The organism is Blautia sp. MSK20_18, assembly GCF_020553125.1.
Taxonomy (GTDB): Bacteria; Bacillota; Clostridia; order Lachnospirales; family Lachnospiraceae; genus Blautia_A; species Blautia_A fusiformis.
On the sequence record NZ_JAJCGR010000024.1, the window covers coordinates 1 to 57,671 of the forward strand.

Consider the following 57,671-nt stretch of genomic DNA (forward strand, 5'->3'; position numbering starts at 1 on the left):
TAGCTGCGTAAAAAACAGTAGTGGTGGTATGGACCCACCCTGAATCTACGGGGCCCAGGCTCCGCACATCAGATGCTCAGTAATTTAATTGCCGAGTAGTTCACCAGCATCAACAGAAGTAAAAATCCAGTTGTTATGCTGTTTATATCTCTTATGCGAATCTGTAGGATTCAGCATGGCAAACCCAATGCTTTCTGGCGTTGAAAGAAAGTGAAAGTCTGATACATTTTTCCATGCATCCGGTATCGCTTTTCTGAGGATATTTGCTGCGCCATTGCAGTCTGCGTTGATGCAGTATCCTTCTTTGCATAAATATAATCCGCGTTCAATACGTCGTCCGGAAAATACCGGGCGGCGTTTTTCTTTGCCATAAACCGGCATATAGTCAGAAGCAGTAATGTCTGCTTTTGAAGTATAACTTTCTTCCTGTTCAATGACATCTACCCCTGCACGGAGTGCTTTATATTCTATCATCTGGCGAAGCCGGAAATGTGGGACAGACACAAAGTTCTGGTTGTTCCTTCTGCCAATACTTGATTTCTGTTTCCAGAGTTTGTTTACTCCAATCACAAGAATCCCGACGCGATGTTTAACACAGTACCTGACAATCTCAGTGCTGATTTTATGCATCTGGTCTTTTATGAAGCAGCTGTGCTTACGTGAAAGAGTAAGCAGATATCTTGATTCTGCATGCATTTTTGAATGGCCTTGTGTGATTAATGAAACTGCCTTTGCTTTTTTCTTGGCAAAAAGCTGATTTGATGACAGTACTGCACCGCCCTTGTATATTACAGATGAATTATCTGTACATGCTATAGCTGCGATATTGTCTGTTCCAAAATCAAGCCCTGCCATATAAGGCATATCAGGATAAAATGGCGGAGCCATATCCTCAACCACAAAAGTCATAATGTATTTATCATAATAAGGCTTAAATGTCAGCATACGTAAATCTGACTTATGGTCAACATAATTAATCGGGATGCGTTCTTTTTTCTTAAAACCTGGAAGCTTTAACTCATTGCCTGTAATGCATCCGTTTTTATCAATAACCGGATAAATCACGGCATCCTGATTTGTTACTGTAAAGGTCTTACGGTTTGATTTGCAGTATCCCGGCATTTTAGGTTTTCCGGTGTAATTGGATGGGTCTTTCTTATACTTCTTTAAACTGTCAAGCCATGTCTTAAAATCATGTACCGCATCTTTTAAAACCTGCTGCGCGGTCTGCATCGGAAGCCCGGCAAAGAAGTCAGGATTGCCTGTTGCCCTCATGATTTTATCAAGTGCAGCATATGAGAGGACATGGCGTGGCTTAAAGCTTTTATATACGGTTTCTGTCTGTTTGAATTCATCAAACACAAGCTGTTCCAAATCTGTCCGTTTCGTTTTATTCCATCCTGTAAAGACTTGGCGGATTCGAAAAAGGGCAGCATTATACAGATTCTTAGCAAGAGCAGAATTATCTTCAGCAAATGTAAAAATCTGTTCAAATGATTCTTTTGATATTACCATCGGAATTGCATTTAACATAATGGATGTCCTCCTTTCAAATCTTCTATTATTAATATGCCAAATTTGTATGAAAAAGTAAAATTTTCTGTGGACTTTTTTATGATACACGAATTAAAAAAAGGCATTCACCCACGCCCATGCGGTATGGTAAATCTAAGTAATATCATATCCTATGGACGTGGTACTCTGCCTAATTTGATAGAACAGAATCTGATGCTATAAAAGTAAAACCGCGACTGTATCGCGGTTTTTTTTGTATGCGCTAAAATGCGGCATATTAAGTGCAAATAAGAAGCAAAGAAAGGAGAAAAAAATGGAGACTAAAACAGAAGCACAACAGTACGAAATTGTAAGACAAACTGTAACAGAACGAAAAAACTCACATATTTCTTGCATAACAGGAAAACAAACAAAAGTGATTGTTGATGTACCGTCTGGAATAGCCCTTGATTACGTGGCGCTACATAATATTCTTAACAGCGAACTTGTAATGCATATAAACTACAATAATGGAGACTACTATACAGTCGACGGGATTCTGTACTTAAGAAACAAATTAGTGCGATGTCCCATAGGCAAGATAGGTAAAGTCGTTATACCTGAAGGCATTACAGAGATTAAGAACAGTGCTTTTAACATGTGCAAAGATATTACCTCTGTCGAATTTCCAAATTCTTTGAGGCAAATCGGAACTCATGCTTTTAGTTATTGTTTCTCTCTGAAATCTGTAGATTTTGGAAGCGGAATAGAACATATCGGAGTAGTCAACCCTGAGCAAAAAGAATGCCTGGAATCAGGGCAGGACATGTTCTATGGTTGTCGTAGCCTTAAAGAAATCACAATACCAGGGCAAGTCAAATCTATTGGCTGTAAAACTTTTCATTGCTGTGGGTTAAGAAAAATCAACTTACCAAAAGGAATTAACGAGATTGGAGCTTATGCTTTTTCCGGATGTGAAAATCTAAAGGAAATAAGTATTCCGGATTCGTTACTAAAAAACAAAAACAATAAAACCATTTCAAATATTGGTTTGCGTTATGTTGAAAAAGTTATAGTTTCAGAATTAACGGATAACATTTTACATGCCGGAATTTTGATAACTAATTCTTTTGATTCTGATATTGTTGAGATTGTAACACCAAATGATACTTATTATCTGCCGCGATACCTAACAGAAACCCAATTCTCCAAGCTAACAAGCAGTAAAATTAAATCAGAAGATTTTCTTGCTTGTAAATACAGCATACTGCCTGTTATTGGCGACTATGCAACCGTAAAACGATATTTGTACCTGCTTAGAAATAAACGTGGTGCGTCTGAAAGCGTAAAAGAACAAATTGAAAAAAGATGGAAAAATATTATTCAGTTCTTATCAAGAGGAAATGATTCAGAAACGCTGCTGGAGTTGATAAAAACTGATATCGTAACCGCTGAGATGCTGGAATATGTTTTACAGAAAGTGAAGGATGTTACGTTAAGGGCATATATCCTGGAAGAATCATCGAAAAAAGAAAAAAGAAGTATTCTGAATGTCTGAAAGCCTGCTGCCAAACGGCAGCAGGTTTTTTTGTTTGTCGATAAATCCAGCATGTTGTAGGCAAAAGGACAAAGAAAGGAATTAAAAAATGGAAGAAAACAATAATATGCTTGTGCGAAATACAGATACTGAAAGCGATATTATCTTTGTAGAAGATGGGGTTACAGAAATCGGAAATTTTGCCTTTCGTGGATGTACTGCAAAGGAAATCATCCTTCCAGACTCCGTGGAATCCATTCGGCAATGCGCGTTTGCCGGCTGCAAAAAATTGGAAAAGATTGTTTTTGGAAAGGGCCTGGAATATTGTGATGACGACATTATTTTAGGTTCACCAGTGCAGGAGATTGTATGGACAAAACCGATAGAATCGGAAGAGGACTCTGCCTTTCGGTCTTTACTGTACAGTCTGATTCGGGAAGAAGACACTGTATATTATCTGCACCCAGAAAAGAAATACGATGTTCTCAAAAGATTTCTAAGAACTGGAAAGCCGCAGAGGACATTTCTTCTTACATGCAATGGAAGGAGTGTACGCCTTCCGCGATATATCTGTAGTTACCTTCATAGGCTGATGATTTCTGATACAGCGTATAACTGTCTAACCAAAAACGGGAACGCTTATTACGAATATCGTAATCTTCATAGTTGCCTGTCTGATTTTCAGAACAGAGTAAGTGTTGCCACGGAATGGTATGTTATGGACAACCTGGAATGTGCTGAAGACTATCTAAGAATCCATGCAACATTAATCACAAAACGCATGACCGAAGAAGCTGATGATGAGACGTTGGCAATGTATCTTAATCTTGGTCTATTGTCTGATAAAGATTTACAGAGAACATTGCAATGGGCTTCCGAAAAGAACATGCCTACTTCGGTGGCATATATCTTGGACCAGATGAGAAAAAGAGGACTGAAGGCCAAAACCGAATTAGCATTGTAGCCGCAGGCTTTTCTGCGGCTTTTTTGTTGCCGATAAATATCGCATATTATAAATATACAAAACACTAAGAAAGGAAAAAAAGAAAATGGAAAAGAAGTTCGAGTATATTCAGAATATAACTGATAAGTTATTGGTGAAGTGCTACTGCCCGGATGAAAAGAAAATTGTAGTAGAAGATGGAGTGACTATGATTGGTCCATCTGCGTTTTTTGGCAGCAAAACAGAGGAAATTGTTCTGCCAGGTTCAATAGAAAGAATCTACGATAAGGCTTTCATGCGTTGCGAAAGTCTGGAACGTATTGTCATTGGAGGAAATAACCTGGAAGAAATTGGGGACTGTGTATTGAACGGATGCGTAAATCTTCAGGAGGTTTCGTTTGCTTCCGCTTTTGAATTGGAGGCAGAAGCATTTCAAGTATTTTCTAGACTGGTAAATAGTTGTATCAGGACTTATTACTTCATGAATACAGACAAAGCCGTTGCCAAGATGAAACAGGTGTTTACAAAAAGACGCAGGAACATGACACTTAAAATTTCTGCCGGCAAAAAAGGAATCGTTATTCCGAGATACGTGAACACATTACTGGGAAAGATTGTGTTTAACGCTCTTCTGGGGGGCCTGGACGAAAGAGCGTCAAGGGAAGATATCGCTTTCGACGCCAATGGATGGACGCTTGACGAGTTCCTCACTCACAATGTGAATGATGCAAAATGTTGCTTCTTAACAGCAATGGAATTCTACTTTTTGGAAAAAGACAAAAGTGCTTTTCAGTACCTCAAAAGCCATGCGACAGAAGGCTGTCAGATACTGACAACAGAAAAGGAAGACTATCTCATGACAGAGCTTGTTAAGATGGATATCATGGATGAGAAAGAATTAAACTATGCCATGCAAGCCGCTATTGATAATGGCCTGACCACAGCAGCCGCTTATATCTTAAATTCCCTGGACAAGAAAAAGAAAACGAAACTCAAAATCTAAGCACGCGAAAAGCGTGCTTTTTTTAACTTTTGGCGGAGAAATGAGCCGCAAAAAAAATAAGACATTTCAGTAATCATACACATCATCCCAATTCGTGTGTATAATTGCTTGACTACAAGAAGCAAATCGAATATAATATATTTAAGTAAAAATACACACGAGATAAGTTCATGTGTACTTTTACTCAAATTTGGAGGTGACATTATGATAATGACATACGCACAGTGCTTACAGGTATACGGCACAGATTATCAAATAAAGAAAAAAATAAAAGAAGGAAAACTATTTCAAAAAGAAAAGGGACTATATTCAGATACTAGATTTTGCTCTGACCTTGAAGTTATAAGCGTAAAATATCCAAATGCAGTATTTTCCGGAAGCAGTGCATATTATTACTATGGATTAACAGACGTAATTTCAGAAAAATATATGCTCACGACCAAACGTGAAGATTCAAGAATCAAAAGTAAAACGATAAAACAAAACTTCGCAAAAGATAATATATATGAATTTGGAATAACGAATATGGAATATCAAAATACAATAATCAGAATATACAGCAAAGAACGGTTACTTGTTGATTTAATACGATTTCGCTCAAGATATCCTTTGGATTATTATAAGGAAATAATCTCTGGATACAGAAATATTTTAGATGAGCTTGATTTTTTTGAAGTTGAAGACTATGCGATGTTGTTTAAAAACGGAGACAAAATCTTAAGCACAATACAGATGGAGGTAATGTAAGTGAACGTAAGAGAAGAGGCTGAAAAGCTAAAGTCTAAGGGATATAACGAGGACGACGCAAACGCAAGGATTTGTCAAGACATCATTCTGAAAGGAATTGCTGCAAGTGGATTAAGTCGGTCAGTAACTATCAAAGGCGGGGTCGTAATGCGAAATATTTCTCATAATGACCGTAGGGCGACCCAGGACGCCGATTTGGATTTCATCAAATACTCTATTTCCGATGACTCAATTACTGAATTCTTACGAAAGATAGAATCGACAATCGGTGTTAATATAACAATTAAACCACCAATTGCTACACTAAAACACAAAGACTACCAAGGAAAAAGAGTATTCATTACAATCACGGATGACTACGGAAATACATTGGAAAGCAAGTTGGATATTGGCGTACATAAAGACCTGGATATCAAGCAGGAAGAGTATTGTTTTGATATCTGTTTTCAGAAAGATGGAGCGAGTTTGTTAATGAATTCAAAAGAACAAATATTAACAGAAAAATTAAAATCATTCCTGCGATTTGGTACACGCTCGACGAGATACAAAGACGTTTTTGATATTTGTTTCTTATTGGATAACGTTAACATCGAAGAGTTAAAAACCTGTATTCAACATTACATATTTAATGACAAATCGTTACCAGTCTTCACGTATGCTGAACTGACAAAACGTATTCGACGTGTTTTCACGAATATTGGTTTTAAAAACAACGCGAAATCATCAGGAAAAAATTGGCTAGATATTACAACTGAAGAAGCGTTGACTCGAAATATAGAATTTATTGTATCACTGGAAGAGCCCGTTGCTTAAAACAACGGGCTCTTAATCTTGCGTTTTCTTGGTAACGGCTCCGGCAAAGCAGACGAGTTATTGATTACCTTCACAAGCCTGGCCGTGGTTTCTCACCCGTCGATGATGCCCTGAAATATTCGTAAGTCCCAAACTTTGGGTCGTTCTCATCATCTTTCTTGATTTCGAATCCATCATCAATGGACGGGGAAACCGCGGCCAGGCTTGCCGTCAGGGGAGGATTTCCGACCCTGAACAATTCAAGTTGTTCGTCGGATATAATTGGTTACAAAAGTGTACGGGGAATCGGAAACCCCGTCCACGTCTCTACACTCCGACTGCGTCGTCGTTTGTCAGCGGCCATGACCGCTTGGTACACGCGGGCATAGCTCGCGGTATCATCGATTGCATTTGCCATAGTCGTTTCTCCTTTTTTTTCTTCTTACATTTTCGCGTTCAGGAACAGTATGTCAGTTTTTTTCTAAAAAATCTTTTTAAAAAAACATTCCGAATTTTTTTTTATTTTGCATATTAAATATAGGGCGTAAGACTTTAGCCCTGAACATTGCGGTACACCGCAAACTCGTATCTTGAAAGAAAGCGTATTGCTTTGGAGATATAGCACCTGACAACTGAATATCTGCGAAAATGGAGGTGAATTAAAATGCCGATTCAAACACAAGATTGGATGCAAAGCCAGAAGATGGCTGTGCTTTTTCAATCCTTAATGAACAAGCCATAAGAATCCTTTTTTGTAATGAAGCAACGACTGCGTATGCAGTTTAAATCATAAAAAGGAGACTAAAAAAATGAAAGACAAAAAATGCTATAACCCTCCGGACTGGAGAAGAAAGAAAAAAGTATCTTCACGTTCTATCGCGGCAAAAATCGCATCAAGCATGCTTGCTACGGTTACTGCTGCAACAACGATTGCATCTCCGGTATTGACTTATGCCGCAGATGTGAACGGAATGGATACTGTTACAGAAACAACGACAGATGCCAGCCAGGGTGAGACTAAGACAATTATCAGCACCGATTCAGACAGCACAGAGACTGAAAAGGATGCAGAGACAAAGTTTCTGCTTATAAACCTGAAGACATCCGGCGGTAAAGTTGTCATCGATGAGAATGAAGATGACGAGCAGACCGTGAAGCTGGCTAATCATAAATCCGACGACGGAAAGACCGATGAAATGCGGATTGATGTTTACGACAAAGACGATATCCTCGTGTCAAGCGAAGATGCAGCAAAAAACAGTTATACATATGCTTACGAAGTAAAAGCAGACAGTGTAACAAATGTGAAGGCAGATGCAGATGAAGGATATATCTTGAAACTTTACGATATAGTTGAAGGAGATACGGAAAAAGATTCCGGTTTTGATGAAAAAACCGATGGAATTACCGGGGAATTTGAATATCCGGTATTTATGGATTCAAACGTGACCGTTAAGGTCGAATTTGAAAAAGAAGAAGTAAAAGAGGACGGAAAGACAGAAACAAAGGACTCTGCCGAGACGGGTGACCTGACGGTGGACGAATCAACAGATAAGACTGAAAAAACAGATGGGAACGAAAAGACTGCCGATAGCAGCAGCACTGATGCGGATGCAAAAGACAGCAGTGACAGCACCGGAGACCTGACGGTCAACGACAATGTTTACGTTTCACCTAATGGCCAGACTCAGACTGAAATAGGCACAGACGAAAACAGCAACGATGCAGAAACAGATGAGGATAAAGCCCCGGATAATGAGGATACCGCAGACACGGCTGACGACAGCACGGCTGAAACAGCAGATAATGCGGACTCGGTTGAAGATGAGGCTGATGCTGAAGACAGTTCCGAAGCAGGGGCAGCAGAAGAAGATGCTGGAGATGTGACAGAAGAGGATGCTGAAGCAGATTCTACTGAAACAGATACCACCGATACGGACACCGCTGAGCATTTCACTGATACATCAGATGCCGAAGGCGGATTAAACAAGGATGACTTCTCTTCCGCGCGTCTGCTGGTCATGACGGACGATGAAAATGATATCATTGACAAGGAGCATATGATTGGTTCTTATGGTGATATCTACCTGCTCCAGTATGAAAGTGCTGAGCAGGCAATGACGGCGTACAGCTATTACAAAGAGCACGTGGACGCAGTAGAACCGGACGCAAAGATTGCAGCAGCAAGTGAATCGGAAGGAGAGGCAACTCCATCCGATGAGAATGCAGTTGCAGCATTAAACAACGATGATTGTTCGACTGCTGCACAGAATAATGACAAAAAAGTCATTGCCCTGATTGATACTGGCGCATCCGAAAGCAAAAATGTGATTGACCGTGTGTCTCTTATTGATGATGTATTAAACGGTGGAACGCATGGCGATGACATGGTAAGCAATATCGTATCACAAAATGCAGGAGCACAGATTCTTTCAATCAGAGCACTTGGCAACGATGGCTACGGTTCTTATTCGGCAATCGTCTCAGCTATCGAATATGCAATTAACTCAAATGTAGATATTATCAACCTGTCAATGTATTCTCCAAAAACACTTGCAACAAGTGTTATTGAGGCAGAAATCCAGAAGGCTATTGATGACAACATCACAGTTGTTGGCGCTGCCGGTAATGATGGAAAAGATGTTGCGGGATACGTTCCCGGCTCAATCGAGGATGCATACGTTATCGGTGCAGCGACAGAAGATGGAATCCGGATAACTAATTCAAACTATGGAGAACTTGTTGATTTCTATGTTGTTGCAGATTCTACATCCGAAGCAGCAGCAAAATTCAGCGGATATATTTCAAAAAATGGACTTGAGGCAGTTGTCGAAGATAAATCAGGATTATTTTTTGAAAACGTAGCCAATGAAAATACCGATGTTGATGTTGTAGACAAAGATATCTCAGTAGACAAAGAAAGCGATACTATCTATGACCCAGTTATTGAAAAATACGTGAAAGAGCATGCAGATTCTGCGTATGTAGGAGAAGGCCAGCTCTCAATGGTAAACGTAATGGATGTGGATGCTACAATTGCTTCTGCTGACCAGCTGAACAAGGGAGAGACAATTGATACACTTATGTCTGGTGATGATTTTAGATTCATTACACAACAGACGGGACGAGTACCTGTTTATCAGCTGGGTAAAGACAGTAAGTATTTTGTAGCGTTTGCTGATGTTATGCATAACGACAAGAGGGCTACTGCGATTGATTACCAGATTGCATTAAACGACACAACCGGTTCTAAGGTTGAAGATACCTATTTTGATAAAGAAACAGGACTTTTATATATACCAAAATCTGCGTACTATGACGCAAATGGAAAGTATTATATCCAGTACATTCAGACACAGATTCTGTATTCTATAAAAGATTTTGATATCAAAAACACATGGAACTCTTCAGTAATTGCTACAACAGAAGAAGAAAACGGAAAAACAGAGTCAAAAATAAGCGGGGCTGATATCATTAACCAGAGAATGTCCGTTCAGATTGGAAAGAACATGGATGTAAATACTATGCTCGTTACAGCAAACGGCTTCCCGGTAGATGGCAAGTTCTATGCTTACGATTCAAAGACCGGCATGCTGACTCTTGGTTTTTCATCAGCAGTTATACAGTCTATATGGGTAGACGCTGTAAAGGATAAAAATGCACCAGATGTCGAGCCTGGAATGATGGCAGCAAAACAGACTCTTGATGAAATGGAACCTATCAATTCACAGGCCATCAGTGCAAATATAAGCAAATTAAGCCGCGGCTATGCTTTTCAATCCGCAATCAAGCTATTATATCCAGAAAAAGCATCCAGCGATGACTGGGCGGGAATCCACCAGTCCCAAAATGCCTTGCCGGCATATCGTGGACAGACGGGAAGCGATTCTACTTACGAAAATGCCTTGCTTGACTTCGTTTTTTACGGAAATAAAGCCGATAGCCAGTTCTTACAGGACAGCTGTGTATATAAGCCATTTAACGGAACAATATATCCATTTATTATAAAAGTTCCATCTATCAGCTGCACGGATATTAAATTCAACGAATATCCATGGGAAACCAATATGGCGATGGAGTGTACGCATACAGATATGCCTGGCTCTGACGGTTCTGTCCCAACAAGTAACTGGTACTCAGCAAAAATCTGGGCACGTGTCGTAAAAGTAGGTACAGGTTCAAATCCGTACGTAGTTTTAGCTATTTATACCAGTCAGTGTGCTGACCAGCACGGTTTTGGTTTATTCAAGGTAAAAGTTAGGGCTACGACAGGAAAACTGAAAGTACACAAGGTTTCAGGAAACGCAACTGCCATCAAAGGCAATGGAAGCTACAAACTAACAGGCGCTATTTACGGTATATATTCCGATAGTGCATGCAAAAAACTTGTAAAAACAGTTAAGACAGATTCGAGCGGTATCGTTACAGTGACAATAGGAACTGGAACATACTGGGTTAAAGAGCGAACAGCATCTCCGGGATATGGGCTTGATACAACACCGCATAAAGTTGAAGTCAAATCAAACCAGACATCTACAGTCAATTCGACGGAACCGCCACGGCCCGGAACCCTGACTGTAAAGAAAAAATACGATTTGTTCTCTGCCGTAGTAAAGAGTACAAGCCGAATCGGAAATATGAACACACACTTTGTTGTATATACAAAGAAAGACTGTAAGACCCATGCTAAAGATATTCACGGAAACAATGCCGTAATAAGCATCAAAAAAAATGCAAAAGTTGATAAAGCAACAGGAAGCGTTGCACTATGGGCTGGTACATATTACGTAAGAGAGGAAGGAAGAATCAGTGGAACTGCAAGTAATATAAAAATTGTTTATGGCCCGATTAAGATTAGTCCTGGTAAAACAACAGACCTTTCAAGCGCAGTCCCAAAAGATGAAAGAGGAAACGCAGTGCGTATGTCCGGCGATGGATATGTAAGAGATATCCCATTTACATGGAAAGGAAGACTGTTAACAAAGAAAAATGTTAAAAAGGAAACTCTTGCAGGAGCAATCTTCAAAGTTAATTACAGTGAAAGCAGTGGACGAAACGGAACAACATACAGTGTAAAACGTACATGGTATTTCTGTACAGATAACAAAGGAGAGCTGCTCTATGACGAAGCACATCTCGTAGATAACAGTAAGTACGCAAGCGCAGCTGCAAAAAATGCATATAAAGGAAAAAGTAAACCTTTATTCAAAAACCCAGTAACGGGTAACTGCTTCCTTCCGGTATGTACACTACATATACAGGAAGTCATGGCACCTGATGGGTATGAAAAAGATTCAACTGTCATTCCGATTGACGTTGCGGCACCAGCCAAGGACACTGATGTGGATACATGGACCAGTGTGGTGGCAAGGCTGACCAATGCGAACTATATTGCGTTAAATGATACAAACAAAGATAAATGGAGAGTTCAGGCGCAGGCGTATAAGGTAGACGAGAACGGCAAGCCTCTTGCCGGAGCTGCGTTCGGGTTCTACCAGACAGAAGCAGATGCAAAAACAAAGTTTCACGATGTCGCCAAGTTAGAGACCAAGGCCAACGGCTACACGGATACATATAAGTCAGAGTCGTTGAATGGAAATATCTCTTCTTACACACTATACTGCCGTGAAATCGTACCTCCGCCAGGATGTGCGCTGTCAGACACAATCTACACAAAGACATTCTCTAAGACAGCCTACGATGCCTTAAAAGCAAAAGACGCGAATACGCCTGGCGAACTCCAGACATTCGGAGACAAGACAGGAATCGTAAACAAAAAGACCGGCTGGAACTACTCCATGCAGGTAAAGAAAGTGGACGACAAAGGCAAACCGCTTGCCGGAGCCGTGTTTAGCGTTTACGCAAATAAAGACAATGCAGAAACTGATACAAACGCACTGTTTGAACTGACTACAGGAAAAGATGGACTGACACCGGTAAAGACACTAAAAGCAGCTTTCAGTGTGCCTTCCGTCACATACTACTGTAAAGAAACACAGGCACCGGAAGGATACCAGATAGGTTCGCCAAACAGTTCGGGTGATGAAGACGACAGTTCAAACGGAGGCACTGAAATCTATGAACAGACATGGACGTATAATGAATATAAAGCTTTGCCTTCATCCCAGCAGGGAACAGGAAAGAAAAAGAATTTTGGTCCGGAGTCTGGTGTAATAAATCCAGAAGTTTCATGGGCATTAAGATATGTTGTTAAAAAGGTTGATAACCAGAATAATCCTCTCGCCGGAGCACAGTTTAGTGTATATACAAACAAAGACTGCAGCGACGATTCAAAGATAGCAGACCTTGAAACAGATGAGACAGGCTATACCGAGACATTGTCTTATGAGCCGAAGTTCTCAACAAAATCAGTAACCCTGTATTGTAAAGAGACAAAGGCTCCAGAAGGATACGATATTGATAATACTGTATATAACCAAACATGGAATTATGCAGATTACAAAGAACCGACAACCGATGATGCCCCTGATGGAGAGCTGAAATACTTTGGCCCTGAATCAGGTATCGTCAATGACAATTCTGCTTGGACAATCCTGATGAATATTAAAAAAGTTGACCGCTTTAAGCATGGTCTGAAAGGAGCCAAATTTGGAGTGTATACAGATTCAAACTGCAGCAATGCTTCATTCGTAGGAGAACTCGAAACACTGGAAGGCGGAACGTCTGATTCTATGTCATACGATGTACCATGGAAGAATACTTCTATTACGTTATACTGTAAAGAAACGAAGGCTCCTGACGGCTACAAGATTTCTGATACCGTCTATAGCCAAACATGGTATAGAAGTAAATACGAGGAAATCAAAAAGGCTGCTGAACAGGAAGAGGCAGCAAACGCAGAGACCGAAGGAGACGGAAATACGGGTGATAATGTAAACGATGGAGATGAGGGTAACGGCAGTGAGGTAGATGACGTAATTGGTGAGACAAAACCTTTCGGCCCTACTGCGGGAGTCCCAAATGACCCTAAAACCTGGCGTCTTCAGTTTAAAGCAAAGAAGATTGATATGAATGGTAAACCGCTTGCCAAAGCCGAATTCACGGTCTATGCAGACAAAAACTGTACAAAGATTGTCGGAAACATGGTAACCGGTACTGACGGCTGGTCAAATACAGTATTCGTGGAAACTGCTGATATCGACGGTAATGGAACTGCTGCACAATACAAATTGTATTGTAAAGAAACAAAGGCACCTGAGTTCTATAAACTTTCCAATACCGTTTACGAGCAGACCTGGACAAGAAAGGGATATGATACCTGCAAAAATGAATACGGCGAGACTAAGATATTCGGCGCAGAATCCGGTATCCCGAACGAGCCACTCAAACCAGTAACTGTAACCGTACACAAGGAATCAAAAGCCGCTTCCGAAATCCTCGGTTTAAGCGGATACTCACTTGAAGGGGCTGAATTCTCCATCACGGACGGCGGCTCATTCAAAGGAACTTTAAAAACAAATGCAAAAGGAATCTCTAATTCGTTAGAACTTCCGAATAAGACTGCTGAATACACAATCACTGAGACAAAGGCACCTGCCGGACATGCGATATCAACACCGGCTTCGCAGAAGCTTAAGGTTACGATGCCGAATGACGCAAGCAAAGACCTTACAGTAACATTCAGCGATGACCCTGTATTCACAAAAAATGAATTCCAAATCACGAAAAAAAGTGAAAAAAATAATGTAATCAATGGTGTATTATTTAAAGTGGAATTTGTTGACAGCGATAACACGACAAAGAAAACCTGGTATCTGACGTCTGATTCAAGCGGTATCGTAAAGATGGATAATACCCACCTGAACACAGACACAACATATAAGAGCGACAGTTTTTATACATACAACGGAAAAGTAGTCATCCCAATCGGAGGAAAACTCAAGATAACAGAGATTAAGGCTCCTGGACAATATGTTGTTGACAGCACGCCAAAATATCTGACGACCGGAGTAAATGCGACGATGACGCTTGAAGCAATCAATAAGCTGAAACCGTGTAAGATTACTATCCGCAAGTATGATGTTGACGGAAAAACACCTTTGAAAGGTGTAACGTTTGAACTGAAGTTCATAAAGGAAGCAGAGAAACTGACGACAGCACGAGATGGATTCACCAGACTGCTGAAAGTTGGCGGAACTACGACCGGAACAACAGACGTAAATGGATATGTTGTATTTGATAACCTTGACCAGGGAGAGTATCAGATAACAGAAACAAAAACAACTTCAGGACATACACTCCTGAAAGACCCGATTACTGTAACGCTTCCAATCACAATGACAAAAGAAGAGGCTGTGAAGAACAAAGCAGACACTTCAAAAGCAACATGGGATGCGGCCACGAACAAGTGGCAGTTCTATGACTGCACCTTTGAGGTGGTAAACTCTGCGACGTTCAAGATGCCGATGTCTGGTGGAGCAGGAGACTGGAAGTATGGTATTATCGGATTTGGCACACTTGCGGTTCTTGGAACTGGATTAATCCTGATGGATGCCAGAAAGAAGAGGATTATGAATCTCCGGAAGCAGAAGAAACGCAGGAAGTAACTGAAAATGGATAACCACGAAAGATATGAAGTGGTAAAAAAAAGAAATAAAAGATAAGAAGAGAAGCGCACGGAAACGTGCGCTTCTTGTGTAAGTATGAGTAGGAGATATGATATGAAATTAAAAGTGTATGTGACAAAGATTCATTCGGTAGAGGTATTACGTAATGGAATAATTGGCATATGCTGCGACACAATAGAAGGAACCCCGCTAAAAAATCAAGTATTATTCCTAAATAAGCGTATGTATAAAATGGTGAAAAAACGAAAATATTTTTATTTACCACCTGGTACAGTATAACGATTGTTTCTGGCAGCAACCATTTTAGGAACTATGTTTCTCTAATTATAGACGAAGCTTCGCAAAAAGTGTATAATAAACTAGTATTATACATAAAGATTGGGGAACACTATGGATAAAAAGGACTTAACGGTTTTTATTGACGAATCCGGGAGCATAACTAAGACAGATGTAAGTAGCAACAGATATTTCATCATTGCATTACTATTCACGAGAAATTCCGATAAATTAAAAAAACAATTTCGAAAAGGAATTGCCAAATTAATTAGGAAAAATCAAAAATATAATAAACTTTTACTGAAAAATAGAGAAATAAAAGGAGCAGAACTTTCAGAAAAGAAGAAAAAAGAGATTTATGAAAAAATTGTAAAAACATGTAAAGATGATTTTGAAATTGGCATTATCGTATTAGATAACCATTATACGACAGAAGAATTTATAAAAAATCATGCAAGAACATTTAATTACATTGTGCAGGTCTATTATGATAATTTTTTCAGAAATAAAAGCAAATATAACAATGATACACAAGATATGCATTTAATTATTGATGAACAAAATATCTCGACAGATGCTAAATATACTCTGGATGGGTATTTAAATCAACATTTAAATGTTATGAATCCTGTTTGTAATTCGTTCAGCGTGATGTATTCTGATTCAAAAAACCATAAACTTTTACAGTTGGTTGATTTTATTTCAAATACATTTTATAGAAATATAGAAAAACATGACGAAATAAGCAAACAAACGGTAAAAATATTATTAAATAATGTCTGTGGAAATAGAGTTTTTGATTTTTCTTCAGGACATGACACTCATCTTTTTCTTGATGAATAAAAAATAATAGTTGACATATAATAAGATATATGCTATATTTTTTATACCAAGTAATTCATCTGTACGGTGCACGAGGGTGTAAGGCAGCTGTAGTGTTGTCCACCAAGGTGTTTTGGTAGAAAAGCATTCCAGATATGGAATGTTTTTTCGTTTAAAAATATATGCATACAAAAAATACAAGAGTGCACAATATGTGCACTCTTATTTGTTTTATGATACCGCGAGCTATGCTCGCGTGTACCAAGTATGTAACGGCGAGTTATCATATTGATTCTCTGCACCTAGCCTTACGGCTTCGCTTGACATTTGCTGCGCAAATTGGTACCGAGCCGATACGGCGAGCATTTATTCTGGTAACGAGCCGGTAACGGCGAGTTATCATGCGTGCTCTGGTGCCGAATCCGGCAAGACCGGGGAAGCATCAAAGTCGGCCGCGGTTTTCACGCCCGTTGATAATGACATTTTAGATGGTCCTTTCTTTTGCAACTATACAATAGCATCGCAATTTGTTGTTGTAAAGAAAAGAAACGTTAAAAATAAAAAAGAACAGAAGAGAAGCTCGGTAATCTTCAGGCGCGTTTGGCAAAGAAGCAAAAAGGTAGCAGTAATTACACAAAGCTGCAGGTTAAGATTCAGAAGCTCCACGCTAAGACTAAGAATCAGCGTAATGCTTTCCTGCAGCAGGAAATCACCAGGCTTGTAAGGAAATATGATGTAATTGCCGTTGAAGATATTGACCTACGGGCAATAGGCGGGGCATTAAAGCTTGGCAAGAATCTGCATGATAATGGTTTCGGAATGTTCAGAACTATGCTTACATATAAACTCGAGCAAAAAGGCTCATGCTTTGTTAAAGTTGACCGATGGCTTGCTTCTACTAAAACATGCAGCCATTGCGGACATGTTCAGAAAATCAATCTTGATGAACGTACATATGTTTGTGAAGAATGAGGGTTCACTATTGACAGAGACTGGAATGCTGCAATCAACATCAGAGAAGAAGGAAAACGTATCTTCCTAAACTATTTCAAGACACTAATTGAAGAAAAACAGGCTGCGGCCTGATTACCTATATATCGAACCCAACCGGTGGAACACCGGGGCTTGTCTGTGCAACATTGATAATTCGCCTGCTTTGCAGCAGGGCTTATTACCCGACTTCGAACGTAATTCTACGTTCTTCGTTGGCAGGAAAAAAGATGGTCTTAGACCAGAAACCCCCACTTCCGCGCGAGCAAGTGGTGGGTAGTTCACTTAAAACATATACATATTGTATTATGCTAAACAAAATGCTATAATTATTATAATATGAAGCGAGACAGGGAAGTCAGAAATAGGGGCTACCTTCTTAATTTATATTTTCAAATTATGCAATACTAAAGATGTCGTCAACTATTGGGAGTAGTTGGCGGCTTTTTTTTGTCTGTCTCAACTCCGACTTTGTAAAGAAACTTCACGCAGTCATACAGTAAATACAAGAGCAATACTGTAGCTTTCATTCTAATCGCCTCCTTTGTTCCTTAGATAAAATCTTCAGGAGAAGGCAGCCGCCTACTATTCTGACTTTCTCACATACAATATAGCGCTTTTACACAATGTGTTTGCCTAAAATAGAGGTTGTGATAAATAAACTATATTAAAAAATGAATCGGTGAGAACCCAGGTCCGTAAGGGCTGACAAACGACGACGAAGTCGGAGCCGGAGTACAGAACATGGATAGGGTTTCCGATTCCCCGTACATACCCGAACCGACGAAAAACATGACCGTTCGGGTCTGGCTGCTTGTAATATTCCTTCCCTGACGACAAGCCTGGCCGCAGTTTTCCCTGTCCATCGATAATTTGCTATTGTAAAGGAAAGCAGCGTTTAAAAAAGGACATAAAAAACATAAAAAGATTTCAAAAAAAAGCCTCTCCCAACCGGAAAGGTTGGGAGAGCTTAAATTGTATCGTTTAATTTGAAGAATCGGAAGAATCCGACCAATGGGCCTTTAATGTTTTATTGTCATATATATGGATAACATCGTTTTTGATGGAGTCCAAATCCATTAAACCACTTTCGTCATTATATCTGTCATCAATCTCCGTCCAGCCTATAAAATTGCTGCCTTCTTTTTCCGGGATGTCAATGGTTGACAATTTGACGTCTGCCCTGGCTGGAACACTTATTTCGAATTTCTCTACACCGCCTTTGCTCGGGAATACTCCTCCATTACCATCAACGGTAAGCGTATATTTTTCATCAGGGTTTTTGGCAAATTGCTGAACATAGTAACCTCTGTAGTATCCGACACCAATATGCGTTGCATCTTTATCAATTAACGCAACAAGATGTCCAGAACTATGCTCCCATAAATCCACAGCACGTTTCGCTCCAGACAATGTAGAAGCAATATTCTCAAGTAATATATTCCCAGCCCCTGCTTCATAATAAGCTGTACTGGAATCACTTCCATCTGGTCTTTCATGACTAAACTTCGTATAAATTTCCTTCGCCCTGACTGCTGCACCTCTGTCAAGCGCCTCGTTTTCTACAACCGGTGATGAGCCATGTTTTATTCTTACCTGGTTTGTATACTTGATGACCTCCTGAATCTGCTTTCTTACTTCAGACGGGCTGTCCGGGTCTGGGGTTGGTGTCGCGGTAGGCTTTGGCTTTTGTGTAGGTTTCGGAGTAGCCGTTGGTTTTGGTGTCGCTGTCGGTTTTGGCTTTGCCGTAGGCTTCGGCTTCTGTGTGGGCTTCGGCGTTGCTGTCGGCTCAACTGTAGGGGTTGCAGTAGGCGTTGCAACCGGTCTCTCTGGGATGACAACCCGCAGTCCTGCTTTGTTGTAACTGCCGTAAGTCTTAAACGTCTTATTATATCCCCTTACCATATAGTAGTAAGTCCTTCCGGCTTTAACCGGGTACTTGCGGCTGGACTTGTGAACGTATTTCAGGGTCTTTGAACTGACGTTCGCAATCCTGGTCCACTTTGTGGTGTCAGCGGAGCGGTAATAAACCAGGTAGTTCGTAGCATTGATGGATTTTGTCCAAGTAACAGTAGTCTGCTTATAGTTGTTCGCTTTCACGCGGGTTTTTACAATAGACGGTACGGCCGGAATAGTGACGGTCTTGCCTTTTTTATCGTAAGAACTCCATTTCTTACCGTATTTATTATATGCCCTGACAGTATAGGTATATTTTTTACCACCCTTGAGCAGATGCTTCCTGGAAGATTTGTGAGTGTACTTCAGATTTTTACTGCTGATAGTTGCCAGCGTGGTCCACTTCTTCGTACCGGCCTGTTTGTAATAAATCCGGTAAGAAGTGGCATACTTGGACTTCTTCCAGGTGACCGTTGCGGAATTCTTGGTCGCGGTCACTTTCGTAATCGCCGGTCTTGCGGGCGTTCGCTTGGAGGCCGCCGGGGTGGTGGACTGAAAGACTGCCGGGACAATCAGTGTGATGGCCAGCAGGACGACAAGCAGGCCGTTCCGCAGCCGAGTTTTGTTTGGTTTCTCTATCATAAATATTTTCCCTCCTTGTGTATTTTTTTTGCTTATATATATTTTACAACATATATATATGGTTTGCAAATATTTAAGACAAATGCAATATGCAGGAAAAATGAGCCGCAAAAAATAAGATATTTCATGAATGGTGAAATTTACAGCAATGGAATTCTACTGCCTGGAAAAAGACAAATCGGCAACGTTTTCCTGCATACTGCATAGTATATTGGAAACAAAAAGCAAGATACAAAGAAGGGAGAGAAAAATGGCTACAACAGACAAAAAAGAAGGACTGAAGGCGTCGGGTACCTGTATGGTGGTCCAAAATGAGAAGATTTCAACGAAGAACGGGGAGTCCCCAGCCGATAATATCGTCCGCGGGTCAAATATTTCGATTCTAACTTCGCACGCGGGCCTGAATCCCCGTTCGAAACCAGGTAACGAGTCCAGCTTTGCTGGCGAGTTATCAAAGACGGAGCTGGAACAAATACTGGAGAATCCGTTTATCGAGCACATTGAGTGTCAAAGTTAAAGAAGATGAAAGAGAAGATGAAATGGATAGACTAACTTATTTTTATCAAAAAAATGGGTATAAACAAGAAAACGGGAATGCAAGAATATATATGAAGTTATAAAACGATTATCTGCTTTTTTGAGGTGCAGGTCGCTGGCAAAAAGATTGGATTAGAATCTACCAGTGACCTGGCATGTTATTCGCATGCGTATATAAGATAACATAATCAGAAAAAAATAACAATAGGTGTAGTCATTTAATACAAAAGAAAAATATAAAATACACAAAAAAGGCATTCTCTATAAAAACTAAAGAAAATACCTTTTTTGAAAGTGTTGTGTTCAGATATAAGCTGGCTTGAACGCGTCTTATACCCTAGACCACTTTTTATGATTTTGTCTTTTATATTTGTATATTATATATCAGGCATACGAAATTTGTCAAGTATTTATGTTCTTTTATATTTTGCATATTGCTCCAAAATAAGATTTTCGATACCACTTCCAGCAAATGATGATTCTTCTATAATTATACTTTCCCTCAAAAATCCAAAACCTTATCAATATTTCAGCATATTGTATCCGAAAAAAAACAACTAAAAAAAATACTCAAGAAAGGATAGACAATATGCGGAACAATCTAAACACGCAGACAAGGTCTGTGTCTGCAAATCCACAAAAGAAAAAGAAAAAAATACTTAAAACAAGCATCGGGATAGCAGCGGCGGCTGCGGTGACATTCCTGCTGCTAGGAAAGACTGATGCAGTTATATTCCTGCAGTGGGAATTTTATATGTTGCTGATGATGCTGGCCTCTATGCCGTTGGCGGTGGCGGTGTTTGGAGAGAATAAATGCCTGCTGCCGTTTGGCAAGACTTTCGGAGTTCTGATTCCAGGATTTATGATGTGGGCTGCAGGGGTCTGTTTACACATACCGTTCACAAGAAAAACTGGAATCATTACAATCTGCCTGTATTTCATGCTGTGTATGGCTGTCGGGAAGAAACAGAAGAGATGTTTGGAAGATTGGAAACAGTGCTTTTCCGGATGCTTAAGATATGAAGTGATTTTCTTTGTCGTATTTCTGTTCTGGGCTTACCTTATCGGGTTCAACCCTTCCGGATACGGCACTGAAAAGTTTATGGACTATGGATTCCTGCAAAAGATGCTGACGACATCAAAGCTTCCACCGGACGACATCTGGTATGCCGGGAAGAGTATCAATTATTACTACGGCGGGCAGTATTACGCAGCGTTTATCGCAAAAACGATGCTATGGAAAACAACGAAGGCAGAATATGCTTATAATATGATGCGGGCTTTGATTCCGGCACTGATGTTCACGGGTATTTTCGGAATCGCAGAACAAATGCTGAAAGACAGGTTTGAAAAAATAAGCAGAAAAGAGAGTGCTATTTTTTCTGCGCTGTCAGCGGCAGCGGTAGTGTTTGGAGGAAACGGGCATTATATCGTGTATGGACTGCTGAAGCCTTTTATCTCTATTGGCCTAACGAATACAACTTCTTATACGTGGCATAAAGATATTGATGTGGACAGCACGTCTTATTGGTTCCCGGATGCAACACGCTATATCGGTTATAACCCGGATGTTGACGATAAGACCATTCATGAATTTCCGTGCTATTCATTCGTGCTCGGTGACCTGCATGCGCATATGGTAAATATCATGATTGTCATACTGATTGCGGCTTTACTGTATGCTTTTTTGAAGAAAAATAGCAACGGAAAAAAGAAGTTCTGCCTGCCGCAGTTGTGCATGCTCGGCTTAGCCTGGGGCTTATGCAATTTCTCGAACTATTGGGACTACATCATTTATACAGTTGTGATTATAATTACAATCATCTTTGGAAATCTGCATTCAGGAAAATCTAAAATGCTGAAGCGTATGGTTTCACAATTTGGAATCGTTCTGATTACAGGATATCTGACAGCACTGCCATTTACAATGAATTTTAAAAGTATCTTTAAGGGCGTTGGTGTTGCAGAACATCACTCGGCAGTCCATCAGTTGATAATACTCTGGGGTATCCCGGTTGCGATGGCAGTTCTGTTTATTGCCCTAACAATGTACCGCTGGCTGAAAGCAAAAGACGGGCTGATAAAACGCCTGCAAGCACTCCGGGCTCCAGATGTATTTGCGTTTATCATGTGCTGCTGCGCAATCGGACTTATCGCCATTCCGGAACTGGTATATGTCCGGGATATCTATGAGGGGTCTTATTCGCGGGCAAATACGATGTTCAAACTGACTTATCAGGCGTTTATTTTGCTGAATATGTGTAGTGGATATGTTCTGTATTCACTGTTGCAAACCCGAAAAAAGCCTTTACATATTGCCGCATTCATCCTGCTCGCTTTGCAGATTTTACTGTTCGGGTACTTTTTCAATGCTGCCGGTTCATGGTTTGGGGCGTGGATGAATCCGCTGGAAAGGAACGGGCTGAATGCCCTAAATTATCTGGATAACGAAGAATTTGCGGACGAAAAAGATGCCCTGCTGTGGTTAAAAGATAAGGCAGAAAAAGAAGAAATAAAAGAAGCAATAGCAGAGGCTCCAGGGGACAGCTATACTGCATATGAAAGGACTTCTGTTGTCACTGGAATCTCAACACCTGCCGGTTGGAAAGTTCATGAATGGCTGTGGAGAGACAGCCTGAATGGGATTGAGAAGAGGACAAAAGATATAGATGGATTTTTTGATGGAACAAAAGATGCGGAAAAGATAATAAAAAAATATAACATCAAATACGTGTTCTGCGGATTGCGTGAAGTTGAGAAATACGGAAAGGATGTAAAAGACAGAGTAAGAAAAATGGGAAAAGTGGTTTATGAAAAAAGCGGGGCGATGGTGGTAGAAGTTAACTGACATGCCGCAAGAACTTGGAGCCGGGAGTCAACCTGGCTCCTTTTTGTTGCTTTTTCCTGGAATCTTGTGTAAGATATACAAAAACGGAAGAAGGAAAAGAAAATGAAAAAAGACACATTTGCAATGGTTGCCGGTGGCGTTGTTGCCTTAATGGCTATACTTACTTTTGCGATGGTGGCAGCCATTCGGTAATGCGAAAAAAGGAGCCAAAAGATGGCTCTTTTTTTGTTGCAAAAATCGGCATACTGAAGAAAATACAAAAAGAGAGGAGACATAATCTTATGACAAATTCTATTGGACATGGAAACGAAGTTCCTGCTCCACCGATTCGGAGACGAATTTACAAAACGAAACCAAACATGAGCAAGGCAGAGAAACAACAATTCTATTCACAAAAATCCAAAAAGATGGGACAAAAATAGAGGACATACCCCGGCTGCCTGCGGCAGCCGGTTTTTCTTTTCCATAAAATACAGCATATTAAAAATGTAATAAAACAACACAAAGAAAGGAAGAAAAATAATGGAAAAAATGGTTAGGTCTTATGACGATAAAAGATGCTGGCGGTATACAGGTAACGGTATGTCATACTTATCTCTGTATGTATTTAGCAACATCGGGTATCTTTCAATCAGTGATATCGATATTGAACCAGGTGTTAAGGAAGCTCGGTTTATCTGTCCGGATGGCGAAACCGCAGTGGTGTTTTTTCTGGAAAAATGTATGAAGCAGTTTCCGGATATAGAGAAAATCTATATTGGTTCTGGCGTAAAATCGCTTCATTTCTCAAATTTTATGTTCCCGAATGTAAAATATGTAGAGTCAGACAACAAATCATTTCTTTCAGGACAAATGCTGGTTTCAAGAGGCGGCTCTCTGTACAATGTGTTCTGCAGAAAACCGGAAGATGTGATTGACCTGAATAAAGTTATATTTATTGAAGATAAAGCGTTCGCTGGCTGTATGTCAACAAATATCATTAACACAGACAATGTAAGTCTTGTTGACAGCATGGCTTTTGATGGCTCGGCTGTCAGCATGCTTGACTTCAAAAACGGTGTCGTTATGGTTGGCAATAATATAATCGTTGATGTCAGCGAAGATGCAGACGAAATCGTTTTGCCACGTGATTGCGTAGTAAGCCATGCTATAGAAAAACGGCATTTGAAAAAAGCGGTAATAAAAGATATGAAAATGCTCTCTGCCCTTCAGCTTAACGCTGACACTATCGTCATTGATGACGACAATGAACGCGTCAGGAAATCCCTGGCGAAATATGGACTAACTTATGCTAAGACAATAGAGCTGACAGAGAAGACACGGTCTCTTGGTTATATTGATGTTGATGGCATTGTATATTCAGCTGACAGAAAGACTCTTCTTGTATGTCCGGGAAGAAGAACGAAGCCTGTAAACATACCGGAAGGGACAGAAGTAATTTCAGCATTTGCGTTTGCGGACTCAATAATTGAATCTGTATCCATGCCTGACTCATTAAAACGAATAGAGCAGCATGCCTTTAATGGCTGCAAATGCCTAATACATGTTGATATTGGAAAAGGGCTTACTAACCTTGGCGAGCCATTCAGTTCAGGAGCTATGTTTAACGGATGCCGAAGCTTACAGTATATAGACATCCCGGAAAATATTAAATATATCTCTTCAAACTGTTTCAGTAACTCAGGCCTTACTTCCGTGACTTTGCATGAAGGCCTTGAAACGATTGACAGCGGTGCGTTTAACTGCCCGATTCAAAATGTGGAAATCCCGAAATCTGTTAAAAATATAGACCTGTGGAATTTCCCTATGCTTGATGAGGCTAATATTAAAACACACAGTCTGCCGGCTATCACAAGCATTGTCAAGTCAAACTGCAAGAAATGGAACTGCAGAAGCAATATGGCTGACTTGAAAATCAATATTGACTGTATAGCTTATCCGGTTTTTGTTCCAGCAAAGCTTACAAGCGCCGGATTGAGAAGATTAAACAGCCTACTTAATAAAGCACTGTTTAGGGATACCGATTCTGACGACGTAAACCAGACGACATTCCTCAGTATTACATCTGACCCGAGGATAAAGCAACGGCTTGCATTGAAAATGTATGACGCCGTAGAATGCAATGAAATCAAAACCTATCTTCGCCGGGCGGGAAAAAGTATTGCTGAATGGATGATTCTTGATAAGGATGAAGAGGCTTTAATTCAGTTCCTGAAAAAAGATATCATAACAGCCAATACTATTGACAAATTAATACCACAGATGGATGCTGCTGAAATGATTAACGCCAAGGCATATGCCCTGGAGTACATAAGAAAGAGCACAAAAGAAAAAAGTTTCCGTATTTGAAAAAGCGCCGCAAGGCGCTTTTTTGTTGCCGTCAAAAAATCCGACAAAAATTTGCGTACACCGGAAAATCTGGTATACTTTATATAAGAAATGAGGAAGAGAAATCTTTCCGATGCATAAGACGGATTCGCCGCCGAAAAATTCCTTTCTTTGTTTAAATGCCGCTGTTATATGCAGCGGCATTTGTGTTTTCTTGGATAAAAAATTCGGCATATTGTAAATAACAACATTTGGCGGCGAGCCGGAAACGGCAGACTGCCTGGTACACATATAATGGTACACATACAATAAGAAAGGAATGGTGCAATATGCCAAAAATTACAATTTAAGCCAAGAATGCTTGTGACTTCAGTCATGAGATGAATTGGCGTTAAATGAATAACGATATAAATAAAAACATCGTATACGACTTTTATATCTTCGCATATTTTATGCGAAGATATTTTTCTGTTTCTATAAAGTTTTCCCGCAAAAAACGACACGTTTTAAAATTTTTCGGCATATTAGATATGTAAGAAATAGAAAGGAGGTATGACGCATGCATACTTTAAGACTTAAACTGGAAATGGATAAAAACACAGCACATATCATGGAAAAGCGTTTTCGTATCCTGGCACATATCAGTAATCAGATAAGAAAACATGCGAAGAAGCTGTTATCAAGATTAGAAAACGACAAACAGTATCAGCAGGCTTTGGATGGATATATACGACTTAAAAAATTAGAGTCTGATGATAAGCAGGTCATGGCTGATATGAAGCGGCTTTCGAAGTTTATGAATGAAACACGTAAAAGCATCGGATTGACAAAAAACGAGCTTGAGAAGTATGCAAGCGTAATGCAGCGTAGATATAAGAAAAATATTTCATCACACCAGGTACAGGCAGAAGTAGCTCATATAATGAAAGGGGTGGATGCGGTATTATTCGGCAATGGAAAAGATGTCCATTATAAGAAAGAATCTGATTTTCATACGATTCCGGGAAAGAGCCTAAGCGGCGTCGCAATTCGTTTTGACCAGAATAACGAAAAGCGCCAGATTGATTGTTATACCAAATGGAATGGTCTCAAAATCCCGGTAAAATATGATATTTCAAAACCAGATATGCCTGATGAGAAAAATTATATAAATGAATCTTTATCTATCGGAGTTATCAAATACTGTGAGATTGAAAGGCTGTGGTTTAAAAGTGGATGGCATTATTATGTAAAACTGTATATGACGGAGAATGCACCTAAGAAAATAACACCTGGAAAATCAACAATGGGTATTGATGAAGGACCTTCTACAATGGCTGCTGTATCAGAATCTTCTGTCTTTCTTGAAGAATTATCTCCAAAATGCAAGGACTACAACAAACAGATTGCATCCTTGCAGCGTAAGATTGATAAATCCACAAGGGTGACAAATACTGACAGATTTAATGAAGATGGAACAGCGAAGAAGAACACAAAAAGCCTTCCACCGTGGAAGTTCTCGAAGACCTGCCAAAGAAGTAAAGCAAGAGTAAGAGAATTATATCGCAGGAAGGCAGAATACACAAAATGTCAGCATGAGACCTTATTAAACAATATGATAAAAGATTCATCCATATTTATCAACGAACCGATGGATTTTAAGGCCCTTGCGAAGAAAGCCCACGAAACAAAGCGCCGGGATAAAGCCTCTGTGATAAAGAATACTGACGGAACCGAAAAGACCGTATATAAATATAAACAGAAGAAACGTTTTGGCAAGTCAATCACAGACCGAAGTCCAAGTTTCCTTATTGCAAGACTAAAACAGAAATGTGAACAGTACGGCATGATATATCTGGAAACGGATAAGTGGAAATATAAGGCAAGCCAGTATAACCATGTTCTTGATGACTATATAAAAACAGCACTCTCAGAAAGGTTTAAGAATATCGGAGCCATAACCGTCCAGAGAGATTTATACAGCGCATTTCTCCAGTCCTGTATGGATACCGTGGAAAAGCCTGACAGAAAGAAATGTATACAACTATTTGATAACTTTGTAAAAATGCAGAATGACCTAATAACGGAAATGAAAGCATCCGGAAAATCATATCCGGCATGCTTTGGATTCTAGGAAACGCATAAGGTTTCCGGTAAGAACCGGAATCGTCTGATTTTTACCGGAAATCTTATGCTGAAATAACAGCAGCCACAGATTTCCCAGTAACTTGTAAACCAGCACAGGAGGCAGAAATCACTCCTTCGGTTGTTAGTAAGGGAGCCTGAACCTTCGGATTCTTGTCATCTCTGAAAGCTGAGCCCGTAAAATGGAAGAGAGTCATGCAAAACCGTGAACCAGGCCATGCCTGAAAGATTGGCCGTCTGTTTCACGGGGATATACCTGCAGGGGTTCGCCTGCTGCAGTGAAGCCCGAGTCCTCTTCAAGTGCCTGCTTGCAGGTGCGGGAATCCCGCGACTTTAGTCGTGTGGAGGTTTCAAGTGCAGCAACATACACTGCCAATACAACAAACTCAAAAAATGCAGAAAAAATAACGTAAAAAACAATAGGATACAAAAAAACAAAAAATAAAAGCCTCGGTAAAGTTCCGGGGTTTTTATTTAAGAGAAAATTCTCTTTTTCGATGGCTGCTATAAAATTAAAATAATTACATTCAATATAGGTTCTAACTAGATGAATCCAGAGTTGAATATCTGCCCGCAATGGTCGCGGTAATCCATAAAAGCTCTCCTCCCTTGTATACAAAACAACAGTTCCTTAAATTAAATTATTAGAATTATTATTATGTTTTATTTCTGGCTAGATGAACCCAGAAGGAAAGTCTACGGTATTTAATCTCATCGCTACAACAAACTCCTTTCTTTTTTATTTTTAAGACAATAATAATATGCCGAAAAAATATAAGAATAAAAAAAGAATTTGCAAAAATACAAAAAAAAGAGCCGGCCACTTTCGTGGTCGGCAAATTTGCGGGAAATCTTACAGCAGCCCGGTGGCTACAACACTGATTCCCCAAAGGAGAAACAGTACAGCGCCAGCTTTGACAAGTCCGAAGTGAAAATCACTTTCATAGTCACAGAAGTCATCTGCATCATCATCGTCAATGATGGTATGAGCCAGAAGCTGGTGTGTTAAATCTGTCCGGCGGTCAAGTTCGTTGACCTGCCAAGCAATCTCAGATACAATCGCATGCATAATGCGGCGTCCGCGTCTTACGATGGCAACCTGATTTCTTTTTGCTCTTACGATTTCGTTTTTTCTCATAATTCTTTTCTCCTTTTCTTTCCGTTCCTTTTCGTTACTTTGTGACAGATTCAATATGCCGAAAGGGAGACGAAATAAAAAAGAAACGGCAAGACCGTTTTGGCGAAAAAAGGCAGCAAAAAAATATTTTTTTCTTTGTTTTTTATGCACGTATTTTTTAAGCATATTAATTGTGTATCTAGAAAATAGAAAAGACAAAGAAAAGGAGATTTAAAAATGAACATTAAAGAAGCAAAAATGGAAGTCGAGAAAACAGTTAAGGTTTATCTTGAGAAAGATGAGAATGGTGAGTACCGTGTACCACTTGTTCGCCAGAGACCTTTGTTCCTGGTCGGTGCACCTGGAATCGGTAAAACAGCCATCATGGAACAGGTGGCAGAAGACCTTGACCTTGCTCTGGTCAGCTACTCTATGACTCATCATACAAGACAGTCTGCTATCGGCCTTCCATATCTGAAGGAAGTTGAATATGGTGGAAAGAAATTCACCAAGTCCGAATATACAATGTCTGAAATCATCGCATCTGTATATGATGTGATGGAGAAGACTGGCAGAAAAGAAGGCATCCTATTCCTGGATGAGATTAACTGTGTATCCGAAACACTGGCTCCGGCTATGCTGCAGTTCCTGCAGTATAAAGTATTTGGCAATCAGCAGGTTCCGGAAGGATGGGTTGTCGTTACCGCTGGTAACCCGCCACAGTTCAACAAATCCGTTAAAGAATTTGATGTGGCTACCCAGGACCGTCTGAAGATGGTTCCGATTGACGCGGACTTCGGATGCTGGAAAGAGTATGCGTATAACGCAGGTATCCACCCGGCTATCATGGCATTCCTGGCTAACAATGAAAAGTGGTTCTACAGCATCAAAACGACTGTTGATGGACAGCAGTACATTACAGCACGTGGCTGGGAAGATTTATCATCCCAGATTCAGGCATATGAAAGAATGGGATTCCCTGTAAGCCAGGACCTCATCATGGAGTATATTACGGACAAAGAATGTGCCCGTAAATTTGCAGTTTATTACGACTTATTTAAAAAGTACCGTGTAGATTATGCAATCTCCGATATCCTGAAGGGTAACATTTCTTCCGGTGCCATCCAGAAAGCACAGAATGCACCATTTGATGAACGACTGTCTATCATCTCCATGTTAATGGAAGCAATCGGTGGATTAGCGAAATCCGTTGTTATTGATGGTGAAGCATTCGAACAGGTTGTCAAGAACCTGCGTGTAGTAAAGAAAAAACTTGCAGGTAGCGATAGCGTCTATGAGATGCTTGCAAACGACATCGCAGATGTAAAGGATGAGATGGAGAAGGACAAACAGGCAAATGCACTGTCCTCTGAAAAGAAATCCATCATGCGCAGAAAAATCAATCTCTATGAGTCTTATAAAAATAAGATTGAAGAAGAGAAGCTGGTTTCTGCTGGAAACAAAGAGCAGTTCGCTATGCTGAAGGCGACTTTCGACAAAGATATCAAGAAATACAAGGCTTCTGCAGCGAAGACGACTGCAGCGATGGAGAACGCTTTCAAATATATGGAAGGCGCGTTTGGTGATGAGCAGGAGATGACATTGTTTGTTGCGGAGTTAACAATCAATAAAAACATCGCAAACTTCATTACGAAACACGGCAGTGAGTCCTACTTTAAGCATAACAAGAGTCTGCTCATCTACAACGAGGATGACAAACTCAACAATGAGATTGACACTATGCTTGAAGAAGCAGTCTGAAGAAGCAGTCTAATGTTCTCTCAAAACACACAAAGAACCCCGGGGATTATTCCCTGGGTTCTTTTTTTGTGCTGTTAAAAATCAAGCATATTAAAAAAGAAGCAAAATCAAACAAAAAGAAAGGAAGTAAAAAAATTATGGATTTAAAAATCAACAAAGCAAAAACAACTGTAGCACCAGGACAGAATCTTACAAATTTTGAGGCAATTGCGAATAAGTGCCTGAAACAGATTAAAAACAAACTGTACTTTCAGTACAAAGCGTTAAGCCCGGTAATTTACCGTATGCCAATCCAGTTTACAGAACCTGGAGCGGGGGCCTTTGGCACTGATGCTATAAGGATATATGCGGACCCAATGGACGTCATCCTGAGATATAAAAAGTCACAGGATGAACTGAGCAGGGCGTATCTGCACATGCTGTTCCATTGTATCTATCTTCATCCATTCCAGCCGGTAAAAAACATTGACACCGGTGTTTGGAATATCGCTATGGATATCTGCAGTGAGGCCGCTGTCCAGAGACTGAATCCGAAACAGATTGCTGGTGACAATGACCGAAGTCGTATCATCAACGATATCAAGAGCCGGATTAAGATGTTTATCCCGGCTCTGGTATACAAAGAACTGATGGATAACTCTATGAATTATGATTTTGAAGAGTTAATCTCTCTGTTCCATATGGATGACCATTACTGGCTGGAAGACCAAAACCCGAATAATCAAAACGGTGACGGCGACGGCGATGGCGACGGCGACAGCGATGGAAACGGTAACGGTGATGGCAACGGTAACGGCAATGGGGATAATGATGGACCAGAAGGCGGCGACAGTTCCCAGCACACGGACCGTGAGATTCAGCAGAAACAGCAGGAATGGCAGGATGCTGCAAGACAGGTTGCTTCAGACATGCAGAATTTCCACCACCAGGGAAAAGATGCCGGAGATATCGCAGCAGAAATTGACTTCCTGACCCAGGATAAGATGGACTATGAAGAATTTCTCCGTACATTCTCTGTTATGGAGGAGAAAATGATGGTCAATCAGGATGAGTTTGACAATATGTACTATATGTACGGACTGAATGGATTACCAAGCGTTGATGGAAAAAAGGTGGTAGACAAAAAAGTGCTGCTGATTGAGCCTTTGGAGTACAAGGAAGACAAAGTCATTAAAGACTTTGTTATCGCCATTGATACATCTGGTTCATGTGCAGGAGAACTTGTTAAGAAATTCCTTAACAAGACTTACAGCATTTTAAAAGAGACTGAGAGCTTTGCTTCCCGTGTAAACATTCACATCATCCAGTGTGATGCGGCTATCCAGAATGAGACCAAAATCACGAACATGAAAGAAATGGAACAATTCATGCAGAACATGAAACTGTATGGCTTCGGCGGAACAGACTTCAGACCTGTATTTGAGTACGTTGATACCCTTATCAAAAACAAAGAGTTTGACAACCTTTGTGGACTCATCTACTTTACTGATGGATATGGAACATATCCGACAAAGCCAACACCATACAAAACGGCATTTGCTTTCCTGCAGGATTATAACAACCGTGACGATGTTCCGTCATGGGCTATGTCTGTATTCTGGGATGAAGACCAGGAATAAATCTATAAAGAGAAATTTATGCAGAGCACAGGAAACTGTGCTCTGTTTTTTCTTTTTCGTTTTGGATTTTGCATATTAAAGAAGAGACAAAAATAACAAAGAAAGAGAGGAGCTGGAACTATGGATAGAGATACGGCTAAAGAGATTATATTGGCGAGCCTTCCAAATTACCTGGCTCAGAAAGGGGTTAACTTTTCCGGTGGAAGAAAATTCACCTGCTTGAACCCAGACCATCAGGACCATTCCCCAAGTATGCATTATGACAGGAGACGAAACAAATGCCATTGTTTCGCATGCGGATGTGATGTTAACATTTTTGACCTGATTCAATGGGATTATAATACCACATCATTCCCGGAAACATTCAACCTTGCCTGTGACATCTTCGGAATCGATGTAGATGACCGAAAGGAAAAACCAAAAGAAAGGCCAAAAATAAAACCGGCCAAACAGGGAAGGACGAGGTCTTCCGAGATTAAACGGGCGGAGCCTGAAGTCTGCGATAAAGTATACAGGACTTTAAAGATGTTATCACCTTTGACTGAGGCCGATAAAAAATATCTGAAAGAAAAGAGGGGACTGTCCAAAGAACGGATTGAAAAAGATTACATGAGGATGGTTGTCGCACCGGAAGAACGTGCAAAAGTCGTTCGTAAGATTTCAAAACTGACTGGGTACACGAAAGATGTATTGAAGTATGTCCCCGGATTTTTTATCGACAAAAGAACAGGTATGCTTGACTATTCCGGAGATAACACTCCTTCGGTGTCTCACGGTACAAGGTGGTGCAATAACGCGGGTATCGGAATCTTAATCCACGATGCTGACGGGTATGCAGTTGCAGTTCAAATCAGACGGGATACGGCAAGTAAAGGAAATAGATATTGCTGGTTCACTTCCATTTTTGCCGTTGACAGCATTGATTATGACGGCGGCAGCACACCTGGGGCAGCAAAGGATATTATCATTCCGGAAAACCCGCGGGGCTGCCTGTGTATAACAGAAGGCCGGTTTAAATCCGAAATCCTGGCAGCAAACAGGAATATCACTATTTCAATCCAGGGCGTTTCCTCATGGAAGGGGATTGACGAAATCATCAATAAACTTAGAGAACAGCACGAGATAAAAAGTATTTATCTGATGTTTGACTCTGACATCCTTGGCAATAGACAGGTATTCAATACCATCTCAGAAATGGCAAGGATGCTAATGGAGAAAGTCCCGGATTTAAAGATTAAATTTGCAATCTGGAAAATCGGATACGGAAAAGGGATTGATGACTGTATCCTCGCCGGGAATATAAGAGAAGTGCGATATATTGATGCGATATCTTTTATGAATACTTGCAATGAGGCTTTTGACATGCTGCTTAAAAAATATGAAGTTAAGTCTTTTAAAAAGATGAAAAGCGAAGATAGAAAAGTATTTGCAAAATACCTTCAGGCAGAGAATGAGAGAAGACTTTTGGGCGAAAAGGCAGGAAAAAAACCAGAAGAAGCCGCATAGGAACAGAAACCGTTTGTTGTTGTAATGACAGACGGTTTTTTTTGTGTAAAAAAATCAGTAATGCTCGCAGTTTTTCAGGAAGATTTGGGTAGGAACGAACTACAAAAAAATGGCTACAAAAAAAAGGAAAAAGGAGGACGGCGAAAGAGCCGAAGAAAGACTCGCAAAATTTGCAGAAAAAGAAAGAGTATGGCATACTGTACTTGTCAGGAAGGAACTCCACAGACCTTCCGGACCACATAATAATTTTTTCATATGTATATCTTGTATTAAGTTTTTGCACGATATGTGCCGGCGATTCTGGTGAATTTGGGTTATTTTTCGAACAGGTTCTACCCAAATGGCAGGTTCGATTCCTGCCGTCGCCTTCTTGGGTGCCTGGCATCCTGACTTAAATTTGTACCTTTCTTTGTTTGGCAGGACCGGTGGCTGTAATGGCTGCCGGTTTTGTTTCGTAAAAATCCGGCATATTGCATATGAAAAAGCGTTAAAAAAATGAGGTGAAAAAGATGGAAAGACTAACACTGAACGAATCAGCATACAAAGAAATTCCAAATGCAACAAGGTGCGAAAGAATGACTGCGCCGGAATATGATAATCTGGCTGAAGGAGGAGCGACGAAACGCATACGCAAGCACAGACTGGAGCAGGCGCGGGCATATGCGGAAGCGGAAGGATATTTTTGTAAATAGGAAATTTGGCATATTAAATCTGCAAAATAAAAAAAGAGAGGAAGGATAGTAATGGATAATATCCAAGAAAAGCAAAACAGCGAAACAGCTGTATACAAGAAAAGCCCGCAGACAATCGTTTTCGCAACACACAACGAAAATAAAATAAAGGAAATTAAAAAAATCGTTAAAAATTTTCCAAGTTTGGAAAATATTAACTTCATCTCCATGGCTGAAGCAGGAATCGGCGAAGACATTGTGGAAGATGGAAAGACATACGAAGAGAATGCTCTACTGAAAGCAAAGTATGTATGCGAAAAAACTGGTATGATTGCATTGGCGGATGATTCAGGGGTAGAGATAGAAGCCCTGCATGGAATGCCTGGCATTTTTTCAGCCAGATTCCTTGGAGAGCAGACGCCGCAAGAAGTTAAAAATGCTTACATTTTGGATAAACTGGAGGATGTCCCATACAACGAAAGAGATATCAAGTATGTGTGCTGTATTGCAGCCGCGTTTCCTGATGGAAGCACAAAAACTACGTTTGGAAAGTTGTACGGTAAGATTGCAGACAGGATTTCTGATGGTAAAAGCGGCTTTGCATATGACTCCATTGTATATCTTCCTGTATATCGAAAAACGATTTCCGAAATGTCTATGGAAGAAAAATGCAAAGTCAGCCATCGCGGGAAGGCATTGCGGAATATGCTGAAATTTTTAGACGAAAAACTGAAGTAACACCAGGCACTACATCACTAGATGTGGTGCTTTTGTTTTCGCAAAAAAAACAAATTCTAAAAAATCCTACATATTGTAGATACACACTGCCGGCCTGCGCGCGGGGCAGGAGAACAGACCTGCGGCTTGGCTGCTGAGAAAAAAACAGCGACCCGTACGATACGGAAAGAATATATCGTAAAAAACAAAAGAAGGTGGAAAAATGGGAGAAAAATTAAACCTGAGGCAGGCTTCTTACGAAGGACTCCAGAACGTGAAAAGAGTAGAGAAAATAACATCTCCGGAATATGACCGGCTGGCAGAAGAAGCGAACAAAAGAATACGGAAAAATCAGTTAAAACAGGCAAAAGCATATGCGGAAGCAGGAATGTATTTTTGCAAGAAATAGCCCTCCATGCAGTGGAATGCTGCATGGATGGTTGTTTTTTACGATAAAATTAGAGAGAATACTCAGTAATTCAATTGCTGAGATGAATCTGCTAAAATGAATAAAAATATTGCCTGCAACTTTTTAAATCTTCGCATTTTTTATGCGAAGATTTTTTAATTTTCTCAAAAATAATCCGCTAAAAATCATCCCATTTTGGATTTTTTCGGCATATTAAATATGTAAGAAAAATACATCAGACGAGGAGGTGAATTGGATGCCAAAGGCACGTAAGAGAAAAGATACTCAGTTTGACAATAAGATATCCAAATGTGTTTTTTTGTATGGAGAACCGACTAATGATAAGGCGGAAAAAATCAAAAGGATGCAGACGGAATTCACAAAACTTATCAACCGGTACATAAAGCAAATCTATAACAACAGCAACCTGACGCTGCAGATTGTAAAAGACGACAAGAGGAACAGCCAGATTACGGCATTTGAGAAAAATATACGTCCAGATAAAATAAATGCAGCGTATAGCCAAAATGCGTTCAAGATTGCTATAACACATTTATCTAACCGGCTTGACAATATCAGGCTTGACATGTGTAGGGAATGCAAAAGCATCTTCACCACATCAAAAGTATTATTTGCAATGTCAATTGATGGAAGAAGCAAGGCGGAGATGATAACAGTCATGCAGAATATTTCCAAGAGTGTCAAATCAAAAAAAGATACTTCTTTTTACGATGAATGTGCAGAAGAGCTGAAATCAATTGAAGATTCTGAATTCGAATTCATGCAGCAGGAATTCCGTGTTATCTACGACATGGTGTCATGCGAGTACAAAATTCCATATATTACCCGCAGCCAGATTCCGCTGGATTCCAGAATTATGACGATTGAACCATCAGAAAACATTGAGGCTCCGTATGTAATCACCATTTCAAACATGCTTGATGTCGGAGGGGATAAGATTGTAGTTCCGTTAAATACAACTAAACATTTCATCCATAAGATTAATACCCGCAAAATGGCCGGTATGGTATCAATATCCATGGATATCCAGAAATGCCTGAAGGTGGACTGGAGCTACAAAAACTGTATATCACAGCCAAAGACATCCAAAATCATAGGGGTTGATACCGGAATCTCGGATGCATTCCATACATCTGAAGACAAAGCTATCGGCTCAATGGGCCCTGTGATTGATTTTTATAAAAATGACGTAGAGAAATCTTTTGCGTCATTATCAGATATGCGTAACAAAAAGAGAAAAATCAGCCATTACCTGAGACGGCACGAGAATCTTCCTAAGGATGTGAGACGTTCTCTCATCCAGAAGATGGACAGGCTTGACCAGATGGTTCAGAAGGCTGAAGCTCCACACCGCAAAAACAGACGCTATTACGGGATGCTTGAGCACGAAGTAAAATCCAGCATAGACAGCTATATCAAGTCAATCGACCACGAAACGTTGACGGTGTTGGAAAAGCTTGATATCAAGGAATTCAACAACAGCCGCAAGGCCAATGGGAAAAGGTCTATGTTTGCGAGAGGACAGCTCCAGAAGAAGTTGATGGAGACGTTAAACTGGAAAGGTTATGATTTCAAAGAGATAGAGCCTGATTATACGAGCCAGTGCTGCCCGGTATGCAGTTATACCGATAAGACAAACAGAAACAATAAAAGTTTCAAGTGCCAGTGCTGCGGATATGAAGCAGATGCAGATTATGTTGGGGCATTGAATATCAAGGCAAGAGCTGAGGATAAGGAAATCCTTGATGTGTGTGAAAAGTATAAATACAATCATGACGAAATGCAGAAACATATCAAAATGGTATTTCATGCGCGCAATGAAAAATATAAAGCAGCAGCAGGGAAAGCTATGCAGAAGAACGAGGGCTCCGATTCTCGTGACGCTGCATAGTGGAACCTGCTCATAGGAATCCCGGCGTGTCCTGCTATGGCATGTTCATAGACGGGCCTCTGAAAAGGGATGCATCGTGTATATATGCTTGCATATATATTGGTTGTATTTCTCAAAGATAAAGGTCGGTTGCGTTATTTGTAGCGTCCTTCGGGATGCTCGGTAATTCAATTGCCGAGGGATTCACATAAGTGACAGGAAACCGAGACTTCTTAAATCTGTCAGTCTGGCAATACATCTTTCTCCTGATACCGTATTTTCAGCGAGGGCTGTTTTGTAATCCAAAGCGATTTCCTTGGCCGAGCTCTTCAGGATTTTATAAACTTCGTCGCTTGGATTGGCCTTGTAAGAAGAAATCAGAACATCATATCTTGCGAATTTGTCAACGTCCAGATGGCCATCCAATGCAAAGAAGGCCGGGTGCTTGTCGCAAAAATTGTCGGAATCCCATAAAAACGACAGCATCTCAATGTTGTAGTCATGACAATCCGGATTCATGATTCTTGGAAGGCAGAATGTCTTTCCGGTCATTTCGTCGTTAATCCGTAAAATCCATGGGTCGGAAAAATTGAAAAGACTCCATTTATCTCTGTAACCTAAGCAGGCCTTAATTAATCCGGATGGTATGGTCCAACTGCGGTCTACTGTAATGCTCTGGATGTGAGAGAAGGCATCCTGACCAATGTCAGAAACATAAGGCGGCAGGACAACATTTCGGAAATCTGTCTCCAAAAATGCCTTTTCGCATATATGCGTCAGGCTGCCATGCAAAACTACATGTCTTAAGTTGTGACAGCGGGCAAAAGCAGAAGCCCCGATTGTCTGGACCTGCTCGGGAATCTCTACAGATTCAAGGTTGTCGCAATGAGCGAATATGGATGTTTCCGTAAGGCTGCCGATGTGTTCAATCCCGAGGCCAAATTCAATGCGCTTTAAGCCGGCCATATCGGAGCAGGCCTTTGTTCCGATATGCCTTAAGGAATCCGGAAAATGCAATTCCCGGATGTTACAGTTGCCGGAAAAAGCATATGGGGAGATAAATTCCGTTCCGTCAGGGATATGTAGAACTTCTGTTCTCAGCATAGCCGGGCAAGCGATAAGGGTTTTCCCGTCTTTGGAATATAAGATGCCGTCCACGGATTTAAGATATTTGTTCTGCGGCGTTACCTTAATAGTAGAAACGCGCCCCAAGATGTGTTTATATACCAAGTCGTACAATGTATTGCCCTTGATTTCCCCCGTAAAATTCAGAAACAGTTCTTCTGTGGCGAGCATATGCCGCAGACCATGAAGTGCTTCAGGGTCCTGGACCTCAATACAGTATATAAATGAGTAGTCGTAGTTCTTAGACAAGATATAATTTGATGATGTGTCTATATTTTTCTGCATATTTTATTCTCCTTTTTAAGTTTTTCTTTCTGTAATATGCAGAATTTCTGGCATCCTGCACTGAAAAAATTTTCTTTCGCAAAAAATTCCCATTCTGGTAAAAATCCTGCATATTGTAAGCACAACAAAAACAGGAGGAAAGCAGGCAAAGGTCCTGCGATAAAAATAATGAAAAATAAGAACAGATTTTTAGCGATATTATGCTCCGCACTGATGGCGACGGCGTCACTTCCAGCCGTAGCCTTGCAGCCGGTTATGGCTGACGCATCTAAAGTGGTATCTATCGGAAATGACCTGACAGATGCCCAGAAAAAGACAATGATGAAGTACTTCGGAATCTCTGGCGATAAAAGTGTCCAGCAGATTACCGTAACCAATAAAGATGAGGTCTCACACCTCTCCGGATACATCCCACTTGAACAGATTGGGACAAGGACGGTAAGCTGTGCTTATATTAAACCAACCGAATCCGGTGGAATCAAGGTAAGGACCGCAAATCTGCAGTATGTCACTGCAAACATGATTGCTTCTACACTGGCAGACCTTGGAATCAAGAACTGCGAAGTTGTTTCCGCATGTCCATTCCAGGTATCCGGGACCGGAGCACTCACGGGCGTTATGATGGCTTATGAAAAGGCAACCGGAACGGTCATCAATAAAGATAAAAAAGATATCGCCACGCAGGAAGTCGTTATCACGAAAGATATTGCAAAAGACATTGGCACCGCACAGGCCGAGAACATCGTAAACCAGGCGAAAACCGAAGTCGTGCAGAACAATGTTACAAACAAAACCGACATCCAGAATACCGTAACGAACATCATCAACAATAACAACGTCAATATCACAGAACAGCAGATTGACAATATCGTGGACCTGGTTGAAGATGTTGCTAACCAGGATTACGATGATTCTTATGTAAAGAACCTGGAGGAAATTGGCAACAATATCAAACAGGAACTGGAAGCAATAAAGAACGACAAAAAAGAAGATACGGATAAATCAGACAAGCAGGAAGAAAAGAAAGAAACAAAAGACAGCGACAGCATTACGGACCAGGTGGACGACAGTGTGCTTGGAGATAATGTCATCTCTTCCTCAACAGATGACCCTGAAATGATTGTCAACACAACAGAGGACGATATGAGCGACATTGATAACGCTGCAGTGATTGAAGATGACATGGACGAAGACTCAAGCGGCACTGGCACGGACGACAGTTCATCCGATGATTCACTTTCGTCCACAGATGTCAGCGACGAACAGGGTGACGACGAGATGACCCCGGTGACAGAAGATACATACGAAGAGCAGACAGAAGGCTCTGAAGATATCAGCAAAGAAGACAGCGTAGAACCTACACAGGAAGATACCGATAATGCGGATACAACTGACGAAACAGTTAATACCGAGAAAGACAAAAAAGACAAATCCGTGTCTATCTTTGGGTATGATTTATCTGAAATCACAAAAAACGCTGGGGAAGAAGCCTCAAAAGGATTTTCAAAGATTGAAAAATATTTAAAGGAGCATTTTGCCTTTAATGAAGAAAGCAATGACGACAAGGACGCAAATGTCGAAAATCCAAATACGGACGAAAAGATTTCAAACGTAGCAAAAACGCTTTTAGATGCATATTATGATGCGCTGGCTGCTGAGAAGGATAGCGCAGCCAGTGGAAATGAAGATGCAAACGAAAGCACAGGTGAAGATGCGGAGACTGAAAAAACAGAACAGGCGTCCGAGGCCTTTCTGAATAAGGTAAAAGAACTCCTGAATGACGGTAAGATTTCTGAAGACGATGCAAAGAAACTGGAAAAAGAATTTGCAAAAACAGATACTGAAGATGGTGATATCGAAGACGAAATAACAGAAAGCGATGCCGGAAATGGCAGCAGCAAAGGCGACGGCACAGAGACTGTAACTGCGGAGTAATGCGTTAGCCGAAAAACAAAAGAACCGAAAACAGGAAGACAAGAAAAAAAAGGAGAAGACCAAAAGTCTTCTCCTTAAATTTGTCTAAAATTCAGGAAGCCATTTTCCGTCGTTAGAAAACTGGCATTTCTCGAAGCGAAATTCCTGTTTTGCGTCCGGGTATTTCTCTTTATCAACTGGGCTGAGAAACATAGCCATTGGGCGGGCGTAGGTCTGAAAATCGCCATACATCGCTTGATAAACGACCATATATTCGTTTGTCTCTGTATGCTTGGCTTCGGCGATGATTCGGTAAAGATATTCGTTTGCCTGCATATCGTCGGTACGCTTAAAATGCTGGACAATGTCGCCTGGCTTGATTTCCTCTGCAATATTTTTTTTGTTTACTTTTCTGATTCTGAACATGTTTTTTCTCCTCTCTTAATAAATAAAAAATCAATCGCAATACACATACGCACAACTGTTTGGCTGAATTTCCAGATATGGGACTTTTGCATATAAATCTCTCATCGGTAACGGTTTTCCATTAATTTCAATACTGTCAATGATTATGTATTTTTTCTTGATTTTTCGGATAGTCCCGATACATTTGTCTCCAGTATCTGCCAGAACGAAAGAGATATCTGTTCCAACTGAGAAACGCTTTCCATTATCTGCACAAAACGTTTTTTCAACTTTCTTCTTGATTTCTTTAACTTCCATTTTACGGTTCCTTTCTTTTTTAAAGATTTTTTTTACATACTTAATATGCTGAATTTTGCATCGTAGAAAATCATACATATTATTCTTGACGCAAAAAAAATATCTACAAAGAAAGGGAGAAAAGAAATGAAAATGACAAAGGAGAAATACCAGGAATTAACAAAAGCAGGAAATATTCTCTGCAATTGGTGCGAAAACGACGAATGCGAGAAATGCCAGGTGCAGATACTGCTGGATGAGGCGTACGCTGAAGCATTAGAGGAAGGAGTTGTTGAAGAATGAGAGAATACGAAGTTGTTTTTAACGTCTACGGCTATACTCAGTTGTGGTATCACAGCGCTGGAAGTGTATCTTACAGCAAAAAAATAGAATGCGAAGATGGTGATGGCAACATTACTTACATGCTGAAAGATGGCCATATCTCATTCATCGTGGAAGCAGATTCGCCTGAAGCCGCATACAAAAAGGCTATCATCCTATGGATGAAAACCGACACGGGACTTCTTACCATTGATGATTGGAATCTTCGCTGCGTATGCGATGATGAAAACCGATGGACTAAGAATGACCTGGACGAGGATGGAAATGTTGCACTTGCAGTTGCATGCGAATACGTTAGAGATTTGTCAAAGCCAAAATATAAAGGTAACTACCGGATTGAAGTCACTTTTTCCTGGGGCGAAAAAGATGATGCAGTATATGATGGATTTTCTACAAAACAGGAAGCATTCAAAGAGGCATGTACTCTGGCCTGTAAAGAAGCATATACACAGAACGAAGAAGCCGCACACGAAAGGACCTGTATGGTATATTTCGATGCAGCAAATGGAATTATCCGGCTTCATTACACTTATGACGGAACGTTTTGCCAATACGAAGTCATTCCAGTCAACGAGGAAGAAAAAGAAATCTAAAATATACAATCCGAAATACTTCCAATTTTCTTAACGGCAGCAGCGATGCTGCCGTTTTTCTGTAACACAAAATTAAATAATACTTAAAAATTTTTGCCAAAAAATTCCGCATATTGTATAAAAACAAAAAGGAACGGCAAAAGAAATGACACAAAATACAACATACAGAATCAGGCATTCCGCAAGTCCATATCGTCAGGGAGCGGGAAGACCGCAGTCAGGTCATCAGCCGTATATTTACGGAAATGCGGCAAGAAAATTGGAAATGCTTCCGGACAGTAAAAACACTTACAAAAGAAAAACGGCAAAGCCGGATGTGGCGCAGAGGTCAAAGAAACAGACAAGCAAAGCGGTTTTGAAGAACAGGGCAACGGCAAAAAGCATGAGCCCGGGATTCGTTATATTCCTTTCTCTAATGTCAGTAGTGCTTATTTTCTGCTGCATCAGTTATCTCCAGGCGAAGTCTGGTTTGACATATAGAATAAAAGAGGTTGCGAATGCAGAGTCACAGTTGGCAGAAATGAGACAGGATAACACAGCTTATGAAGCGCAGCTGAATTCAAGTGTAGATATTAATAAAGTAAAAGAAATCGCGATTAAAAATCTTGGGATGAAGTATCCATCCAACGAACAGAAGATGACATATAAACTGGACCACGAACAAGGGTATGTCAAACAATACATCTTCGATATTGAGGAATAGCCATTTTTCTTTTTTCTGCTTGTTTTGCATATTGTAGGCGTCCAAAGGAAGAAAGATAGGAGGAAAACAATATGCAAAAAGACAAAATGCCAGAGTACGTGTGCGAGTTTCTTAAAAACGAAGACGAATATACGTTCAAACATTCCTCACGGGTAGCCGATGTCGCACGCGCCATAGGAAAGACTATGCAACTTTGTAGCGCAGACATGGAATTGCTGGATGAAGCATCAAGACTTCATGATGTCGGAAAAATCCGTGTGGATGAAAGCATCCTAAACAAACCTGGAAGACTTACGGAAGAAGAGTTCTCTGAAATCAAGAAACATTCCGGATATGGGTATGCTATAGTAAATCCAAAAAATTCTGTAGTTGCAAATGTCGTTCTGTCGCATCACGAAAGATATGACGGCAATGGATATCCGAATGGGATTTCCGGAACCGACATCCCGCTATCTGCAAGGATTATTGCGGTCGCGGATTCGTTGGACGCTATGGCTTCAGACCGCTGCTACCGGAAAGCACTGCCATGGGCTGTATGTGCTAAAGAAATAGATAAGAACGCAGGAAAGATGTATGACCCGGATGTCGTGCACGCATTCGATTGTTGTGCAGAAGAAATCAAATCCATACTCACATGCTGAAAGAATTGCAGGAACCAGGCTTTGCCTGGTTTTTTTTGTTTTTTGGGAAATCCTGCATGCTGAAACAAATAAGAAAAATAAGGAGGCCAAGCTTATGGGTAACGAAAAAAAGAGAAACGAAAATAAAATAATAAAAAATGCAGAACGGAAACTTGAGGGTGCTGAGAAGTATATGGATGGCGATATCACAGCGAAAGGCCTGTCTGTAGCTGCTGGTATGGCAAAAACAGGTCATACATTCTTTGACATACATAAAGCATTAAAAGCATCCAAAAAAGAAGATGAAAATATGTCCAGAAGTGAAAATAAAGCGCAAAAGCAATTTGTAAAGACAGATGATGCCATGCGTGATGTTGACACAGCACAGCAACAAAAGGGAGGAGAACGCCAAGAGCGGCCAAGGTTTATCAGAAAAAGACAGACTGAGAATCAGGAAAAAGAGCCTGAAAGGAATAAGACGGATGAATCACGACTGGAGCGTGAACGGGCTGCAAGGCAGAGAGAGGCAGAACAGCAGCGCCAAAGAATGAAAGAGGAGGCACAACGGAATGGAAGGCTGCATGATGGGAAAGAACAGGCGATGGTACATGATATGACAGAGCAGGTCCTCGGGCAGACGTACAAAGTGCCTGGAACAAATATCAGTTATGACGATGCGTCAATCATGGCAAAAAATAATATCCGTGATTCTGCTGAATTAACAGGAATATCTCTGGAAGACGATGGTTTCGCAAATTCTGTTGAAGAAGTCCAGGAAATGATGAAAGGATACGTATTCAACGGGGTTCCGGATATTGATGAGGTTTATGACATGACAAAAGACAAAGGACCTGATGTTATTGCTCAGGCGTATGTAAATGTCCTGAAAGAGACGGATGTAAAAAGCAATATTCATACACTGACAAAGATTGATGAAAAGTTCTGTTTTGAGCATCAGGCTTTTGAGAAGCAGTTTGATTATATCCGTGAGCACGATTCTGCTGCGGACCGGGTGCTTGACAAAGTTGAAATGGAAATGGGCAGAGACAGAGCCGATGAATAAAAACCTATCGGATTCGATAGGTTTAGGGTTTTACGGGCAGCCGCTTCGCGGCTGCTTTTTATTTTTTTCCTCAAAACTCATATTGAAAGTGCAAAGAAAGATTCCTTCTCAAAGAAGGACACACAAAGAAAGGGGAACAAAAAATGAAAAAAAGCGCAAAAAGAGGATTGGTAATGTTATTGACACTGGTGATGACACTGATAGTATCAGCACTTCCGGCGGCTGCCTGCAGGAACAACTTCGTGTTCAGCAAGTACGGAGTATGCAGCGGAGCAACAAGGGAAGACATGGTCATTGGCTATTGGCAGGCAAAAACCAAATCTGGTATTTCTAACCTGGAAGTCAAAGCAAACAAAGCATTCACGATGACGACTGGACGAAATAAGAAATCCGGAAAATGGGCACTCGATAATCTACTAACACTTTCAAGCGGAAAGGAAAAGGTAAGATTCTATTACGGAGATAAAACACTTGAATCCGTAAGGACATCTGAGACTATCGTTTACCACTATGTCAGCAAAGTATCACTTCCCAAAAATATTAAAAAGAATGTCAGAATTAATAATTTTTCTGGCAAGTGGGAAGCAAGAGAAGTCAATACTGATGACCAGTTAAGATTTACTCGGCTTGTCATTTCCGTAAGAAACGGAAAGGCTGACATCTACATGAGACGTGGTTTTACCGGAAAGACGGTACGCGTAGCAAAAAAAGTCAAACTTAATCTCTCCAAAAAAACCGGTGCTGCTTCTTTCACAACGAAAATTTGCGGAAGAAAGGTGTCCGGAAAATTGTATGTGCTGTCAAATGGCAACAGATACATCTATGCGAATTACCAGGTTGGAACGGCCGGCATCCGCATGATAAAAACGCGCTGAGTTGTTCAGAAGGAGACCAGATGGTCTCCTTTTTGCGTGCAAAAAAAAGAGAGATTCAAAATCTCTCTTAAAGACTTTGGCAGGACTAGAAACGCTGCAGCGCTCCACAACCAATGATGCGGCCTGCCTCGTCGCGGCGAAGGTCTGCCGGGACAAGAACGTCAGTTCTGTCCGGCACAGCCTGTGCCACAAGTGTAGAAGTCAGATAGATAACTCCCTCCTGTGGCTCTGGCAGGTCTGTTACAACGGTGTCAAACACCGTTTTCGTTACTGGAATGCATCCAAGTATTCCGACCTGTTCTGAATGACATCCAACACGAGCGATAATTCCAGAGGCTGGGATTGTAAAGATAGTCTCATCCGGAAGGATGAGATTTACGTCGTGCGGAGTCAGATTCGCAAATTTTACGTGTCCGCCGTTTTCAAAAATCATTCCTGTCATTTTAAGATTTTCATTTGTCATAATAATAATTCCTTTCTTGTTTAAAAATTTAAAAAATAAATTAAATAATCAATACTTAATATGCAAAAAAATCAGACAATAAAAAGCGCTATCGATGGACAGAGAAACCCCGTCCACGTCTCTACACTCCGACTGCGTCGTCGTTTGTCAGCGGTCATGACCGCTTGGTACACGCGAGCTATGCTCGCGGTATCATCGTCGGGCGGGAACTTCCCGCCCGTGTCTGGTGAAGGTGAGTGTAAATTCACCGAATTATACGAAAAAAAATATTTAAAAAAAACGTCTCTTTGGGATTTTATTTGGCATATTATATATGCAGGCAACAGGGCAGCAAAGAAGCCTTGTCAACCTGTGAAAAATGCAGGTCTGCTCCGGCCGGGCGGAAACTACATTTTTTAAGTGCATCGGGCACAATTCTGGCGCCGAGTACCGGATGCGCAGGCTAATCTGCATGGTAGTGCAAAAAATGGCCAAAATGTCGACAAAAAAAGGCAAAAAAAAGCGGCCAGTGTCCGCTAAATACATGAATTAAGTTTTTTTGGGAACTGCGAATGTAAGGACCGAGGTATTCGTATGCCCCGCAAGTGGAAGGGTGTTAAAGCGCGGCGATAAAGTTTTGTCCTCTTATAGTTTCTCAGCATAGGTTGGTCGAGAGGTGAGAATCCGTGACGCTAAGGACGCTGTATCTGGCGATGGCGTAAGCCCGAAAGAGGCAGAAGTTAAGCGAAGCGATGTATTCCGTGTAGCTGAACAATAGACAAGTTGTTCTTGCCCGATGAAAGATAGCAGGTATGGCCTGCTTCTGAATGGGGAAACCTGAGCAAGATATGCTATCTGCTCCAGCCGTAGACTTGGAGCAGAGGGACAAGAACAACAAAAAAAAGCAACAAGAAACAGTTTTGGCGGGACTGGCGGCCCACCGGCAAATTCTATTTTTACTGCCAGCCTGCGTACAAGCAGGTAGTTAAGCTTTCGGCGGGGAAACTCCCCGGGAAAAACTGACTGCGGCAGGTGGTTGTCAGTTGCACAGAGAGAGATGAAATCTTGTGTATACGACAAAAACAGCCACAAAAAAGAGCAAAAAAAGTAGCGTGGGGCTTCGTGTAATCTGCAGTAGCACGTGGCAGCGCTGGAATGTATAATGGAAAGAAAAACGGCATGCCGGCTTAATCCGGAGTAACATGCCGTTTTTTTGCTGCTTATTTTCAGGCATATTGTAAAAAACTAAAAAGAAAGGAACAAAAGATATGCCAAAAACAGAATACGAAAAAGGTTACGAAGATGGGTTTTCTGACGGCTTTAGGCTTTGCCAGAAGATATATTCCAATGTGATAGACCTTCTCTGCAAGGCGTTTCAGAAAAAAGAACAAAAAGAAAGAAAACTGATTTCCGAACAGCCACAAAGAAGAAGCGAAAGAAGAGGTTTCCGGGACATTCCAATTGACGGAAACCTGCAGGTTGGAGATGTTATCTACACCAAGGCAAATACCGTGCTGGATATCGGTATTGTCAAAAGTGTCAGCCCCCTGGAAGTATATTCTAGATGTACACGATACGATTACGGCTATCCGAGCCTCTACGGGGCGCCAGAACTCTGCCGTTGGTACAATTCAGGTGCTAACGTATCTTTTACACGATGGAAAGAAATTTCTTATGACGCCGGAACGGACGATGTCTGCCGGGCGATTGGAATACCATATTTGCGATGCTGATTTTGCTGGCGGATTTGGCTGCCGGCATTTTTTATGCGTTTCTTTGCTGCTTATTTTCCGGCATATTGTAAGAAACTAAAAAAGAAAGAGGAAATATAATATGGAAAAAACAGAATATGAAAAAGGATACGAAGCCGGATATCACGACGGGGCGAAAGATTGTCAAAAACTACACAGCAAGATTCTGGACTATATCTGCAGTATGTTTCAGAAAAAAAAGGAGGACAAAGAAAAAGAATGCAAAGGGCAGATTGACGGATGTAAAGAAAAACAAAAAATGATTGAAAAGATTATAAGTGGCAGGCCAGTTAGACCAATGATTCTCAACAAGCCAATTGACGGAAGCCTTAAGGTTGGAGATATCGTCTTCACAAAATCTCATGTCGTTCTGGATGTCGGTTTTGTGAAAAGCACATTTCCACTGAGGATATACTCGCGAAGTACTAAATATGATTTTGGCGGAGTTCCTGGCGAGGTCGAGCTCACATTCGGACGCGCAAACTATTACAAATTGTATTATTCCGGGGTTAATATGTCTTTAGACAAGTGGAAAGAAATATCATTAGACGCCAGTGCTGAAGAGGTGTGTAAAAAAATTGGGATTTCGTATCGAAGGGAGTAAGAAAAAGAGCCGATAGGCTCTTTTTCTTTGCGCGCAAAAATAAAACATTTCGCAAATGTTACATTTTATTTAAAATTCGGCATATTATATTTGCTGCCTGAAAGACAGCAAATATAACAAAGAAAAAGAGGTAATACAGACAATGAGAAAAAAAATTGTAACTTTAACTTTAGCGATGATGCTGAGCGCTGCCATGCCTACTGCAAGTGTTTATGCTGACAGGGAAGATGACCTGCGGGCTGAGCAGGAGGCTACAAACCAGCAGTTAAACGAAACTTATTCACAGATTGATAATTTATATTCACAGAAGCAGCAGCTGGAGAACGAAATCAACTCTCTGGATGCGAACCTCGTTAATGTGATGGTGTCCATCCAGACACTGGAAGGAGATATCGCTAACAAAGAAACCGATATCTCAAAAACAGAAGACAACATAAAAAAGGCAAAAAAAGCAAAAGAAAAACAGTACGAAGCGATGAAGAAACGTATTCAGTATCTATACGAAAAGGGTGGCGACACAGCCTGGTTTCAGATGATGATGAATTCAGAGAGCCTGACTGACCTTCTTAACAATGCTGAGTACACACAAAAAATGTATACATATGACCGAAAATGTTTGGACAAATATGCAAATACCATTACAGAAGTACAGAAACTGGAAGACCGTTATCAGCAGGAAAAAGCTGAACTTGAAGGGATGAAGCAGGAACAGGAGACCGAGCAGGCAAACCTGCAGGCTGCGATTGATTCCAAGCGTGCAAGTTCTGCAGACTGTGACAATGAAATTGCCTATGCTCAACAGATGGCGAATGATTACGCAGCACTGATTCAACAGCAGCAGGCCGAGATTGAGCAGATTGTCGCAGAGAAAGAGGCGGCGGCGAGGGCAGAGGCTGAGAGGATTGCGGCAGAGCAGGCCGCGGCTGAAGCAGCGGCTGAAGAAGCAGCGAAAGAACAAGAGGACGGCTCAAATGAATATGAAGAAGGTGAAAACAATGGGGAGAATGATGAAGAGCCGGAAGATGATGACAACGAGTATGATGAGGAATCAGATAGAGAGGACGAAGAGTCAGCTGACGCTGGTGAAGATGAGAATACTTTAGACGAAAGCGATGATATGAGTGGAGAAGGAAATCAAGAAGAGGATTATGACGAATATGAGGCGGAAAGTAATGAAACAGATGAAGCCGAATCAAACAGCGAAACAAGTGATGAGCCAAGCAATGAAGCGGCAGATTCAAGCGATAGCAGTACAGAAAGCAGCAGTGAAAGTTCTTCAGGTTCCGGCTCCGGTTCTTCCGTTGTAGATTATGCGACTCAATTTGTCGGAAATCCTTATGTCTGGGGCGGCACATCCCTGACAAATGGCGCTGACTGCTCAGGATTCGTACAAAGTGTCTATTCAAACTTTGGCGTGAGCCTTCCAAGAACATCTTATGAACAGCAGAACGCAGGGCGTGAGGTTTCTTATGCGGATGCACAGCCAGGAGATTTGATTTGTTACGGCGGCCATGTGGCTATCTATATGGGAAATGGACAGATTGTTCATGCGTCAAATTCAAGAGACGGAATTAAAATAAGCGACAATGCGGCTTATAGAACAATTTTGAGTGTGAGAAGACTTGTGTAAGAAGAGTACATTGACCAGAGAGACATTCTGGTCAATGTTTTTGTATGCTTTTGCACAAAACCAACAAGACCCGGTGTTTTTCGCACCGGGTCTTGCATCGATGGTAATGCCTCCATTACCAACTGCCCTTAAGGGCTGTCTTGCGCATGGATATAATATAGCAGAAAATCAGGAAAATTTCAAGTGTCATGTATTGTCTTTGGCGGTGTAAGTTTGGCACCGCAAAGATAACAGAAACACGCAAGCACTGGATTTGTCTGGTGCTTTTTCTTATGTCTCAAAATCTCGCATATTGCAAATAGGAAATAAAGACTAGCAACAACGAGAGGAGAAAAAAAATGGAATGGATTCACAGATACAAACTCTGTAAGATGATTGACGCTGCATACACTGCTGAAAGATGCGTACGGAAATGAGATAAGACAGATTGGGCTGCTGAAAGCGGCGCTGCTGAACCTAAGACACCGGCCGACAAGATGTCTGGCGATGAAGTATGAGCTAGAAAATGGATATCTGCTGCAGCACATGCTGGTGAACAGAGGTGGGGGAGGGCCGTTAAAAACGGTGGAAGAAGCAATAGAGGCAGTGGAGGACTTTTTGTGGTTTTGAAAAAATTTCCTTTTTCTGAATTAATTTTAGAAATAAGAGCTCCGTGTAGCGACTGAAAAACCCGTTCTTTTTTTGTTTTCCGCAAAAAAAGTCCAGCATATTAAAAAACACACATGAATGCTAAAAGAAATATCGAAACAAGAGGAAGAACAATGACAACAAAAGCAATTTTTCTACTGGCCGGAAAGCCAGATAAAGCAATAAAGATAACAGTAAAAAAGTTAAAAAAGTTGGGACATCATATTAAATTTTGCAAAAACATAAAATCTCTTCCTGCTTTGGACGGAGATGATATTCTGGTAGTGAACATCAATAATGTTTCTGAAATCAAAAGAGAACTGGAAAACAGAACAGATGCAGTTTATATTGTGCATGACTACATCTCGTGTTGCTATACAAAAGGAATCCAGGAAACATACCGTGACGCGAAAGAAAATGCCGAAAGGATTGATGGCCTCGTACTCAAATATGCACTTGGCCCAGATGGGATGGACCTGTCTAAGGAAAAATACCGGAAACAGGTGATGGAAGAATATACAGCATTGGTAGGCCACGCGACACGTGAGCAGACGGAGCAGTTGACAACATTAAAAAGTGTGCTGCTGAATATCAACGGCCGGAATATGATATACAACGCCATGCGGTTCCAGGAGATGAATGGGCTGATATTGAAACGGTTATATTTTTTCTGCTGCAGGCATGAAGATTACGACTGTAAGAACAAAGAAGATGCTTATGATTTGCTGGATGAGTTTTTGAGATAAAAATGCAAAAGATATTGCGATAGAATTTCCAGAAGAGTATGTATTGTCAATATTGAAAATGGATATTTTTAATACTGATGCATTAATACAGATGCTGGAGGCAGTACAAGCAAAAGGATACAAAATAGCAGCAGCATATATACTGGAAAAAATCAATACATGTAATAAAAATGACGACGAACGTTTCAAAAAGTTCGATTGTTGATGCAGAGGGATGATTTGATTGGCAAAACAAATAGTTGAAATTTGTGTATCACATGAAAAAACAAAAGATTGTTACAAAGAACTGGTTAGCATAATAAATGACCATTCTACCGACAGCGAAGCATATTTCTTCAGGTATTATGCACCAAGAAAGATTTTCAAATTAACCGTCTTTGGAATGTGCTTCTATCTCCCAATAATGATAAATTCTTACAGAACAATTTCAATATGCCAGGAAATAGAAAAAATATCAAAAAAAATATTAAAATCAGCACGTAGAAAAAAATTAACTAATACCATGGAAACGCTCTATAAGTATGCGTTTGGAGACGAGGGGAAAGAAGCTGCCCTTAACACATATCTGAACATGAGCGAAAAAAGAAGAAAAAGTAAAAATGGAAAAGAACTGAGAGAATATCTTGAAGAATACGCTACTGAAATTATTCGCTGGCATGTTGAAAATGCAGAACCGGAAGAAGTATACACTGTCTTAAAATTGAATCTTGTATCAGCCGATGTATTGCAAGCAATATATTCTGAATTGGAAGAGGATATGGGTATCGAAGTGAAAGCTTATTTTCTGGAAATGATTGGCAAAGAGTCCAGCATCAATGCGTCAAAGGAAGAGAAATGGACACTTTAAGATACGTAAACTACAAATATTAAGCTATTTTCATAACAAAAAAAAGAAAGTCTTTTTCCACATGTTATCAATGTTATCAAATCCAGCATATTGGATTTGTAAAAATAAGCATAAAGAAAGGCGGAAATATTTATGAGTTACGATATTGAATTGGTAAACAAAGTCACAGGCGAAACAGCAAAGATGAAACATCCCCAGTATGTGAGAGGAGGAACGGTTCCAGCAAGAGCGAATCCTGTAACAAAAGAACTAGAGCAGGCCGAGCAGGTGGAAGCGCATATCAACATTACATATAACTACAGCCATTATTACTATGAGGCGACAGATGGCGATATTCGGTTTGTGCATGACGAGGTCTCTGCATACTATGCTGACGGAACCCAGGGCCCGGTTGAAACCAAATATGGAATCCGTGGACTGTATGGTACAACACCCGCAGAGTCAATCCCGATGCTGATGGACATGATTGAAAAAATCAAAGCCAAATACACAGATGAAAACGGTGAGTGGATTGACACTGAAAGAACAAAGACTGTTTATTACAAAAATGGAAAAGAGATTAAAGAAAGAAACGTTTTGGATGCTATCTTAAACCACGATTATGACCGGAAAGAAGAAGTGACTTATTCAGTCAACGAAGGAGATATTTCCAGCTACTATATGGCAACGGCAGCAAATGCAATCATGGCACTGAAACAGATGATGGTTATGGCAACGGATAATCTGACTGAGAAAAATATTGTTTGGGATGGTGATTGAGATTGACAAAAAAAGACAAAAAGAAAAAAGGAAATAAATTTGCGCCGGAACTCGGTATACCGATATCAACATGGATTCTGAATGTCATGTATGTAGTCATTGAATTTGTGCTGGCGTTTTCCATGCTGTCCAGTGGCAGTCTTGGTAAATACAAATTTGTGGTCTATGCGGTGGCAGCGATACTGGCGGTTGGAATGTTTTTATATATCTTTTTTAAGATAAAAAAGCAGGAACAAAAAACAGCAAAAACGTTTCAGATTACAATAATTGAAGTCGTTGTTTTGGTATTGCCATTTGTCCTGGCTGCAAGGATGTAACAAAAAAAAGAAAAGAAGAGAAAAAAGAAAGAGCGTCCGGCCGAAGGCCGGGCGCTTAATACTCAATTTCAAGAAATAAAAATAAAGAAAGGAGATTTGTAATGTCTTATGATACCGCGAACTGCGCTCGCGTATACCAGCACGACGTGCGTGCGAAGCAGACAAAAGTCTGCGATGCTGAACGGGCGGGGTTTCAGACCCCTACGCATTCGTCCAATTACCTCAAGACAGACAAACAACTGATTGTTCAGGGTCGGGTTGCCTTCAGCACCCCTTCCCTGGCGGCAAGCCTGGCTGCATTTCCACGCCCGTCGATGGATAAAAATGGACAAAAATGTACAAGCAATTTACAGATGCCGGTATTTGCGATTACAGATGATAGAAAGGCGTTAAGGTCTATTTTTCGTATTTTTATACTATATGCAGGGCAGCATTCCTGTATGTATAAGAGTTCCTGTCTGTTTTCCTTGGATTCATTTGGCAAAGAAATTAAACGGCCATCGGCATCCGGAAATATTCTTGCATTGGAATACTGCGGACAGATATTCTGTATTCCTCTTGGATTAACAGAAAAAGATAAGGTCGAAATTACAAAACGGTTTGATAAAATCTCATTTCTGGTACATGGCAAGCAAAGACGAAAAAAGGCAATCTGGAATTTTCTGGATTCCTTATATAAATATGTAAATGATACAGATATGTCAAAAATAGTTGCTGTAACTACATACAAAAACATGAACCAGGAAAGAAGAGAAAGCAAAAGCGGAAAAGTATTAAAAAAGTATCTGGACACCATCGGCCCTGCTGCGATTTCATGGTGTGTATCTGAAAATGATGCCGAAGCACTGAAAAATCTGCTGGATGTATGCGAGATAAAGCAGGAAACACTGAAAAATGCTTACGAAATGTGTGGTGTAGATGAAGATATCCAGGTAAAAGCGTATCTTTTGGATGCGATTGGTAAAGCAAAAAGTGATAAAGAAACATTTGATATTTGAAACATGAGCCGAATTTTTTCGGCTCTTTTTTTTTGCAAAACCCTGCATACTAAGTATACAAAAAAAACTGCAAATAAGGAGAAAAAAAATAATGAGAAAAAAGATATTGGTTTCTGATACCATATATGTTTTGCTTCAGCCGTGGCTGGTGTATTTCGCATTCGGAAACGGGATGGGTAGGATACCGCCTCAGGCAAGATTTGTACTGATGGCATTAGTTGGCCTGATGATGATGGTTAACCTCTATTTTTGCGAAGAAAATTGCTTTCAGAAAATGCAAAAAGAAGAAGAAAAAGAAAACGGTAACGCATGGGTGCTGACTTTCGCTTTGCTTGTGCAGAGTGTGATTTTGGTTGCGCCAATGATGATTGGGATACATATCAAAATCTGATATTGAAAAATAAACCGGAAAATAAAACAAAGAAAAAGGCTAAAAAAGAAAAAGCGTCCGGCCGAAGGCCAGGCGCTTAGTTTTATAATTTATACGTTTTTTCAGTTTTCGTTTCATACGCCTGAAGTGCAATCAGGGCGTATGCCTTAATCTCAGGCTTGCTGTCCCGTTCTGATGCAGCAACGAGGTTTTCAAGCATTTTCTTTGTTGATAAATTGTATGATAAATACCTTACCAACAGTTTAAATTCGCCTTTTTTGTAAAGACCGTTTACAGATGCGCGCTGTAAGCGTTTAAATATCTTTTCTATGTCTTTTTTAATTTCTGCATTTTCAACCGTAGGATACAATAGAATCAAAAATCTAAACAGCCTTTCGTTTGTATTAATTTTTTCGTACTGTCTCCATATAACATCTGGGTTAAACGGGAGGAAACGAAAATATCTGTCAAGCTTGTCTAACTGAACATCGATGTATGGAATCAAATATGATTTTCCGTTCACGGTCAGATAAGACACAATCCTGTGCGATTCTTTTATATCATTCATATTTACATGCCCAACACAGCTTATTGAACTAAAGAATCCATTTGGCAGCATGTCAGTTTCTGTATCTATGGCCAGATTTTTCAGGTTTCCAAAACATCGACAGCCAAGTTTTTTGATGGTTGATGGGAGAGCGACTGTTAAGTCGTTGCCTGGAGTAAAGAGGAATGCCTCTGTTTCGATTTCTTCAACGCCTTCTGACAAATCAAGATGAGGGTCCTTAATCCCGCTAAATGCACTTTCACCTATAACCTTGATGTGCCCAGGAATGTTGATATCATGAAGGCTAGTACATTCGGAAAATGTGTATGCTTTAATGCATGACATGTTTTTGCTGAATGTGATTTTCTCTAGATTATGGCAACAGCGGAACGCACGTTGTTCAACATCTGTAACGGTGTAACGGAATCTGGTATTACTACTTCACTGATAGAACAATTATAGAATGCATATTCACTGATAACCTTTACCCCATCCGGGATAATAATTTTCCCAGTCCGACCCGCTGGACATCGTACCAACACTGTCATATCAGAATTGTAGAGTATTCCGTCGTGAGATGTAAAATATGGATTATCCGGTGAAATCTCAATTTCGGAAATAGCCTCTCGCTGCAACACACCATCCACATCATTCATATCAATTACGCCATTATTATTCAGGATTATTTTCTGGGGTAATTTTTTTCGATTCATTTGTTTTACGACAGATATGTCTTGGACTGTGACTGGCTTGCCTGTGAAATCAATATCATAATTGAAGAGCCTGGCCTGTTTTGGAATAATAGGGCCATGATGCAGCAAGCTACGCTCGCGTGTATCAAGCCCGTTATGGCTAACAGACGACGAAGTCGGAGTGTAGGGCGCGGGCGAGCAGTCCATGACGATGTTACCAAGCATACGTACCCCATCCACGACTGGAAGTTCCGAGATTTTTTCATATCCATAAAAAGCATTCTGGTAAACCTCTTTAATACCGCCCGCATTAATGATATTCGAAGATTCGCAGCCGTCAAATGCGTTATCGGCAATTGTTTCAACACCGTTCAAATCAATCAGTTCGTCGGCTTTTTTGCAAAACGTATTGAGCAGACATACCCCTAGCGCTTTCCTAATCAACAGATTGCCTGATTGAAAGGATTTGCTGTCAGAAATGATTTCCTTAACGTTTGGAAACATTTTATTCGGAATCTGGATTGACATTACGCTATCTGCGATATAGATGCGTTCTATCTGAGGAAATCTTTTCTCATTTCCAGATACACTGACTTTCATAATAGAATAATGTTGCGCTTTATCCCCTGACAGGTACAGTTCTGTAACATCCTGGTCAATATCAATGTCGTAAACGTATCCGATAAAGCCGTCTGTGTAAAACGTTACTCCTTCTTGAAACTGTCTTTTTGTATAAATCATTTTTTTCATTCCTTTCTTTGTTGTTTTTACGAAATCAATATGCTGGAACGACGAGAAAGAAAAAAAATCCGCAAAAAAAATACATTCTATCTTTTTTCACGCATAATAATAACAGAAAAACAAAAACAAAAAAGGAGAATTTTAAAATGGAAAATACTAAACTTAAACTCGTAACTGATTATGATGATAACCCAGTAGACGTTACTGCTGAGGTCAATTTTATCTGGAATATCGCAAACAAACTGCGCGGCACTTATCAGCCAGATAAGTATAAAGATGTTATCATTCCTATGACAATCATCCGCCGCCTGGAATGTGCGCTTGATAAAACCAAAGAGCATGTTGAACAGGTCAAAGCGATTATGGGTGAGGATTGTCCGGAAGATGTACTGTTCAGCGAAGCCGGATGCCATTATTTCAATCTGAGTAAATTTACTCTCGGTGCGTTGCTGGATGACCCGGACAACCTGGTTGAAAACTTCAAGTGCTATATTGATGGTTTTTCCAGCGATGTTAAAGAGATTCTGGCTAACCTGGAATTTGAAAAACAGATTAAAAAGATGTACGACAGTGACCGTCTGTTCTCAGTAATTAAAGACTTTTCTGAACTGAATTTGGACCCGGAGAAAGTGGACAGCGTAAAAATGGGATATATTTTTGAGGACCTTATCAGGAGATTTTCCGAGAATGCCGAAGCCGGCGACCACTATACCGGAAGGGATATTGTAAAAACAATGATTAGTCTGCTGCTGGCTGAAGGCAGCGAGGATATTATGACCGGGGCAAGAGTGGTTAAAATCTTAGACCAGGCTTGCGGAACTGGCGGCATGCTTTCCACTTGCCAGAATTTCATCCTGCATATGAACCCTGAAGCAGACGTGAATCTGTTTGGACAGGAAATCAATCCGGAATCATATGCCATCTGTAAGGCGGAGATGCTAATTCGTGGGCAGGAATCGGACAACATCCGAAAGCAGGATTCCATGAAAGCAGACTGCTTTGACACGGAAAAAATGCGTTTCGTTGTTGAAAATCCGCCATTTGGCGAAGCCTGGGGCGGCAAGGATGCGCCGGAAGGGACAGAAGATGCGGTAAATAGACAGTTTGAAGAAGGAAAACG

47 protein-coding genes and 1 pseudogene (1 of these 48 running past the window's edge) are annotated in these 57,671 nt (G+C 40.6%); 38 read left to right on the forward strand and 10 right to left on the reverse strand.

Features of this window, described 5'->3' with window-relative positions; translation table 11 throughout:
- Nucleotides 1-84: 84 nt before the first annotated feature.
- Nucleotides 85-1,533 carry an RNA-guided endonuclease InsQ/TnpB family protein gene (locus tag LI091_RS12830; RefSeq protein WP_173733970.1) on the reverse strand — a complete coding sequence of 483 codons (1,449 nt, stop codon included), beginning with the start codon at nt 1,531-1,533 and terminating at the stop codon, nt 85-87.
- 295 nt (nt 1,534-1,828) lie between these two features.
- On the opposite strand from LI091_RS12830, the gene LI091_RS12835 reads away from it, so the two are divergent.
- From LI091_RS12835 to LI091_RS12875, 9 genes and pseudogenes are all read left to right on the forward strand, one after another.
- Nucleotides 1,829-3,052, forward strand: coding sequence for a leucine-rich repeat domain-containing protein (locus LI091_RS12835; protein ID WP_173733971.1), 1,224 nt, complete (start codon nt 1,829-1,831; stop codon nt 3,050-3,052).
- An 88-nt stretch (nt 3,053-3,140) separates the two neighbouring features.
- Entirely contained in the window at nt 3,141-3,995 is an 855-nt protein-coding gene (locus tag LI091_RS12840) for a leucine-rich repeat domain-containing protein (protein WP_173733972.1), read from the forward strand.
- A gap of 85 nt (nt 3,996-4,080) precedes the next feature.
- Nucleotides 4,081-4,977, forward strand: a complete 897-nt coding sequence (locus LI091_RS12845) for a leucine-rich repeat protein (RefSeq protein ID WP_173733973.1) — start codon at nt 4,081-4,083, stop codon at nt 4,975-4,977.
- 204 nt (nt 4,978-5,181) lie between these two features.
- Nucleotides 5,182-5,724 (forward strand): type IV toxin-antitoxin system AbiEi family antitoxin domain-containing protein, encoded by a 543-nt coding sequence (locus LI091_RS12850; protein ID WP_173733974.1) that lies wholly within the window; start codon nt 5,182-5,184, stop codon nt 5,722-5,724.
- Nucleotides 5,725-6,537 carry a nucleotidyl transferase AbiEii/AbiGii toxin family protein gene (locus LI091_RS12855; RefSeq protein ID WP_173733975.1) on the forward strand — a complete coding sequence of 271 codons (813 nt, stop codon included), beginning with the start codon at nt 5,725-5,727 and terminating at the stop codon, nt 6,535-6,537. It begins immediately after the preceding gene.
- Between the two features lie 788 nt (nt 6,538-7,325).
- A complete protein-coding gene (locus LI091_RS12860) occupies nt 7,326-15,083 on the forward strand; it encodes a SpaA isopeptide-forming pilin-related protein (protein WP_265191220.1) in 7,758 nt (2,585 codons plus the stop codon).
- A 114-nt stretch (nt 15,084-15,197) separates the two neighbouring features.
- Complete coding sequence (locus LI091_RS12865; RefSeq protein WP_173733977.1) at nt 15,198-15,383, forward strand: hypothetical protein; 186 nt, start codon at nt 15,198-15,200, stop codon at nt 15,381-15,383.
- A 111-nt stretch (nt 15,384-15,494) separates the two neighbouring features.
- Nucleotides 15,495-16,223: a DUF3800 domain-containing protein gene (locus tag LI091_RS12870; protein WP_173733978.1), complete on the forward strand. Its 729-nt coding sequence runs from the start codon at nt 15,495-15,497 to the stop codon at nt 16,221-16,223.
- Between the two features lie 555 nt (nt 16,224-16,778).
- A pseudogene (locus tag LI091_RS12875) lies at nt 16,779-17,174 on the forward strand (RNA-guided endonuclease InsQ/TnpB family protein); the annotation flags it as partial.
- 1,002 nt (nt 17,175-18,176) lie between these two features.
- On the opposite strand, the gene LI091_RS12880 reads toward LI091_RS12875, so the two are convergent.
- The gene (locus tag LI091_RS12880) at nt 18,177-19,730 is read right to left on the reverse strand and encodes a CAP domain-containing protein (protein ID WP_173733980.1); all 1,554 of its coding nucleotides are present in this window, start codon (nt 19,728-19,730) and stop codon (nt 18,177-18,179) included.
- Between the two features lie 250 nt (nt 19,731-19,980).
- Here LI091_RS12880 and LI091_RS12885 point away from each other — a divergent pair, with 250 nt between their 5' ends.
- The 5 genes from LI091_RS12885 (at nt 19,981) to LI091_RS12905 (ending at nt 27,556) form a co-directional block, all read left to right on the forward strand.
- Complete coding sequence (locus LI091_RS12885; protein ID WP_173733981.1) at nt 19,981-20,247, forward strand: hypothetical protein; 267 nt, start codon at nt 19,981-19,983, stop codon at nt 20,245-20,247.
- 774 nt (nt 20,248-21,021) lie between these two features.
- Nucleotides 21,022-23,115 carry a DUF2298 domain-containing protein gene (locus tag LI091_RS12890; protein WP_265191222.1) on the forward strand — a complete coding sequence of 698 codons (2,094 nt, stop codon included), beginning with the start codon at nt 21,022-21,024 and terminating at the stop codon, nt 23,113-23,115.
- Nucleotides 23,116-23,306: 191 nt separating this feature from the next.
- Complete coding sequence (locus LI091_RS12895; RefSeq protein ID WP_265191223.1) at nt 23,307-23,537, forward strand: hypothetical protein; 231 nt, start codon at nt 23,307-23,309, stop codon at nt 23,535-23,537.
- Nucleotides 23,538-23,637: 100 nt separating this feature from the next.
- A complete protein-coding gene (locus tag LI091_RS12900; protein ID WP_173733984.1) occupies nt 23,638-25,464 on the forward strand; it encodes a leucine-rich repeat domain-containing protein in 1,827 nt (608 codons plus the stop codon).
- 538 nt (nt 25,465-26,002) lie between these two features.
- Entirely contained in the window at nt 26,003-27,556 is a 1,554-nt protein-coding gene (locus LI091_RS12905; protein ID WP_173733985.1) for a hypothetical protein, read from the forward strand.
- A 204-nt stretch (nt 27,557-27,760) separates the two neighbouring features.
- Here LI091_RS12905 and LI091_RS12910 read toward each other — a convergent pair whose 3' ends face one another.
- Complete coding sequence (locus LI091_RS12910) at nt 27,761-28,186, reverse strand: hypothetical protein (RefSeq protein ID WP_173733986.1); 426 nt, start codon at nt 28,184-28,186, stop codon at nt 27,761-27,763.
- 234 nt (nt 28,187-28,420) lie between these two features.
- Nucleotides 28,421-28,705, reverse strand: coding sequence for a hypothetical protein (locus LI091_RS12915; protein WP_110103841.1), 285 nt, complete (start codon nt 28,703-28,705; stop codon nt 28,421-28,423).
- Between the two features lie 216 nt (nt 28,706-28,921).
- Here LI091_RS12915 and LI091_RS12920 point away from each other — a divergent pair, with 216 nt between their 5' ends.
- From LI091_RS12920 to LI091_RS12950, 7 genes are all read left to right on the forward strand, one after another.
- Entirely contained in the window at nt 28,922-30,445 is a 1,524-nt protein-coding gene (locus LI091_RS12920; protein WP_173733987.1) for an AAA family ATPase, read from the forward strand.
- Nucleotides 30,446-30,582: 137 nt separating this feature from the next.
- The gene (locus tag LI091_RS12925; RefSeq protein ID WP_173733988.1) at nt 30,583-32,064 is read left to right on the forward strand and encodes a vWA domain-containing protein; all 1,482 of its coding nucleotides are present in this window, start codon (nt 30,583-30,585) and stop codon (nt 32,062-32,064) included.
- Between the two features lie 120 nt (nt 32,065-32,184).
- Nucleotides 32,185-33,570: a DUF3854 domain-containing protein gene (locus tag LI091_RS12930; RefSeq protein ID WP_173733989.1), complete on the forward strand. Its 1,386-nt coding sequence runs from the start codon at nt 32,185-32,187 to the stop codon at nt 33,568-33,570.
- A gap of 509 nt (nt 33,571-34,079) precedes the next feature.
- On the forward strand, nt 34,080-34,262 hold the full coding sequence (locus LI091_RS12935) for a hypothetical protein (protein ID WP_173733990.1): 183 nt from the start codon (nt 34,080-34,082) through the stop codon (nt 34,260-34,262).
- 51 nt (nt 34,263-34,313) lie between these two features.
- Nucleotides 34,314-34,979 carry an RdgB/HAM1 family non-canonical purine NTP pyrophosphatase gene (gene rdgB / locus LI091_RS12940; protein ID WP_173733991.1) on the forward strand — a complete coding sequence of 222 codons (666 nt, stop codon included), beginning with the start codon at nt 34,314-34,316 and terminating at the stop codon, nt 34,977-34,979.
- Between the two features lie 202 nt (nt 34,980-35,181).
- On the forward strand, nt 35,182-35,367 hold the full coding sequence (locus LI091_RS12945) for a hypothetical protein (protein ID WP_146207171.1): 186 nt from the start codon (nt 35,182-35,184) through the stop codon (nt 35,365-35,367).
- A 256-nt stretch (nt 35,368-35,623) separates the two neighbouring features.
- A complete protein-coding gene (locus tag LI091_RS12950) occupies nt 35,624-37,279 on the forward strand; it encodes a zinc ribbon domain-containing protein (protein ID WP_173733992.1) in 1,656 nt (551 codons plus the stop codon).
- Nucleotides 37,280-37,462: 183 nt separating this feature from the next.
- On the opposite strand, the gene LI091_RS12955 is transcribed toward LI091_RS12950, so the two are convergent.
- Nucleotides 37,463-38,668, reverse strand: a complete 1,206-nt coding sequence (locus tag LI091_RS12955) for a leucine-rich repeat domain-containing protein (RefSeq protein WP_173733993.1) — start codon at nt 38,666-38,668, stop codon at nt 37,463-37,465.
- Nucleotides 38,669-38,836: 168 nt separating this feature from the next.
- Here LI091_RS12955 and LI091_RS12960 point away from each other — a divergent pair, with 168 nt between their 5' ends.
- Nucleotides 38,837-40,603: a DUF1002 domain-containing protein gene (locus LI091_RS12960; RefSeq protein WP_173733994.1), complete on the forward strand. Its 1,767-nt coding sequence runs from the start codon at nt 38,837-38,839 to the stop codon at nt 40,601-40,603.
- Between the two features lie 84 nt (nt 40,604-40,687).
- Here LI091_RS12960 and LI091_RS12965 read toward each other — a convergent pair whose 3' ends face one another.
- Together LI091_RS12965 and LI091_RS12970 are read right to left on the reverse strand one after the other, a co-directional pair.
- On the reverse strand, nt 40,688-41,008 hold the full coding sequence (locus LI091_RS12965) for a DUF1653 domain-containing protein (protein ID WP_173733995.1): 321 nt from the start codon (nt 41,006-41,008) through the stop codon (nt 40,688-40,690).
- A 30-nt stretch (nt 41,009-41,038) separates the two neighbouring features.
- Nucleotides 41,039-41,305: a hypothetical protein gene (locus LI091_RS12970; protein ID WP_173733996.1), complete on the reverse strand. Its 267-nt coding sequence runs from the start codon at nt 41,303-41,305 to the stop codon at nt 41,039-41,041.
- Between the two features lie 126 nt (nt 41,306-41,431).
- On the opposite strand from LI091_RS12970, the gene LI091_RS12975 reads away from it, so the two are divergent.
- The 6 genes from LI091_RS12975 to LI091_RS13000 all read left to right on the forward strand — a co-directional run bounded on the left by LI091_RS12975 (nt 41,432) and on the right by LI091_RS13000 (nt 45,480).
- The gene (locus LI091_RS12975) at nt 41,432-41,587 is read left to right on the forward strand and encodes a hypothetical protein (RefSeq protein ID WP_173733997.1); all 156 of its coding nucleotides are present in this window, start codon (nt 41,432-41,434) and stop codon (nt 41,585-41,587) included.
- Nucleotides 41,584-42,219 carry a hypothetical protein gene (locus LI091_RS12980; protein ID WP_173733998.1) on the forward strand — a complete coding sequence of 212 codons (636 nt, stop codon included), beginning with the start codon at nt 41,584-41,586 and terminating at the stop codon, nt 42,217-42,219. The genes LI091_RS12975 and LI091_RS12980 overlap by 4 nt, the downstream gene beginning before the upstream one ends.
- Nucleotides 42,220-42,364: 145 nt before the next feature.
- A complete protein-coding gene (locus LI091_RS12985; protein ID WP_173733999.1) occupies nt 42,365-42,922 on the forward strand; it encodes a hypothetical protein in 558 nt (185 codons plus the stop codon).
- Nucleotides 42,923-42,993: 71 nt separating this feature from the next.
- Nucleotides 42,994-43,563, forward strand: coding sequence for an HD-GYP domain-containing protein (locus LI091_RS12990; protein ID WP_173734000.1), 570 nt, complete (start codon nt 42,994-42,996; stop codon nt 43,561-43,563).
- 94 nt (nt 43,564-43,657) lie between these two features.
- The gene (locus tag LI091_RS12995; protein WP_173734001.1) at nt 43,658-44,605 is read left to right on the forward strand and encodes a hypothetical protein; all 948 of its coding nucleotides are present in this window, start codon (nt 43,658-43,660) and stop codon (nt 44,603-44,605) included.
- A gap of 143 nt (nt 44,606-44,748) precedes the next feature.
- Complete coding sequence (locus LI091_RS13000) at nt 44,749-45,480, forward strand: hypothetical protein (RefSeq protein ID WP_265191224.1); 732 nt, start codon at nt 44,749-44,751, stop codon at nt 45,478-45,480.
- An 85-nt stretch (nt 45,481-45,565) separates the two neighbouring features.
- On the opposite strand, the gene LI091_RS13005 is transcribed toward LI091_RS13000, so the two are convergent.
- Nucleotides 45,566-45,943 carry a hypothetical protein gene (locus tag LI091_RS13005; protein WP_199579977.1) on the reverse strand — a complete coding sequence of 126 codons (378 nt, stop codon included), beginning with the start codon at nt 45,941-45,943 and terminating at the stop codon, nt 45,566-45,568.
- A gap of 1,247 nt (nt 45,944-47,190) precedes the next feature.
- Here LI091_RS13005 and LI091_RS13010 point away from each other — a divergent pair.
- The 9 genes from LI091_RS13010 to LI091_RS13050 all read left to right on the forward strand — a co-directional run bounded on the left by LI091_RS13010 (nt 47,191) and on the right by LI091_RS13050 (nt 54,592).
- The gene (locus tag LI091_RS13010) at nt 47,191-47,655 is read left to right on the forward strand and encodes a hypothetical protein (RefSeq protein ID WP_173734003.1); all 465 of its coding nucleotides are present in this window, start codon (nt 47,191-47,193) and stop codon (nt 47,653-47,655) included.
- A 100-nt stretch (nt 47,656-47,755) separates the two neighbouring features.
- On the forward strand, nt 47,756-48,277 hold the full coding sequence (locus tag LI091_RS13015; RefSeq protein WP_173734004.1) for a hypothetical protein: 522 nt from the start codon (nt 47,756-47,758) through the stop codon (nt 48,275-48,277).
- 142 nt (nt 48,278-48,419) lie between these two features.
- Nucleotides 48,420-49,907, forward strand: coding sequence for a C40 family peptidase (locus tag LI091_RS13020; protein ID WP_173734005.1), 1,488 nt, complete (start codon nt 48,420-48,422; stop codon nt 49,905-49,907).
- A gap of 761 nt (nt 49,908-50,668) precedes the next feature.
- Nucleotides 50,669-51,280 (forward strand): hypothetical protein, encoded by a 612-nt coding sequence (locus LI091_RS13025; RefSeq protein WP_173734006.1) that lies wholly within the window; start codon nt 50,669-50,671, stop codon nt 51,278-51,280.
- A 223-nt stretch (nt 51,281-51,503) separates the two neighbouring features.
- Nucleotides 51,504-52,127 carry a hypothetical protein gene (locus LI091_RS13030; RefSeq protein WP_146207168.1) on the forward strand — a complete coding sequence of 208 codons (624 nt, stop codon included), beginning with the start codon at nt 51,504-51,506 and terminating at the stop codon, nt 52,125-52,127.
- Nucleotides 52,128-52,259: 132 nt separating this feature from the next.
- Nucleotides 52,260-52,886, forward strand: a complete 627-nt coding sequence (locus LI091_RS13035; RefSeq protein ID WP_173734007.1) for a hypothetical protein — start codon at nt 52,260-52,262, stop codon at nt 52,884-52,886.
- 2 nt (nt 52,887-52,888) lie between these two features.
- Nucleotides 52,889-53,203 (forward strand): hypothetical protein, encoded by a 315-nt coding sequence (locus tag LI091_RS13040; protein WP_110103808.1) that lies wholly within the window; start codon nt 52,889-52,891, stop codon nt 53,201-53,203.
- Between the two features lie 101 nt (nt 53,204-53,304).
- Nucleotides 53,305-54,201, forward strand: a complete 897-nt coding sequence (locus LI091_RS13045; RefSeq protein WP_173734008.1) for a hypothetical protein — start codon at nt 53,305-53,307, stop codon at nt 54,199-54,201.
- Nucleotides 54,202-54,292: 91 nt separating this feature from the next.
- Nucleotides 54,293-54,592, forward strand: coding sequence for a hypothetical protein (locus LI091_RS13050; protein WP_173734009.1), 300 nt, complete (start codon nt 54,293-54,295; stop codon nt 54,590-54,592).
- An 82-nt stretch (nt 54,593-54,674) separates the two neighbouring features.
- Here the strand turns inward: LI091_RS13050 and LI091_RS13055 are convergent, their stop codons facing one another.
- Both LI091_RS13055 and LI091_RS13060 read right to left on the reverse strand, forming a co-directional pair.
- The gene (locus tag LI091_RS13055) at nt 54,675-55,463 is read right to left on the reverse strand and encodes a leucine-rich repeat protein (RefSeq protein WP_442860783.1); all 789 of its coding nucleotides are present in this window, start codon (nt 55,461-55,463) and stop codon (nt 54,675-54,677) included.
- Between the two features lie 23 nt (nt 55,464-55,486).
- Nucleotides 55,487-56,551: a leucine-rich repeat protein gene (locus LI091_RS13060; protein WP_173734010.1), complete on the reverse strand. Its 1,065-nt coding sequence runs from the start codon at nt 56,549-56,551 to the stop codon at nt 55,487-55,489.
- A 146-nt stretch (nt 56,552-56,697) separates the two neighbouring features.
- Between LI091_RS13060 and LI091_RS13065 the strand changes: the two genes are divergently transcribed.
- Nucleotides 56,698-57,671, forward strand: the start of a protein-coding gene (locus tag LI091_RS13065) for a type I restriction-modification system subunit M (protein ID WP_173734011.1). 1,135 nt of this gene lie beyond the right edge of the window; 974 of the gene's 2,109 nt are visible here — the first part of the coding sequence; the start codon lies at nt 56,698-56,700; the stop codon falls past the right edge of the window.

Bases quoted from the DNA above. Each gene is read 5' to 3' on its own strand.
- LI091_RS12830 (WP_173733970.1), bottom strand. From the start codon at position 1,533: ATGTTAAATGCAATTCCGATGGTAATATCAAAAGAATCATTTGAACAG.
- LI091_RS12835 (WP_173733971.1), top strand. From the start codon at position 1,829: ATGGAGACTAAAACAGAAGCACAACAGTACGAAATTGTAAGACAAACT.
- LI091_RS12840 (WP_173733972.1), top strand. From the start codon at position 3,141: ATGGAAGAAAACAATAATATGCTTGTGCGAAATACAGATACTGAAAGC.
- LI091_RS12845 (WP_173733973.1), top strand. From the start codon at position 4,081: ATGGAAAAGAAGTTCGAGTATATTCAGAATATAACTGATAAGTTATTG.
- LI091_RS12850 (WP_173733974.1), top strand. From the start codon at position 5,182: ATGATAATGACATACGCACAGTGCTTACAGGTATACGGCACAGATTAT.
- LI091_RS12860 (WP_265191220.1), top strand. From the start codon at position 7,326: ATGAAAGACAAAAAATGCTATAACCCTCCGGACTGGAGAAGAAAGAAA.
- LI091_RS12865 (WP_173733977.1), top strand. From the start codon at position 15,198: ATGAAATTAAAAGTGTATGTGACAAAGATTCATTCGGTAGAGGTATTA.
- LI091_RS12870 (WP_173733978.1), top strand. From the start codon at position 15,495: ATGGATAAAAAGGACTTAACGGTTTTTATTGACGAATCCGGGAGCATA.
- LI091_RS12880 (WP_173733980.1), bottom strand. From the start codon at position 19,730: ATGATAGAGAAACCAAACAAAACTCGGCTGCGGAACGGCCTGCTTGTC.
- LI091_RS12885 (WP_173733981.1), top strand. From the start codon at position 19,981: ATGGCTACAACAGACAAAAAAGAAGGACTGAAGGCGTCGGGTACCTGT.
- LI091_RS12890 (WP_265191222.1), top strand. From the start codon at position 21,022: ATGTTGCTGATGATGCTGGCCTCTATGCCGTTGGCGGTGGCGGTGTTT.
- LI091_RS12895 (WP_265191223.1), top strand. From the start codon at position 23,307: ATGCGAAAAAAGGAGCCAAAAGATGGCTCTTTTTTTGTTGCAAAAATC.
- LI091_RS12900 (WP_173733984.1), top strand. From the start codon at position 23,638: ATGGAAAAAATGGTTAGGTCTTATGACGATAAAAGATGCTGGCGGTAT.
- LI091_RS12905 (WP_173733985.1), top strand. From the start codon at position 26,003: ATGCATACTTTAAGACTTAAACTGGAAATGGATAAAAACACAGCACAT.
- LI091_RS12915 (WP_110103841.1), bottom strand. From the start codon at position 28,705: ATGAGAAAAAACGAAATCGTAAGAGCAAAAAGAAATCAGGTTGCCATC.
- LI091_RS12920 (WP_173733987.1), top strand. From the start codon at position 28,922: ATGAACATTAAAGAAGCAAAAATGGAAGTCGAGAAAACAGTTAAGGTT.
- LI091_RS12925 (WP_173733988.1), top strand. From the start codon at position 30,583: ATGGATTTAAAAATCAACAAAGCAAAAACAACTGTAGCACCAGGACAG.
- LI091_RS12930 (WP_173733989.1), top strand. From the start codon at position 32,185: ATGGATAGAGATACGGCTAAAGAGATTATATTGGCGAGCCTTCCAAAT.
- LI091_RS12935 (WP_173733990.1), top strand. From the start codon at position 34,080: ATGGAAAGACTAACACTGAACGAATCAGCATACAAAGAAATTCCAAAT.
- rdgB (WP_173733991.1), top strand. From the start codon at position 34,314: ATGGATAATATCCAAGAAAAGCAAAACAGCGAAACAGCTGTATACAAG.
- LI091_RS12945 (WP_146207171.1), top strand. From the start codon at position 35,182: ATGGGAGAAAAATTAAACCTGAGGCAGGCTTCTTACGAAGGACTCCAG.
- LI091_RS12950 (WP_173733992.1), top strand. From the start codon at position 35,624: ATGCCAAAGGCACGTAAGAGAAAAGATACTCAGTTTGACAATAAGATA.
- LI091_RS12955 (WP_173733993.1), bottom strand. From the start codon at position 38,668: ATGCAGAAAAATATAGACACATCATCAAATTATATCTTGTCTAAGAAC.
- LI091_RS12960 (WP_173733994.1), top strand. From the start codon at position 38,837: ATGAAAAATAAGAACAGATTTTTAGCGATATTATGCTCCGCACTGATG.
- LI091_RS12965 (WP_173733995.1), bottom strand. From the start codon at position 41,008: ATGTTCAGAATCAGAAAAGTAAACAAAAAAAATATTGCAGAGGAAATC.
- LI091_RS12970 (WP_173733996.1), bottom strand. From the start codon at position 41,305: ATGGAAGTTAAAGAAATCAAGAAGAAAGTTGAAAAAACGTTTTGTGCA.
- LI091_RS12975 (WP_173733997.1), top strand. From the start codon at position 41,432: ATGAAAATGACAAAGGAGAAATACCAGGAATTAACAAAAGCAGGAAAT.
- LI091_RS12980 (WP_173733998.1), top strand. From the start codon at position 41,584: ATGAGAGAATACGAAGTTGTTTTTAACGTCTACGGCTATACTCAGTTG.
- LI091_RS12985 (WP_173733999.1), top strand. From the start codon at position 42,365: ATGACACAAAATACAACATACAGAATCAGGCATTCCGCAAGTCCATAT.
- LI091_RS12990 (WP_173734000.1), top strand. From the start codon at position 42,994: ATGCAAAAAGACAAAATGCCAGAGTACGTGTGCGAGTTTCTTAAAAAC.
- LI091_RS12995 (WP_173734001.1), top strand. From the start codon at position 43,658: ATGGGTAACGAAAAAAAGAGAAACGAAAATAAAATAATAAAAAATGCA.
- LI091_RS13000 (WP_265191224.1), top strand. From the start codon at position 44,749: ATGAAAAAAAGCGCAAAAAGAGGATTGGTAATGTTATTGACACTGGTG.
- LI091_RS13005 (WP_199579977.1), bottom strand. From the start codon at position 45,943: ATGACAAATGAAAATCTTAAAATGACAGGAATGATTTTTGAAAACGGC.
- LI091_RS13010 (WP_173734003.1), top strand. From the start codon at position 47,191: ATGCCAAAAACAGAATACGAAAAAGGTTACGAAGATGGGTTTTCTGAC.
- LI091_RS13015 (WP_173734004.1), top strand. From the start codon at position 47,756: ATGGAAAAAACAGAATATGAAAAAGGATACGAAGCCGGATATCACGAC.
- LI091_RS13020 (WP_173734005.1), top strand. From the start codon at position 48,420: ATGAGAAAAAAAATTGTAACTTTAACTTTAGCGATGATGCTGAGCGCT.
- LI091_RS13025 (WP_173734006.1), top strand. From the start codon at position 50,669: ATGACAACAAAAGCAATTTTTCTACTGGCCGGAAAGCCAGATAAAGCA.
- LI091_RS13035 (WP_173734007.1), top strand. From the start codon at position 52,260: ATGAGTTACGATATTGAATTGGTAAACAAAGTCACAGGCGAAACAGCA.
- LI091_RS13045 (WP_173734008.1), top strand. From the start codon at position 53,305: ATGTCTTATGATACCGCGAACTGCGCTCGCGTATACCAGCACGACGTG.
- LI091_RS13050 (WP_173734009.1), top strand. From the start codon at position 54,293: ATGAGAAAAAAGATATTGGTTTCTGATACCATATATGTTTTGCTTCAG.
- LI091_RS13055 (WP_442860783.1), bottom strand. From the start codon at position 55,463: ATGTCATGCATTAAAGCATACACATTTTCCGAATGTACTAGCCTTCAT.
- LI091_RS13060 (WP_173734010.1), bottom strand. From the start codon at position 56,551: ATGATTTATACAAAAAGACAGTTTCAAGAAGGAGTAACGTTTTACACA.